The following is a 57671-nucleotide window of genomic DNA, read 5'->3' on the forward strand; positions in this document are numbered from 1 at the left end:
GCTATGGAGCTGCCCTATGCCAATGGCGAGTATTATTATCCGCTTGAGAAAGAACAGGCGTTGATGAATTGTATCAAGGTAGGCGATTATGGTACTGCCGAAGCGATTATAGACGAAGTATTTAAGGACAATCTAGAGCAGCGCAAGCTTCCACTCAAACTTGCCAAATGTCTTTTTGTAGATCTTGTCGGTACGATGATAAAAACAATTAATGGAATAAGTGCTATCTATGATAATGCTTTCTTGGAAGAACTTAATCCGATTGACCGACTGCTGGGTTGCCAGACGGTTAGTGAAATGAAGCAGCAGCTAAAAAATATATTACGCAGTATTTGCGATTCTGTAGGGCAGAAGCAGGTAGGAAAACGGGCGAATGACGTTCTTCAAAGAGTTACTGATATCGTAGCGGTCAATTACAATGATGTTAACCTGAGCATTGCTTCCATTGCTGAACAAATCGATATGCACCCGGCCTATGTATCGAAGCTGTACAAAGATGGTACAGGAGTGTCACTTCTGGATTTTATCGGAAAATACCGCATAGAGCAGGCGAAACAAATTATGAAGGAACAGGGCATGAATATGGAGGCCGTCGCTCTGATGGTCGGGTATGCCAACGTTCGTACGTTTCGCCGCGTTTTCGCCAAATATGAAGGGGTTACACCAGGCAAATATTCAGAGACGATTGAATAATTCAAAACGACAAGAGGTCAGCCAGTAACTCCTGGATGGCCTTCTTTTTCGTAATAAGCCCCTTGTTTCTAGATATTGTCCCCTCGTAGCAGTTTTATTTTTTCCTGTAGGGATAACGTTTTTGAGATAATGTCCCCCGTTATTAGGTTCTGTCTCTATCGGTTCGGAGATATCGTGACTAAACTTATGAGTGTCGACGTCGACTTTGCAAAATTACAGTAAAAAATTTGGGGGAGGCTAACAATGAGTAAACGTGTAAAGAGTATGTTTCTGCTAATCGTTGCTGCGGCCATGCTTATCRTAACAACGGCAGGGTGCGCGAAAGGGAATGATCCAGTAGGCGAGGAGAAAGATCCCGAGAATACGGCTGGGTCAGAGGCTTCTCAGGAAAATTCGCAAGGGGAGGCAACATATCCGATTAGCGGGGGGGTAAAACTGAAATATTGGCTCCCGTTGGCTCCAAATACATCGGCTAATTTCAAAAATCTTGCGGAAACGGAATTTGCAAAAGAACTAAAAAAACGTACAGGCGTGGAAGTAGAATTCATTCATCCTGCAGCTGGCACTGAAAATGAACAGTTTAATTTGATGATTGCTTCCGGTGACCTGCCTGATATCATTTGGTACAACTGGACCCAATACCCCGGAGGTCCGGAGAAAGCGATTTCCGATGGTGTCATCGCCAAGTTGAACGATTTGCAGCCGAAGCAAGCGCCGAATTTGTCCAAGTATTTGCAGGATAATCCGGACATTGACAAGATGGTCAAGACAGATGAAGGTAGCTACTATTCATTCCCATTCATTCGCGGTGATGAAAAGTTGCTCGTTTCCGCGGGGCCGGTTATTCGTAAAGACTGGTTAGACGAGCTAGGGCTTCAGGTACCGACGACGATGGACGAATGGCATACGATGCTTACGGCATTCAAAGAAAAGAAAGGGGCGGAAGCTCCGTTTAGTCCATATTGGAATATTCAGGCTGTTCTGTCATGGGGAACATTTATCGGTGCCTACGGGACTACCAAAGGCTTCTATACGGATGAAGGACAGGTTAAGTACGGACCGATTGAACCGGCGTACAAAGAGTTTCTTACTACGATGAATCAGTGGTTTTCCGAAAAATTGCTCGACAATAACTTCGCCACACTGGATACGAAAACGGTGGATGCCAACATTATGAATGGCAAATCAGGCGCAACCGTTGCCAGTGCAGCCAGCGGTGTGGCGAAATGGACGACGACTATGAAGGACAAGGATCCCAAATTCCAGGTCATCGGCGCTCCGTATCCAGTATTGAATAAGGGGGAACAACCGCAGTTTGGACAATATTCCTTACCATTCACTAGTTTCGGGGCGGCGATTTCAGCCAATAGCAAGAATAAAGAAGCGGCTGCTAAATTCTTGGACTATCTGTACAGCGAAGAGGGGATGCGGCTCGCCAACTTCGGTATTGAAGGCATAAGTTACACGATGGATAACGATAATCCTGTATTTACCGATCTGATCATTAACAATCCCGACAAATTGCCGATTAGCCAGGCGATGGCACAATACACGTTGTCGCATGATATGGGGCCGTTCATTCAGAATCCGGATATCTTGCAGACAATGATTCCGGTACAGGCAGAAGCGGGAGCGACATGGATCAATACGGATGCGGCGAAGCATTTCCTTCCGCCAATCTTTGTTACCACCGAGCAGCAGGGTGAGATGGCAAAAATTATGAATGAAGTTACGACCTATGAGAATGAAATGTTACTTAAATTCATTATGGGTTCGGAACCGATCAGCAATTTCGACAAATACGTAGAGCAAATGAAAAAGCTAGGGATTGAAAAAGCGATCAGCATGCAACAGGCTGCGCTGGAACGATACAACAATAGATAGCATTATAGCTGTCGGCCGGGAGGATGGTTTTCTAGTTACATTATCCATCCCGGCCTATAAACAGGGAGAAGGTGTAAGTATGAGTGTGCAAGTCCGTGAGACACTGCGCAGTAAAATTCGCAAGGACTGGCTGAAAAACTATTCATTGTATCTCATCGTTTCGCCAGTGCTCCTTTACTATATTATTTTTCATTATATGCCAATCTACGGTGCAATTATTGCTTTCAAAGACTTTGTGCCGACCAAAGGCATATGGGGAAGTTCTTGGGTTGGATTCGAACATTTTCAAGAATTTTTCAACAGTTATTATTTCTGGCGCATTCTTAAAAATACGCTTGTCATTAGCTTGACTTCACTCGTTTTTGGCTTTCCGGCCCCGATAATTTTGGCTTTGTTGATTAATGAAGTTAAAAACCGCTTTTTCTCTCGGTTCATCCAAACGGTTACTTACATGCCACATTTTATTTCACTGGTCGTGGTGTGCGGCCTGATCATCGATTTTACTCGCGATACTGGAATTATTAATACGATCATCGCTTTTTTCGGTGGTGACATAGAGACGATGTTGAATAAGTCGGGCTATTTCGTTCCCATCTATGTATCTTCAGAGATTTGGCAGGAGATCGGTTGGGGATCGATTATATATTTAGCTGCGATGGGCTCCATTGATCCGCAGCAGTATGAGGCGGCCACGATTGATGGCGCCGGACGTTGGAAGCAAACGCTCCATGTTACACTTCCAGGAATTGCTCCAACGATCATTATTCTTCTCATTTTAAAAGTTGGAGGCATTTTGAGTGTAGGCTATGAGAAAATCATTTTGCTCTACAATCCGGCCATTTATGAATCCGCGGACGTTATCTCAACCTATGTTTACCGGAAAGGTTTGCAAGAATTCGCATGGAGCTTCAGTTCTGCTGTAGGTTTGTTCAATTCCACCATCAATTTTATATTACTTATCGGAGCGAATTGGCTCAGTAAAAAAATTAATCAATCAGGTTTATGGTAGGAGGAAGACAGAGTGAAAACAAGCATCAGCAGAAGAGGATTTATTGTCGCAAATGTACTAATACTCTTGCTGCTTTCATTAGTTACCGCTTATCCAATCCTGTATGTATTGTTCGCATCGCTAAGCAATCCAGCAGATTATTTGGCCCATCAGGGGTTGCTGCTGAAACCGGCCGGCTTTTCGCTTGAAGCATACAACTTGGTGCTAGAAAACCAGATGATTATGAGCGGTTACTTGAATACAATTATCATTGTAGTCACCGGAGTTACATTCAACTTGTTTATGACTTCGCTCGGCGCCTATTTTTTGTCCCGCAATGATGTGTTGTGGCGCAATCCCATTATGATGATCATTGTGTTTACAATGTTCTTTGGCGGCGGCTTGGTTCCTTACTATTTGACGGTCAAAGGTCTTCATCTGGACAACACGTTGTTAGCACTCATTATACCGACAGCTGTCAATACGTTTAATCTAATATTGATGCGAACGTCATTTATGAACATACCGGAGGAGATAATAGAATCTTCAAAAATGGATGGGGCTACACATTTGACTGTATTATTCAAAATCGTCTTGCCGCTGTCCCTACCCGTCCTAGCTGTTATGGTGCTTTATTATGGAGTCGGCCACTGGAATGCCTGGTTTAACGCGATGCTCTTTATACGCGATCGAGATTTGTATCCACTGCAGCTTGTATTACGGGAAATCCTAGTGCAAAACAATACCGAAGCAATGTTAGTCGGAACGGATTCATTCGATAAAGGATTAGTGGCTGAGACGATCAAATATGCTGTCATTATCGTCGCTACTGTTCCGATTTTAGCCCTTTATCCGTTTTTGCAAAGGTATTTTGTGAAAGGCATGATGATCGGAGCGTTAAAAGGATAAAGAATACGAGGGAGGTAAGCCCATGAATGAAAAAATGGACCAGGGGAAGTCAATATTTCAGGCAGGGGTTACAGATCCTGCTGGAGTGATCGCTTGCGTAACGGAGCGGATGCTTGAGACTCGTTCGCGAAAAACGATTCGGCTGCGTCCTTACATGGAACAGCCCATCAAACAGAAAACTCCATTCGGACCGTATGAAGCCGATTTTACGGCTTGTTGGCCTGACGCGAAGGAAGGCTCCATTGCTTATGCTGCAGCCCGATTTCATGTCGACCGAGAGCAGGATGTCATACTTACTGCAAAAGGCAACTCGAAGCTGTGGGTCAACGGTGAGATGTACGCTGACACACAGACGATTCCCATAAAGATGAAGCGAGGGTGGAATGTACTGCTTCTGCAATGTGTAAGGGATCGCCATCGCTTTGGATTCGATCTTATTATTGCATTTCCGAGGTATCCGGGAATGTGGGCCAAAGACTATTTATTTTCAACACGTCCAACGTTTCCGCAGTGGGTGCTGCAAGGTGAGGAAGGATTTGCCTACATCGGTCCTTTTGCTCCGGAGGCCAGCGAGCGGGGCAGTCAAATGCTACTAAATCTTGAAGCAGAAGCGTTGTCGGGTCAGTTCTCCTCGTGGGAGCCAGCTATTTCTGCACAGACAGGGCATCAGTTCGCGGATTTTACAGAAATGTACGGTCCGAATACTGCTTGTGCTTATGGAATGACTTATTATTCAAAAAATGATAACGCTTCCCTAATGTTGTATGTCGTGCATGAAGGTGGGATTAAAGTTTGGATTGATGGTATGGAGGTGTATCGTTCAACTGCTGCTGGTCAGATTCAAATCGAGGTTGTTTCAACTAACCCACGTGGACAAGTGCTTATTAAATGTGTTCGTCACACTGAGGCTAGCAGATGGGGATTTAAGGCGGAAATAACAGATACTGTGACCGGGCAGAGGGCGGATGGAGTACCCGAACTTGACTCCAAGCGCGGGGATGACGCACGTTGGCTTTATATAGGGCCATTTGGCAGTTCGGAAGTGGAAGCGGAAGCACTGCTGGATCAGAGTTTTGCTATAGAAAGGGCTCCAATTGGCTTTGAACATCTGTATGTCATAGATGAAGGTGAGGCTAAAGCTTACTGGCAGCTTTCATCTCCTGACACCTTTGTCAGACCTTATTTGGACGGCTTCTTTTTTGGCCAATGGTTTTATGCCATCCAGGTTGGACTGTACGGGCTGTTGCAAGCGGCCGAAACGATAGGGTCAACCGAGGTGATTCGTTATGCAACGGATAGCATGGCTGTCATGACCCAGTATCATGATTATGCGCTCTGGGATGCCAAGCGCTACGGAGTGCCGTCTTTAATTCCGCGCGCTCAGCGGTTGGAGGAGCTTGATCCATGCGGCGCGATCGGCGTTATGTTTATCGAAGCCTATAAACGCACAGGATGCGAATCCATGCTACCGGTAATTGATCGAATAGGCAATGCCGTCATGAATGACGTACCTCGGATGCATGACGGTACGTTTTATCGGGTAGAAACGATGTGGGCGGATGATTTTTTTATGAGCTGTCCATTTCTCGTTCGTGTGGGTCAATTGAAGGGGGATACCCGTTATTTTGATGAGGTCATTCGTCAAGCAAAAGGTTTCCATAGACAGCTATGGATGCCGGAAAAACGCTTGTATGCCCATATTTATTATCCGTTGGAAGATATGAACAGTCGAGTACCTTGGGGAAGGGGGAACGGATGGGTCATTTTTGCAATGACAGAATTACTGCTCAACCTCCCAAGTGAATATCCGGAGCGTGATTTGCTTCTTCAATTGTTTAAGGAACTGGTGGCTGGTATTGCATCTTATCAGAACGAATCTGGAATGTGGCATCAGGTGTTGGATGAGAGCGCTTCATATGAGGAAACCTCTTGTACCGCAATGTTTGTATTGTCTCTTGCCAGAGGAATTCGCATGGGATGGCTGGGAAGTGAATATTTGGAGGTGGTGAATAAAGGTTGGCTTGCTCTAATGCATCATTGTGTAGACGCTGAGGGGAATGTATATGGAGTATGTCTCGGTTCAGGTTGCGCAAAGGAATCTTCCTATTATTTCGATATTCCCACCTATATCAATGATGATCATGGTACAGGCATTGTTCTGCTGGCAGCGGCTGAAATGATCTTACTAATGAAATAGAAAAACCGAAAGCAAATCTTTACTCGGTACCATTTTGAAAGGGGATGGACGGCTTGAAGGGATTTAGCATACGGTCAACTAAAAAAAATTTTATTTGTTTTCTAGTCATTACGATCTTGTTAAGTATATCTGGAATTCCAGGTGTGCCCGGAATGGAGGTCAATGAAGTGCAGGCAGCTGTTGTCAATTATTATCCTGTTTCAGATGCTACAGTTCGCGGCGGGACTTTTGCGGACACGAATTATGGGAGCGCCAGCACCCTCGATGTGAAAAATGATACTAATTCAACCTATTCCCGCAAAGCTTTTTTACGTTTCAATATTTCAGATTTTCTGGATAATGCCGTACAACAAGCGAAATTAAAGATTCAGATTCAGGTAAAGGGAACCGATGCAAGCCGCACCGTAAGTATCTATGGTTTAACTGATACAGATGAAGACTGGGAGGAAGGGAGCATTACCTGGAATAATGCACCCATATCGGGTACATTGCTTCAGCAAATTAATGTTACAAGCACCGACACCGTTGTGGAGTTCGATGTTACTGAATTTATGAACAGCCAGATGACAGATCGGACAGCGGCCTTTATGCTGGCCATCGATAGTGCTGCTTCCTCTGAAAGTCATGTCAACTTCTTTTCCAAAGAATCGACCATGAAACCGGAACTGATTATGACTGCCCAAAATTACAGCACATTCACGTCTCTTCGTCTAGTGCTGACCAATCGGAATATTAATGTAAGCGGAGCGACGGAATACCGCATAGTTGCAAGTACTGCTGATGGCAAAAAGGTGGATGTGACGGATAATGCTTCAGTTTCGACTGAACAACCCGATAAAATTCGAGTGGATACCACAAAGAAAAAGATTACGGGCCTTGGTGCCGGCACAGCTCAAGTATACGCTGTTTTCGGAGGATTGAGGCATTCCGCAGCGCTAAACATCAATAACTTTGATGAATCGCCGATCCGGGTTGCCGGCCAAGTAGTCGTTAATGAAGATTTCGAGGGGGATACGCCATCCTTTGTACCGTCTAACGATTCGGCTATAACTGTTGTTGAAGATGGATCGGGCAACCATGCGCTGATGATTGATGGAATAGGCGGAATTAAACGGACCTTGGATATTGAAGGCGATTATGGAAATTCGGATGCGGATTCCGAATATATGGTTGATGCGGATGTTAAGCAGTTAAACAGTAACGCCGGTAGCAATGGGGGAATTTCGTTTCATTTGCGGAACAGCGGTGACAACAGAGATTATGTGTTTCGTTATATGGATACGCTGAAATACAATGCTAGTACGCACAAATATGACGCAAACCAGCCAGCTTATCGAGATCGAATCGGCATTGCCCGCAACAATGCCAACTCGTTAAATGAGTGGTATTACGGAGCGTTCAGTTCAATCGAGACAGAAACACTTAATAAAACTAATCGCAGCTTTAATGATACCTATGTCAAAATGTCGGCGATGATTAGCAATCGGCTCATTTCCCAATATCCGTATGACGGTTCGCCATCATCGATGTTTGATAATCTGGTTTTCAACATTAATTCTCCAGACGGTGTGAAGAGAGTTAGCACGACCACGCTCATCGGAGAAAATGACAGTATGTCCGGTGTCGATATCGTAAGTTCAGGCAAGTATTTGACTACATTAACCAAAGGAAAAGCATATTTGCAGACTGAGAATACGAAAGCCTATTTTGACAAACTTAAAATAACGAAACTACACACAGCTCGGGGAATACAACTGTTTATTAAGGATGCGCTTGTCGCTCCCGGCCAAACGACGGGCTTTGAAGTAAGGGCGTATACTTCGGCATATTCTTATACGGTCATACCCAATGATAAAGTGACTTTCAGTTCGCTGCCTGCCTCACTTGGTTTTAATCAGGCAGCGGGAACACTGACTCCCACAGCCGAGGGTGCATATGAGATTACCGTTGCAGCAGCAGATGTCATGAACCCGTATAAGGTAAAGATATATACAGCTAAACTGACGGTAAAAAGTGGGGATGTTCTTGAAACATTTGGGCTGCCAGGCCTGAGAACCGTGTCCTATCCCGAATTGCTGTCGTTGCCAGCGGCGGATTTGGTCGATGATGGAACCGGCAATCAAGTTTACCGTCTGGCAAATGGCGTCAGCAGACTGATGGGAGACGAAGATTGGACCAATTATGAGATTGAAGGTAAGATCAAAATCGTTACTCCCATGATTGATCTGAAAGATTACAATACTGCGTTCGAAGTACTGATGCGTCGTAAAGCAATTCAGAATGAATATTTGGGTGAGGGCGGTTTTCCTTTTGTTTACCGGATACTGCACGATAATGATGATAATTACATGCGAATTGGCACTTCACCGGGACCCAAAGTAAATGTTGTTGATGACAATTGGCATACTTTTTCCGCGAAAGCGATCAGTAATCAGTATATCTTTTCTATCGATAATGTGGTTCAGTACTATGCTTCTGGTACAGATATGAGTGGCGGCTTTGCGTTTAGAGCAGAGAATTGCGTAGTCTACATTGATGACATCCGGATCAGAAAGCTGGAAGGAGGATCTCTCGCAGAGGGAGAGCATTCTTCGATTACGGCAGATAAATCGGATTTGGAAGTAAACATTTACGATACCGTTGATTTGGCAGAGTTGACCGCGATTAAAGCTCATTATGCCGCAGGAAAAACGAAGTACATCACAAAAGATCCGGCGCTAACCTTTACCATCAAGTCAGGTGCTGACAAAGCGGAACTATTTGGCGGAGATACGTTCCGGTTTAAAACGAATGCATCCGCAGGAGACATTGTAACCATTCAGGCCGCTTATCATGATTTGCCGATTGATCTGACTCTAACAATAACTGGAGCAGTCCCAACAATTCCAGAATTGGAATATGTCAAAGGCGGCACGGCAATCAGACAAGAAAATTTACTATATAAATTGCGAAGCGCGTACGAAAAGTCTGATCGTCCTCCTTACGCCAAGCATTTTATGTACTTAACTGAAATCTTCGGGAAAATGATGTTAAATCCCGAAGAGGGAAATTATGATGATGCCGTCAACTGGATGATAGACGAAGTGATTTGGGATGAGGGAAGACCAAACGGCAGAGCAAATGGAGCAGCGGATTTTTACTTTGCTCAGATGTTGATTCTCTATAATATGCTTGACGGCAGAGTGAATGTTTCCGATGCGGTATGGCAGAGAATGACTCACTTGTTACAGGAGATTGATTATTCCAACCCGACGGAATTTATGTCCGAGAATCATCAGCTCATTTATTTTGCCAGCGGCTACCTCGTTAGCGAACTTTGGCCGGATGCGATGATGTGGAACGGAAAGACAGGATTGGAAAATCAGACGATGTTCACTGGATATTTGCGAGACTGGATGAATTCTCGTCTGAAGACGGGTATGGGGGAGTTTGACTCTATCAGTTATTACGGAATTGATATTGGCGGTTTATCCATGCTGTATACCTTTTCCAAAGATGAAACTGTGAAAAATATGGCTTTCGATATGCTAGACTATCTGATGGCAGATATGGCAGTTGATTCGTTAGACGCCAATATGGGTGGCGCTCATGGTCGAACCTATGTCAATTCACCGAAAACTATGTTGTATGGTCATTCCAATTATGTTGTGGATTTTCTATTTGATACTGCTATAGTCGATGTGGATGAAGACTATGCGGAGGTCAATGTACAGGCTGGGTTGCTGCCAATAAGCACATACAGACCATCCGATGTGCTGTATGCTCTTGCCCGGGATCGAAACAAGAGACTGACTAATAAGGAACAGAAGGCTGTTTATACGATTCCGGACATCCCTACTAGGAACAAGACGGAAACTCTGAAGAAGTACACCCATGTGACACCAGAATATACATTGGGTTCGATAGTCCAACAGGAGGTTGCACCTTTTACCAGCCAAGATTTCCAAGGATTTCAGGATATTCCGTGGTCTCTAACATTCGGGAAATCGATGGATACGGTTATTTTCGACAGTCATCCAGGCTTGAATGAAACAGATACAGGATCGCCTCATGCCTATTGGAATGGTGACTACAAAAGTGTGACCTACAAATATTTTCAAGAAGAAAACGTAATGCTTGGCATGCATAAAATAACGAACTATGCGCAGTTCAGCCATTTTTGGATTCCCAGAAAGTATTTGGATGAGGTTGTAGAAAACAAGGGCTGGGTATTCGTCAGAAAAAATAACGTGTATGCCGCAGTTAAGATGCTAAAGGATGGTGTCGTGAACGATATCGCTCAGTATAGCTGGACGAAATCCGGGAGATGGGCGGATATCGAGGCGAAAATTAATTCGAAGAATACGGCATTTGTCTTGGAAGTGGTAGATCCAGCAGAGTTTTCCGGAACGTTCGATGACTTCATCACAGCCATTCTGGCCAATGAGGTCGCTCATCCGATTACTTATGTCATTAACAACGGATATTACGTCCAGTACCAAGGGTTGAATGGCAAGTTGATCAAGTTGGACTATAATTCCGATGTAAGAGAGATCGATGGTATGCCGGTTGATTTCAACGCCTACAAGTCACATGACGCTGTAAGCACCATTAACGGTGAAAATTACATGTCTTCTGAATGGGACTCTGGGGAGATTGTCATCTCCCATGGATCGCTAAGCAGAACGATCCGTTCCTTTGACGTTGACTCGGACGCTCCCGTTACTACAGCTTCCGTTACTCCGGCTCAACCGGATGGAGCGAATGGATGGTACGTCAACGCGGTTACAGTGACCTTGCATGCGGCAGATAACTTGTCTGGTGTAGCGAAGACAGAGTACAGTTTGGATGGTGGTAACGTATGGGAAGAGTATGCGGATGCTGTTACCCTTAATCATGGTTCTCAATCTAAGATTCACTATCGTTCTACGGACAAAGCGGGCAATGTGGAAGAGATGAAAAACATCAGCGTCAAACTGGATACGGTCGCACCTGCTATTACGGTAACTGGGTTGGCAGATGGCACCTATCTCAATTCCGTGGATGTTACGCCTGTAATCGAGTTGAATGATCCGTTGTCGGGTGTAGATCCTGACACGGTAACGGTAACGTTGGATTCGAATGAAGTACAACAAGGGAAGGAGATTGCTCTATATACGCTGCCGCTTGGTGTCCATACGTATGTCGTAAGAGCAAGCGATATGGCCGGAAACGAAATGAGTCAAATCATTACATTCGAAACTTCAACAAGCATCGACACCTTAAAGGCTTTAGTCACACGTTTTACAAGCGATCATCAAATCGATGATGTCGAAATAACCAATAGTTTGCTTGAAAAATTGGAACAAGAAAATTTGGTATCATTCGTTAATAAAGTGCGTGCACAAAATGGAAATCATGTTTCGAGCGAAGCGRCAGCATACCTTCTGCGAGACGCTCAACACTTGATCGACTCCGACTCCAGTTCAGCACAATGAATGAAGTGGCTCGGAGAGTGATCTCCGGGCCTGCTGGGTGCTTTGGGCAAGAGATATTATCTTGTAGTAATCTGATATAAAAGGACTGTCCTATTCATTTAGGATGGTCCTTTTCGTTGTTTATGGATCTAGGACAGATATCACAGAGGCTGACGTAGTCGCATATTATAGATGAATTAAGCTAAAGAGAAGAATAAGCAGGAAGGGGATTGAAGATGCCTCGAATACCTAATTTTCCGCCAGCGTTGTTAGAGGAGCATAAAAATTGGCATCATACGTATCACTTAGTGCCGGGAAGTGTGCCGCCGCCAGGCTATGGGCAACGTTTTTTGCGTTTTCACCGTGATTATATAAACCGAGTGCATAATTGGCACAATGAGATGGGTTATGATCCAAGGCTTATTGCGGGCTGGAGTCAGATTCCTGATGGCATACGCCGTACGAACTGCTATGATGCTGCGGCGGAGCAAAGGGTTCAATTTAATCCGCGATCATTCGCAACGGAAGATGAGCTTGGAAGTTTTATCGAAACGAGGCTGCATGGCTGTCTTCATGAAATGGCGGCGCAATTGTACAATCAGCCAGAGCTGAATGACTTTGACCTTGCGCCGCGCAATACTGAATTTCACAATATTCATGGATTAATCGATATGTGGTATCGAAACTGGGAACAAGCGTGGGGCGTACAAGGCCGTCCGAACGTACAGCCTAATCCTGTTGCGTCTTTTACGAACAGCCCAGTAATGCCCGAAGGACACTTGAATAGTGAGCGTGCTCGCGGGGGACGAATTGATTCGCGTGTACGACGCGCTGTACTTGCACTAAACCGTCACTCTCCACGGAAAGTGAAACGCCTTCTACATGCACCTCGTCCAAAGCTCCTTCAAAAAGCGCGATTAACTCGTCGAGGTCAGCCTCAAAAACAGCGGCCACTTCTTCGGGCTGCAGCTTCATTTCGGTTAGCGGCAGGTCACAAACGAAGCCGAAAACATCGCTAACCTCACGATCGATGAAAGGGACGCCGTTCACTTCGCCAATGCATTGCTCGCGAATTTGTCCGAGCGGTATAAGCTGCTCGAACTCGGCTTTGATGCCGAGTTCTTCTTCAAGCTCCCGTACCGCATCGCGCATAGTTTCTCCTGCTGACAAATGGCCGGCAGCCGTTATATCGAAGCAATTCGGATTTGTATCTTTACCGGCTTGTCGCAGTTGGAACCGTACGAATCGGCGGTTCCCTTCACGCCGTGTCAGCCAGCAGTGAAAGGAACGATGCCAATAACCCTTGGCATGTGTTTCTGCACGTGTGGCAGTTCCGATTGGTGTAAGATGCTCATCATAAATGTCGAATCGTTCATCAGCCATGCTGAACAGCTTCTAGCTGAGATGTGCAGTGCTTGCAGCGTGAAGCTTTAATAGGTACCTGGGACAAGCAGTACGGACATTCCTTCTCCGTTGGATCTGCCTTTTTCTCTTCAACCTTCTCCGAACGACGAAGTACATTAATAAATTTAACAAGCATAAAGATACAGAATGCTACAATGACAAAGTCCAAAAGTACATTTATAAATTGACCATACGCGATGGCTGGCAGCAGATTCAATTGCTCTACACTATTGGCGGCCGCCTTAGCCTTCTCTACGGTTTCCTTAGGTACAAGATAGATTTTCAATTCCGTAAAATCTACTTTCCCTAATATGGCTCCAATTGGCGGCATAATGATATCATTAACGATTGAAGTAACTATTTTGCCGAATGCGCCTCCGATAATGACCCCGACAGCCAGATCAATAACGTTGCCGCGCATAGCAAACTCTTTAAATTCCTTGACGATTTTCATGATGTCTCCTCCTATTCCTATTTTAATAAAGTATGGGCTATTTCTAGCAAGCCTATTCTATCATAATAACGGAAGTAGAAGAATAGAGAAACAGAACACTAATATTACGACAGACTACTCAAAAATTAACACGAATAAGAAAGGGTTTTTTGTTAAATTGTCGAATTTTACTAAAGGAATAAAATTTACAGGTAATAAAAGGAGTCTTATGAACTATGAAACTTTTATGGGAAATCCATACTATCTAATTTTGTCGTTGGTTATAGTATGTTACGCATCTTATACAATGTTTAGTATGACCCAGCAATTAAAGCCTAAGAAACAAGTCTCTAGCTTCAATTGGCTTGTTGGCGGTGCGGCTGTATTTGTGCTGAGCCAATGGTCGATGCATGTTATCACCATGCTTGCATCGGATCATATTATTCACTTTAATGGGTACACAATTCTCATTTTAGCAGGCAGTTGTATCATTGCTTATATAGGATTGCTCATTTTAAATACGGACAGACCTCTAAGTGTGCGATTATTTTTTAGTGCGATGATGATTGCACTTTCAGCAACTTTACTTCATTATGTTTCCATGCTTACCGGCTCTATTAATGCTTATAACATCAACTGGCTGCTTTTTACACTCTCCTTCTTCCTCATCTTCGTCGGTGCCTATTTCTCTTTTTATTGGATGAGCCAAGGCTCTCCAAAGCATAAAATGAAAAGCAGCTTGATGCTTGGGGTTTCTGCTATGATCATGCAGAAGCTCGCGATGCAAGCTTTAGTAGTTGAAAACATTGAATTTATGACGACGGATAAGATGAATAGCTATCTGCTTTTGTTAGCTTTCATGTTCGGCATATCTACGTTGCTCATACTAAGTTTCAGTCTTACGACATGGTTTGCCGAAAATAAGTACAAGCAAATTGACCAGAGGTATAAGCTTTTGGTTGAAAATTCGCTGGATACGATTGCTTTAATTAGCGAGGGTAAATGGGAATTTATTAATCGCTCCGGACTTAAAATGTTTGAAGTAAACAATGCGGAGGATTTAATCGGTGAGTACATCTACGATCTTTTAGAAGAGAAGCACCATAACGAGATGGGTTTATGGCTGGAAACCGACGAAAATGAAGATGATCAAATCATGAAGCAGGCGACATTTAATAAACCGATTGAGCTGGAATGGCGGACGGTGCAAGGGACACTTTTACATACAGAAGTGGTACGCGTCAGCACAACATTTTCGGGCAGGCAAATAGAACAAATCATTATTCGCGATATTTCTGAGCGGAAGAAAAATGAAGAGCTGCTTATTAATTCAGAGAAGCTATACATCGCGGGTCAGCTCGCTGCCGGTATTGCTCATGAAATACGCAACCCGCTTACTACATTAAAAGGCTTTTTGCAGCTTATCACTTCAGGACGAGGCAATGACAATTACTATAGCATTATGAAGTCAGAGCTCAATCATGTTGAATCGATCGTTAGTGAATTGTTAATGCTATCAAAGCCGCAAAGTTATGAATTTTCTATAAAGGATGCATATAAGCTGATGGAGGAAACGGTTGGCTTTTTGCGAACGCAGGCTATTTTGTTTAATGTAGTTATCGATTTCCAAACCGAATGCAAGCCGTTATGGGTAATGGGTGTAGAAACCCAGTTAAAACAAGTATTTATTAATGTGGTCAAAAATGCGATTGAATCCATGCTGGGCGGAGGAGTTGTAACGGTATGTATGTCGTATGACGAGGATGGAATGGTGAAAATTCTTATCCAAGATAATGGCTCTGGCATTTCAAAGGAGCAGCTGTCCAAGATCGGACAGCCGTTCTACACGACGAAGGATAAAGGTACTGGCCTTGGCTTAATGGTCACTTACAAAATTGTGGACAATCATCAAGGTCAGATTTCGGCTCATAGTGAATTAGGGAAAGGGACGACCTTTACGATTCGATTCCCATACAAGGAGCAGATACCCTCGGACTTGTCTATTATATAATTATACTTATTGCATCTGAAAGAACACTCGCTCGAAGAGGGGGCGCATGAAGCGCTTCACCATCCCCGAATGCATAAAGCTCATCAGCCTCAGGCTCAATATGAATGACTGTTCCAGTTAGTATACTGACATAAGGCAGCTTCGTGTGACTCCCAGTCAGCAGTGTAGGGAATAAGCGCAGAAGCTGCAGTGGCGTACAAGAATGTACAATACAAATATGCAGTAAATGATCGTTTGCTTTTGCCTCCGGACATATCCGTAAGCCGGCTCCATAAGAAGAAGTATTCGCAACAGCAATGAGCCACCCTCGCTCAAAGCGATGTATCTGTCCATCCACCTTAACAACGACTGGAAATGGCCGGAATGTAAGCAAGGTATGGAATATACCAATAAGGTAGGCTAAGGAGCCAACACGAAACAGATTGCACCATCGTTTATAGAAGGAACGGTTTACAATATCAGCAATGGCACCATCAAACCCTGTTGCTACAGCAGTCAGTGAATATGCAATGTCTGACTTTCCTTGAACGAAGTCTGTTTCTGAAATCGGTTCATTTAAAAGATGGGATGTCCGTATTAGATCGATAGCTGTAGCTTGACCTGACAGCATTTGCTCAAGCGCTGCTATTGGTTTGCGTGAAATACCTAAAGCGCGAGCGGCATCATTACCAGAGCCAGCTGGGATAATAGCAAGTGGTACTTGGCTTTGAATCAGTATAGGGAGCAGACTATGTATGGTTCCATCGCCGCCAATGACAGCAACAGCTTTTATTTCTGTATGTCTGGATGAAGCCGTTTGCAGAAGCAACTGCTTCGAAGTGGCTTCCATTGCATTTGGGTCCTTGAGGAAAATAGTTGTATAATGCAAGTCACRCTGCTTCAGTATAGCTTCTATTTTATGCCAGGTCCGTTTTCCTTTTCCGTTACCGGCTGATTCGTTTACAATGATCAGATACATATACGAACATGCTCCTGTCGCAAATGATATATGTGTGGAATAGGTATCCGAATCATTATAAGGGCGAAGGAATGAAAAGGAAACCCTTTTTAAAGATAGGAAAGTATTAGTTTTTTTATTTATGGAGTGAATTCGGCGTATTTTTCTGTATAATAACTGAAGGAGTTTATGCATATACGCTAGGAGGCTGAAACCGCATGACAATAGGAGCAAGAGTACTCAAGACGGGGATGGCCGTAGCGTTAGCAATCTACCTTAGTGGACTGTTCGGATTCGCGTCTCCGCTTATAGCAGCGGTGGCTTCTATACTGACCATTCAACCATCTATTTATCGATCTTGGCAGAGTGTAGCCGATCAAGCACAAACGAATTTACTCGGGGCTCTCGTTGCTTTAGCCGCAGTTCGTCTGTTTGGTGATACGCCAATCGCTGTCGGGCTCGTGTGTATCCTAGTGATCCTTATTAGCATTCGTCTTAAAATGGAAGGTACAATCGGGCTAACGCTTGTAACGGTTGTCGCTGTAATGGAAGCAAATGGACAAGGCTGGGAGATGGCGACTGAACGATTTTTGATGGTGCTTACGGGTATTGGCTCATCGTTTGCTGTCAATGTGCTTGTATTCCCGCCGCGGCCGCGGAAGCAGTTTACGGTACATGTTCATCAAGCCTATAATCAACTATCACTGCTGCTGCGAACGGCGATTTCCAACGAAATGAAGGAACAGTACTTCAACTTGGAGAAGGAAAAGCTTCATGGAACATTGCGTAAGCTTGAGGGAAGCTATGCGGTATTTGAAGAGGAACGTAAAATATTGGCCAAAACGAAAACCAGCCATGCTAGGCAACTACTCGTTTCGAAGCAAATGATTAAGACACTGCAAAAAGGGGCGGATTTGCTCGACGTCGTGGAGGAGCATTATTTTGCATCTTCAAGTGCCGGGGAATGGGCGATAAGATTTGATCGTCAGATCGAAGATCTCTCTAAGTACCATGAGCATATCTTGCTCAAGGCAGAAGACAAGATGAAGCCAAATGTGTTAATAGAGCCTGAAGAGGAACGTGAAGCGCGGCTTATTAAGGATTTAACCTCATATATTATGGAAGATCCGGACGAGCATAAGCGTTTAGTATTTGTTGCTTCGGGAGTTTTCGAATATGCGTACCATCTGCGGCGATTAGAAAAACTGCTCGACCAAGTGCAGCAGCGGTCCGTGGGAACGAAGCGTGAGAATGAGAAGCAAGAAATAACTGTGGAACAACAGAAGTCAGGTCTTTGATCGCATTGACCGAACCATACGTGGTCAGCTACAAATAACGAAGTTGTACGATAATGATAAAAAACAGCAGGTTGGAGGCTAGCTTACTAGCACTCTGACCTGCTGTTTTCACGAGAAGCGGCTCCATATTTACCGGGATGAACGCGATTAGTGAAACATGTGCTTAATGATTATCGTCGTCCGTTTTATTGCTGCCTTCATGACGGCGTGGATGCTGCATATGTGCTTCGGGGTTGTGAGCGCCATCATCTGGAATTAATTGTGGATCGGTACGCCCTTCATGATTGGTTTCGAAATCGTACTCAACCAGCACCCACTCAGTCGTTCCAAGCATGGGATCTGCCGGTAGTATTTCGCCGCGATCCATTTTCTCTACACGGCCCCATTGATTCTTGTATACCCCTTCAACCTCGGCTGCCTCTCCGGATATCGGAGCCATCTCATGATGATTGTTTTTATTGCTCATCGTTTTATATAACCCTCCTGTCCCTATAATCCATGTTTGGGCACTGCAGCACGATCGGCTCCTGACTGCAGCTCACTTGCAGCTTGTTTGCTCACATGGCTGCGGTCAGCTCGGGACTGCGCTTTGCTAGCAGTCTTTTGCTTATCGGATGGCTGTTCACCAGACATATGGTATTCCTCCTTGGGGAAAGCATTATCTTCGGCAGAAGATCAACAATAGTTTGCCACGAAAGGAAGAAATGTATGAGCAGCTTAGCTCTTATCCATTTAGTTGATAACGAGCTTCAAGATGCTTGCCGCCAAACCACATGACGAGAACTGCTGTAACGGATACAAAAATACGCCAAGGCTCATCGACAAGGTTGCCAATATCAAAGCTGATGAGAGAAATACAAAAAATCATAACCGCTTTTCCAAGCAGGTTGGCAAGAAAAAACGTATGAAACGGTACTTTACTGATACCCGATACGACGGTAATAATGATGGAAGGAGTAAAAGGGAAGCATGCAAGCAGGAATAAGGGTGTAAATCCTCTTCGCTCTACCCAATTAAAAAATTTCTGTGATTTAGGATACTTTCGCTCTAACCTGCTCTTTAATTTTCTTCCGATCTTACGGCTTAACCAGAATACGCACAGTCCGCCAGTAGTTACACCAGCCCAGGAAAGTAAAAATCCGATCCCGAGGCCATAAATATTGGCATTAGCTGCGATGATAAGGATTAGTGGTAGGAAGGGGAGAAACGATTCAATAAAAGGAAGCAGTAGTCCAGGCAGTGGCCCCCAACCAGAATAGCTTTCCAAGGTTGCTTGTATTTGATCCAGATCCATATGCTTAATATTTTGAAACCAATCCTGCAGCTGACCCATTTATCGAACTCCGTTCTACTTGTTTGTCGCCTCTCCGCTAGGGTTAAACGCCTTGAATGGAAACCATAAATAAAATAATCCGATGATCCCAAATAAGACAGCACTTGTCCAGAATACGGATGTCTCACCGTTCCAAGAAGCAATATAGCCGCCTGCGATTGGCCCGATCATAACGCCAATGCCTTCAACAGTGGACAAAATGCCCCAACCCAATCCCTCTTGCTTTGGTGGTACAAAGGTTGCCAGCAGCGCATTCCATGATGGTAATATAGCTGCATAGGACAAGCCTAGAGCAATGGCAATAAGTAAACAATACCAGAAGGAAAGCCCCCAAGCTAGCATATATAATCCGAGTGCGAATGCCCCAAAGCCAAATACAAGAAACCACTTCTTTCCTCCAAGCATGTCCGATAATTTTCCCATTGGAATAAGCCCCGCTACGGCAAACAGTCCGCCAGCTGTTAGTAGTATGGAATACTGTGTGCCGGATAGTCCAAGCTGATGGTCAGCGAAGCTCGGTAAAATAGGAATAAGCATGCTTGCGCCCATGGTTTGTAATATCATTCCCGGCAGCAATACCTTCATTTGGCTGATCCGAGCCCTGAGAATGATTAATTGCTCACGAAACGGCATACGATTAGGGGTTTCTGCCTTTTTTCTACTCATGAATAGGGCTAATAAAAGAGCTAAAACGGATAGGCTGCAAAGCATGTTATACGTGAAAGACGAGTTGTAGTCTAGCAAAACATTGCAGAGAATAGGGCCGCTTCCGAGCCCGGCGAGCCAAATTGTGTATAAGAAGCCCATTTGTGTTGCACGCTTCTCTTCGGATACTTTTGTGAGACATACAATCCAGATCGGTGAAATGCCAATGCCATAAAGCGCAGCTGCTCCGATAAATAACCAAGGTAGCTCGGCAAATTGCAACAAGTACACACCGGCAAGCGATATAGCAAGTCCCATTACAACGATCATACGGATAGAGAATCGATCGAGTAAGTAGCCTATAACCATTTTGAGAAGTGTATCCGTTATGTAGTGGGCAGAAATAGCGATACCTATTATTTCAGGTGTGTGGCCAAGTACTTTAGCACCAAATATAGGGAGAAGGCTGACAAGTACAGCTCCTCTGACAAATATCACAATAAATAAAATAACGGAGATGAGACGCATCTCCACTCCAAACCAAGACTTTAGATCATTATGCACAGACAGTCTCCTTATCGAGGTTGACGAGGTATTTTTTTCTTCAGTATAAGTTACTTGGATATTATGCCCAAATCGATTGGTTTTCCTTCATTTGGCTCTTAGTTATTATTTCTGTATAATGGTTAGGATATCCATTCTATTTAAATTCGAAGGAGCGATGAATAATATGCAATACACGAATTTAGGGCAATCGGGACTTAGAGTGAGTCGATTATGTTTGGGTACAATGAACTTTGGTGTGGACACAGATGAAAAGGAATCATTTCATATATTAGATGCAGCTTTGGAAGCAGGAATTAACTTTATCGATACCGCCAACATTTATGGTTGGGGTGAAAATGCAGGTCGGACGGAAGAAATTATCGGAAAATGGTTTCAGCAGGGGGATGGACGCCGCGAGCGTACCGTTTTGGCCACAAAAGTATACGGTGATATGCATGACGCCCATGACGGACCAAATCGTGATGCGGGTCTATCCGCTTATAAAATTCGCAGACATTTGGAAGGCTCGCTTAAGCGATTGCAAACTGACCATATTGAATTGTACCAAATGCATCATGTTGATCGTAAGGTGAATTGGAGTGAGCTATGGGGAGCGTTCGAGATCGCTCAGACGCAAGGGAAGATTGGCTATATTGGATCAAGTAACTTTGCAGGCTGGGACATTGCGGTTGCACAGGGCGAAGCGAAGGCGAGAGGTTCGCTTGGCTTAGTATCTGAGCAGCATAAATACAATTTGCTTTGCCGTCTTCCGGAGCTGGAGGTATTGCCGGCATCTCAAGCGTTAGGTCTCGGCGTTATTCCGTGGAGCCCGCTCGATGGAGGTTTGCTTGCAGGAAATCATCGTCGCAAGGATGGCGGACGACGCAGCGGTGACACGAAGCGCCTGGACAAACATCGCGAGCAGTTGGATGCTTACGGAAAGTTCTGTGACGAGCTAGGCGAGCCAGAGGATCTAGTGTCACTCGCATGGCTGCTATCTAATCCAGCTGTGACGGCACCGATTATCGGTGTGCGCACGCTTGATCAATTCAAGCGTTCACTTCGCGCCGTTGAGATCAAGCTAGATGAGTCAGCGCTTAAGCGTATAGATGAAATCTTCCCTGGCCCAGGCGGCGACGCTCCACGCGCATACGCTTGGTAAATCGCAAAAGCTCCGTTGCCCCGAATCGTATCGGGGTAACGGAGCTTTTGTTAGTAGGCTGCAAGCCGCAACCCATAACCCACAACCGGCAAACCACAGATCGCGGACACACATCGCTGACTTACAGGCATGAGTCCCCTCTACACGGAGAGGTCATAGACTAGTCAGGATTTGAGAGCATAAACTATCAAGCACAGGTGTTGCAGACTAGCTGGAAGTGTTCTTAAAACTAACTAATATTGAGTCTGTAAGTGTGTGAACGTGCTTACAGCTTCAATTGGCGGTGTTAGTGAAATGTGATAAGTCCATAAGCACGAAAATCGAGCTTACAGACCAAAAATGTGCTCGAAAAAGAGCTGTAAGCATCCAAATCGAGCTTACAGCCCCTCAAAAATAGGTTTTAACGGGTTGTGAATGGTCTGTAAGGCCGGAAATGAAGCTTAAAGGTCAGAAATCAGCTAGAAAAAGTTCTGTAAGCGTAAAAATCAGGCTTACAGTTTTTTAAATATCTAAAATCAAATAAGAATATTGAAAAGGACAGGGTCCTTATTAAGCTCTATGAAATGGAACCCTTTCTTATTCATCCGATCAACGAGCGGATTGTAGTCTTCGCGATGTTTTAGCTCGATACCGACAAGAGCTGGGCCATTGTCTTTATTGGATTTCTTCGTGTACTCGAATCTAGTTATGTCGTCGTTAGGTCCTAGGATCTGATCGAGAAACTCCCGTAGTGCCCCTGCGCGCTGAGGGAAGCTCACCATAAAGTAATGCTTATAGCCCTCATAGATGAGTGAGCGCTCCTTGATTTCCTGCATCCGATCGACGTCGTTATTGCCGCCGCTCACGATGCATACGACTGTTTTGCCGGCGATTTGTTCCCGGTACGCTTCTAGAGCTGCAATCGGCAATGCGCCGGCTGGTTCAGCAACGATCGCATTTTCATTGTATAGGTCAAGCATGGTTGTACATACTTTTCCTTCTGGTACGGTAATGACATCATCGAGCAAATCTCGGCATATCGCATAGGTGAGATCACCGACCCGCTTAACCGCAGCGCCATCAATGAATTTATCGATTTGATCCAGCGGAGTTACCTCGCCTGCATCAAGCGAAACGCGAAGCGATGGTGCACCTTCAGGCTCGACACCGATTATTTTTGTGGAGGGAGACACGATTTTCACATAGGATGCGACACCAGCAGCAAGTCCGCCGCCGCCGACTGTAACGAATACGAAGTCTGGAACTTTATCAGCTGCTTCCATAAACTCTTTTCCAACTGTACCGTTGCCGGCAATGATCTTCGGGTCATCAAACGGATGCACGAAGGCCATACCGCTGCGGTTACTCTCAGCTACCGCTTCAGCGTAAGCGTCATCGAACGTGTCTCCAGTCAAAATGACTTCAACAAATGACCCGCCAAAAAAGGATACTTGTGAAACCTTCTGGCGCGGAGTTGTGCTTGGCATATATATTTTACCCGGAATACCGAGTGTTTGGCAGGAGTAAGCAACACCTTGCGCATGGTTGCCGGCACTGGCGCATACGACACCTTTCGCTAACGTCTCAGGTGAGAGGGAGCGCATGAGGTGATAAGCACCACGTATTTTGAATGAGCGAACGATTTGCAAATCCTCCCGTTTTAGGAGTACATTACAGTTGAATCGTTCGGACAAGACGCGATTATGTTGGAGCGGCGTGCGCGTAATGACATCCTTCAAATGCATTTGCGCTTGAATAATTTCTTCTAAACCAATGTGGGGTATAGGTTGGGTGTTCGGATTCATTTGCGGCCATCCTCTCGATATTCCAATAGTAGTATTTTTATAATTGATTTATTATAGCATTAACATAGAGATTAGAAGAGAGAAGAGGAGAAATTGCCAATGCGCAAAACGATAAGAAGACTGTTAATGGCTTTGGTGCTCTTTCTATTACTGCTAGGCGGCGGCGTTTGGTGGTTGCTGTCATATATTGCGCCAGAAGAGAAGCTTGATTTAGCATATGAGCCTTTCGATGTGAAACAACAAGTAATGTCTATGATCAAAAAGATGAAACCTGAGCTAGTGCTCACAGAGCCGAATATTAACAACTTGGTCAAAATGAGTCTGAAAAGTAAACTCAGCAGCGACGGGCAGTCGCCACTGGAGATTGGGAAGGATGTCCAATTAGAAGGTGCGTACTTCGAGCTGGAACAGGATAAGCTGATTGCCCGGATGAATGTACGGTATAAAGACCGTATTCCTGCTGGATTTGATGCTGTCTATACGATGGAATGGCAGGAGCCTAATATTGTACTGGTTCCACAATCGCTTTCGATCAAGAGATTATCTCTGCCGATAAATACGCTAGAAACGATTACTATTCCGCTGGATTTGCCAAGACAGGATGTTGTAACGGTGCGAGACGTTCAGTTTCTGGTTGATCAAATTATAATTAAGTTTAAAATAAATCTTCAATTAGATTTTAAACTGTAGTCATAGTGGTAATCGATCGTTTGGCAGTCATAAGAGCTTTTTAAAAAGAGGAATTGAGCGCGAGCTGGTAACAGCTTTAGCGCTCTTTTTTGCGTTGTCTTGATTAAAAAAATCCAAAGCTTCTTCTTGACATTGAAGTTGAGAATAGTTATCATATGACTGTTAGTGATAATCATTATCAATTAATAAAGACACAAAAAGCTAATACGTCACTAGAAGCAAGCATATATGGAGTATTTTGAAGGAGCGAGATTTATGCAGACGGAAACAAGCAAGCCTTGGAATTGGCTGCTCTTTCCCTTCTCATCGATAAAGGCTGGGCCAGATTGTTTGTTCGCGGCTTCAGTGGGCCATGGCGTGTATCAAATCGATGAAGCGGGTTGTTGGGATAGGATGGATGAAGGTTTACCGGATCTGACAAATGTGAATCGGCTGCAGCTGCAGCACGAATTGCTTCATGCTTGCACAAGCAATGGACTCTACGAATGGGCCTCGGATAGGTGGGTAAACGACGGGCTAACTATTCCATGTTACCAATTTCGCAAAATAGGCGGAACCTCTTACGTCGCGACAGACGATGGTCTTTGGTCCAAAACGGGATCGAAATGGGAACAGGTCGCAAGCGTTGGTAAACGGGTATACGACTTTATTAACCTGCCGCAATATTTGATCATTGCTCATGACAGCGGTATTTCTCTTTATGATCGTTTTATGGATGATTGGGCGCATTTCGAGCTGCAGGAAAGCGTTACAAGCTTGACTGTTTTTCGCGGGCATCTCATTGGGACAAATGATAAGGGGCAGCTGCTTATTGGAGATAAGAAGGGTAAGTTTAACCGCATTAGCTTTGGTAAAAAATTTATGTTTTCGGTGCTAGCCATAGGGAATGTTGTTTATGTGTGTACGGATAGAGGGCTGTATCAGCTGGCTTATATTCATAATCAAGTCACCTTGTTGTCTATCAAGCTGGGTTATCCGGTTACGGATATTGATGTGCAGGGAGACAGCCTTTATATGGCAACGCTGTTTCAGGGTATTCAATCCGTAAATATTTAAATGAACAGCTAGAGAACGGATAGGAGCCTATACATGGGGAGATGGCGAGCTGCCGGATGAGTTTCTTGATTTTTATGAGGGAATGGATGGCCTGGATTTGAGAGGTAAAAAAGCAGCCGTATTCGGATCAGGAGATACTTCGTATGAAATATACTGCGGTGCGGTAGATATTATAGAAGCAAAGCTGAAGGAATTGGGAGCGGAAATCGTAGGTGAGAGCATTAAATTCGAATATAATCCATCTGAAACAGAGAAAGAACAGGGCAGAACGCTAGGGCGCCTTGTTGCTGGACTTGTAGCCGTATAAAAATCCTCAGTCGATATCCGGAAACGGATCGGCTGGGGATTTTGTTTTGTTGTAGACAAAGGAAAGGCTTATCAAGTAACATGGCAGTAGTCATTTTTGCATAATTACACCTAGAGAAGAACTACTGAGGAGAGATAAGGTTGTCAGAGGAGCTATTGCTAACATTTCGTTCACCGCCGTTGCCGTTTTTTATAGAATCTAACCGAATTACGTATAAAGCTGGGGAAGAGCATCCGAACCGGACTAATCTTGGCGTATTTGATTTGTTGTTTGTGAATAAAGGCACTTTGCATGTGGCAGAGGAAAACAATAGATGGACGCTCGGTCCTGGGGAAGTGCTTATTTTAAGACCTGACCGCTGGCATTATTCCACCCGACCTTGTGAAGAGGAAACGGTGTTCGACTGGATTCATTTTCAAACCGTTGGTGCTTGGGAAGAAACCGAGGGCGGCCAGCAGGGCTCACTGCGCGGAGATTACTACACCTATGCGATTCGTTTGCCAAAACAAATGAAGCTGACTTATCCGGACGAGGCTAAGCTCATCTTCTCCCAACTGCATGATGCGGCTAAGAGCTCGTCGCACGGGGCATTTTGGGAACGGCAGCAGCGTTTTCTGCATTTGCTTCAAATGCTGGACGAAGGCTGGCGTTCAGATGCTGCTAAAGCAGGGGTATCGGTTGCGGAGCGGGCAGCTGCCTATTTAAAGCTCAATTATCGTAGTCCTATCAGCAATACGATGCTGAGCGAGGTGCTCCAGCTTCATACGAATTACATAACGCGTTGCATGACAGAGGTGTTCGACTGCACGCCGCAGCAATATTTGCTTTATTATCGGCTTGACCAAGCGAAGCTGTTGTTAATTAAAACGGATTGGACAATCGCTCGCGTGGCAGAGGAAACAGGCTTCCGTCAAACGCCGCATTTTTCAAGGCTATTTGCTTCGCATACGGGGATGCCGCCTCTTAAATTCCGTAAACGTTTTACGATGTGAATAATTAATAGGCAGGGCATGAAAGACTAATAGCATAAAAGTTTGAGTGAGTAAGAGTGTAATAGAGTTGAATACTAGAGTTTGAGAGTTTAACGGAAAAAAGGAATTGCCGCTGTGTGCATAATATTCGGGCATTTAACAAAAACTGGTTCAATCAACGTGAAAAAAGGAGCGATCGCGATGATTGAACGGTTTTCGTTAACTGCAGAAATTGGCGATATAGTTGAAATGTTTAAGGTAGGTAAGGTTGTACGAGGACATACGAATCGGTTTAATGTGGCACCGACGCAGTCGGTATCGATTGTTATGAATGATCGTTTTGATCAAAGAACGATGCAGGAATCTAGATGGGGACTGTTCCCTTTTTGGGCGAAGGATTCGGTTAATGCCGATCATATGACATTGTCTGACAAGCCCTTCCTCGGAAGAATGCTGAAGAGACAACGGTGTATTTTGCCGTGCAGCGGCTTTTTTGGTCAGAAGCAGGTTGGAAAAGAGCGTGACCCTCGCGCTATGCATATTGTGCTTCCAAGTCAGCAGCTGTTCGGAATAGCGGGCATTTACGATTGCTGGAAAAATGCGAGCGGCAAAGAGATGCGGGCTTTTACAATTCTAACTGCAGCTTCTTCTGGCGCGATGTCTGTTTGGCAGCCTAGGGTTCCGGTTATTTTGGACGAGGATGGTATTGAGGATTGGCTAAACCCTCGTATTACGGAGTTCAGCGGACTTCGCAAGCATCTGGAAGCGATGGACACCTATTTAATGCGCGCTTACCCGGTCACCAATGCTGTCCACAACGAGTTGTTTGAGTCGCCAGATTGCATTCGGGAAATCCGTCCGGATTTTGCATGATTCAAACGCTCAAACCACCAAGTAACTGAGTAATTGAGGATATTGTCGTCCTTCGTAGCCCTGTGAGGCAAACTCACTAATTAGTTAAGAGAAGCTCACTATAAAGGTGAAAAATTGGTTTTTCTAATGGGATAGTGAGGAAAACCTCACTCGCCATGAACTTATGTTCATGGGGAATGAGATTTACCTCACTATTTTTTGTGTTGTCTGGGATGCAGACAAGTTAATAGTGAGGATAGCCTCATTCTTAATGATGTTTGCCTCAGTATGGATGAGTTGAGACCGTACATTTAGTAGGCCTAAGCTCGAACCCGCTGCAATTCCGCAGTCAGCAAAGGGACTACATCGAACAGATCACCGACGATACCGTAATCCGCTACGCCGAAAATAGGAGCTTCGGCGTCTTTGTTGATGGCGACGATGATGCGAGATTGGCTCATACCGGCTAAATGCTGGATGGCGCCGCTGATGCCGCAGGCAATATACAGCTGCGGTGTCACGACTTTGCCGGTTTGCCCAATTTGCAGGGCATAATCGCAATAGCCTGCGTCGCAGGCGCCGCGGGAGGCTCCGACCGCACCGCCGAGAACGGAAGCTAGCGCCTGCAACGGCTCGAAGCCGGCTGCGCTGCGTACACCTCTGCCGCCGGATACGACTACGTCGGCTTCGGCAAGATCGAGCTGGCCGCCGGCTCGGCGAACGAGGCTATGCACGGCGGTATAGAGCTGCGGCACCGTAAAAGGCAGCGCCACAACGGTGCCCGTACGTTCGGCGGCGTCAAGCGGTTCCGCCGCCGGCAAATTATTCGGGCGCACCGTGATGACCCACGGGTGGCCCGGCACGAAGCTGCGCCGCTCGAACGCCTTGCCGGCGTAGAGCGGGCGAATAAAGCCGACGTTATCGCCACCTTGAGATGGTTCGATGGCGATAACGTCGGCGATGTGGCCGGCGCCATAGGCCGCGGCCACACGGGGCGCGAGCTCGCGCCCCACTGAGGTGTGGCCGAGCAAAAGCGCGTCCGGCCGCACCACATCCATTGCTGCGCTGAGGGCGGCGAAGCACGCCTCGGGCGCATAGGCGCGGAGGGAAGGATCGTCGGCGATATGCACGACGTCCGCCCCCCGCGCGGTTAGCGCGGCGGCTTCTTCAGCCGCGCCGCCGGTGCAGGCAAGGACGGCATGGACAGCGCCGTCCTTGCCTGCGAGCTGCCGCGCTGCGCCGAGCGCTTCAAGCGCCACGCGGCGCAAGCTGCCGTCGCGGCATTCTGCAAAGACAAGTATTGTTTTGGACATAGGATGTAACTCCTCCCTCGTAACTTTGCTGCTGAAAATGGTGATTGGTTTAACGAGTAACATTGTATTTCATAAAGATGGTTGGCTTAAACGACTAACATTGCTGCTAGAAATGATGATTGGTTAAAAAGAAACATTGCCTCAGAGGAGGATGTTTGCTCTTTAAGAGTAACGTTGCTGCTGATAATGATGAGTGGTTAAAGGAGTGACATGACTGCAGAAAAGGATATTTGGCTTATAAAGTAACATTGTCTCTGAGAAGAATGTTTGGTCTATAAAAGTAACGTTGCTGCTGAAAATGATGATTGGTTAAAAGAGTAACATGGCTCTTAAGTATGCTGGCTGGTTTAAAAGAGTAACATTGTTGCTGAACTTATTTCTATAGTTTGGTTACAAGCAGTAACGGACCTCAGATCCCTTATTTGCAAGAATTACCTTCGTTTTGGGATGTTAACGGACATCAGATCCCTTATTTGTATGAAAAGGATCGAATATGCCTCCAACCAACCGGAATAGCGGACCTCATGTCCGTAACAGGCCTAAAATGCATGAAAATTCAAGAATAGCGGAACTAATGTCCGTAACTTCTCTTAGTGAGGTGAAAATTGAAGAACAACTAACACTCCACGTGTCTTTGACCATCCTCAATAGCATAGGAACTCGAGTGATGGACCCAGTGTTCGTTACAGTTATTCACTTGATGTGAAGAACCCACTTCAAGGAGATTAATTGTGTTTTGGCCAGAGTTACCGTTGGTCGTTGATGGCAGTGGCAGTGTAAGAGTTAATGTTATGTCGGTACCAGCACCTTAAAGCAACTTCGCCTCCGACTGCAGCAACGCCACTAACGCAGCTGCCTGCTCTACAGGTGCGCCACCAAGCCTTTGACCGGAAGCACGAGGTGGAGGCGGGAGCAACTGAGTTCTTACTGTACGAGGACTAATACCTGATATCCCGCTCGCTGAAGCTCCTGCATACGCATTTGAACTAGCATTATCACCCGCCCCATCACTACCAAAAAGCTCCTCAACCGCAATGGTGCGCAGAGGTTTTTTCTTCGCCTTCATAATGCCCGGAAGGGAAGGGTAACGTGGCTCGTTAAGTCCTTGCTGTGCTGTGATGAGGGCAGGCAAGGGGATGGAAACGGTCTCCGTATCGCCTTCTACATCTCTCTCGACCAAAGCGTACCTTTCCGCAAGTATCTGTGAAGGAGCGGAATCTTCCGTTAAGGATGCGTCCCTTTCTGCACCCGTAACAATAGACAGCTTAACCGCAGAGGAGGCATGTGGTAAGCTGAGTCGCTGTGCCACTTGGAGAGCGACACTGCCAGAACCGCTGTCCACAGCGAATAACCCAGCCAGCAGCAAATCCGGGGCGAGCGGCTCGATCACCGAAGCTAATGCAGCAGCTACAGCAAAGCCATCGTCGGGCAGTGAGCTATTATCGAGCCGGATCGCTTCATCGGCCCCGACAGCAAGCGCGGTACGCAGTGCATCCTGCGCCCGTTCTGGTCCGCAGGTGACCACGATCACCTGACCGCCATGCCGCTCCCGTTGCAAAATAGCTTCCTCTAACGCGTATTCGTCATAAGGATTGATAACAAACTTCGCTTCACTTTCGTCGACGCCCTGCGGCGTAACGATTATTTTCTCCTCCGTATCAAACGTTTGTTTGAGAAGTACTACTATTTTCAGCATAGAAGTTCCCTCATTTACACCAAAATTTTTGTTGCAAAAACATTGTCCATCAGTGCTACGATATGACGCTTTGAAAGCGAATAGACCGTACACTTTCGTTCAATGAGCGGCATGTTCAAGGGAAAAACCTCATATACATGGAGCACCGCGGCTATTTTTTGATATTTAAGTATTTGTACGTTTTCACGTACAAATGTACTTAAATATCTACGCGAAACGAGCCTACGCCGCCAAGGGGCGCTACAGTTCACAAATGAAAACGCTTTAATACTTGTCCAACTACTTCGTTCGTACATGTGGGTTAGATAAACCGGCATACAAGGAGGCGGGGCATATGGCTTGGGAGTTGGTCAGATGGCTGATGTTTGCGGCGCTTACATTGCTTGCTTTATCCATGTTCTCGGCCGTAGTACTTAGGCGTGTAGGATACATGCGGCTTGGAGTGAAGTCTGTTTTTACACGTTATAGGCAGAACCAAAAGCAGACAGAAAAGAACAGTTTTAGTGGTCAAGTATTCGGTCATCGCAAGCTGTTGAATGATGTCCGGAGCGGGATCATGCATTTGGTTTATTTTTACGGCTTTATTATGCTTCAGTTTGGGGCGGCAGATTTAATATGGAAAGGGTTGAATGGAGGCGTACCGCTTCCACTTCCTTTTTACCATTGGTTCTCTTGGACGCAGGAGATTACGGTAACGTTGGTGCTGGTAGCAGTGGTTTATGGCGCATTTCGGCGTTATGGAGAGCGGCTTCCGCGGCTCAAGCGAGGCTGGAAGCCCTCACTTGTCATGTGGTTTATCGGCTCGCTTATGCTTACTATTTTATTCACTTTAGCATTCGAACGAATGGCTGCTGACGGAAGTCTGGGAAGTCTTAACGGTTCAACAGCAGCACTGAAAAAAAGTTCCGTCACAGTCGCAGCTAACACAGATTCGTCTACAGTCTCACTACGTAACACAGATTCGTCTAATGTCACACTAACGCAAGCAGCAGTATTAACCTTTTCACCACTCACAAATGCAGTCCAAGCAAATGCTCATGTCGTAGCGCCAAGCTATGCACCAGTAAGCGTACAGCTAGCCAAAGCGCTCCATTATGCAGGCGTGCAGCCAAAAAGCTGGCTGGCTCATGCTGGTTTTGAAGTTTTTTGGTGGCTGCACTTAATGGTACTGCTCGGTTTCCTTGTATACGTCCCTCAGTCCAAGCATTTTCATTTGCTAACCGCTCCAATTAATTTATGGTTCAGACGAAGCTCGCCGCCGGGGCGGTTAACGCCATTAAATTTGGAGGATGAGGAAGCTGAGACGTTCGGAGCGGGCAAGGTGGAGCATTTTTCGCAAAAGCAAATGTTGGATTTCTATTCCTGCGTCGAGTGCGGGCGTTGTACGAATGTATGTCCGGCTGCAAGTACTGGCAAGTTGCTGTCACCGATGCATCTGATCATTAAGCTGCGTGATCATTTAACGGAGAAAGGAGCGGCTATAACATCCAAGTCGCCTTGGATGCCTGCGGGTATTTGGCAGAGCAGATCGAGTGAGAGCTACGCGCATGTCATGGGGGCGGTGCTTCCGGCCTGGGATGATAGCTTTGACGATGGAATTACGACTATCACTCCAACGATGGCTGCACAGGCACAGGCCTGGAGCAAACGTAAGTCAATTAAGGCTGAGGAGGTGGAATTGATCGGCGAGGTGATTACCGAGGAAGAGTTATGGGCGTGCACGACCTGCCGTAATTGCGAGGATCAATGCCCAGTCGGTAATGAGCATGTCGATAAAATCATTGATATGCGTCGGTATCTTGTTTTGATGGAGGGTCGCCTTCCGTCTGATGGACAACGCGCGTTGCAAAATATTGAGCGTCAAAGCAATCCATGGGGCTTGCCGCGTGCTGAGCGTGCCGCTTGGATTAGTGATTGTGAGAGTCGAACAGGGATTCGGGTTCAAACCATGCAGGAGCTGAAGCGACTGGGGCGAAAGCCGGATGTGCTGCTTTGGGCAGGATCGATGGGTGCTTATGATTCGCGAAGCCGCCGTGTGTTGTTTGATCTAGTCCGGTTACTTGATCATGCGGGCATTAGCTTTGCGACACTCGGCAATGAGGAGCGGAGCTCGGGTGATACGTCAAGGCGGATCGGGAATGAACTGCTTTTTCAGGAGCTATGCCGCGAAAATATTGAAACACTCCACAAATATGATGTGAAGCAGATCGTGACCGCTTGCCCACATACGTTTAACACTTTTAAAAATGAGTATCCCGATTTCGGCCTTAATCCCGACATTAAAGTGGAACATCACACCGAGCTGCTGTCGAGGCTGCTTGCGGATGGTGTGTTGAAGCCCGTTTATGAGCTGGAGGAGCGGGTTACTGTACATGATTCCTGTTATCTAGGCCGCTACAACGACACTTACGAAGCACCACGAAATGTACTGCGGGCGATTCCTGGTGTAACGATTGAAGAAATGCAGCGTTCGCGTGCGAATGGGATGTGTTGCGGCGCGGGTGGCGGGTTGATGTGGATGGAAGAGCATTCGGGGACACGTGTTAATCATGCGAGAACCGCACAGGCACTAGAGGTGAAGCCATCTGTCATTAGCTCAGCATGTCCCTATTGTTTGACGATGATGGAGGACGGACTAAAGGCGTTGTCAGCGGACAAAAAAGTTGCTGCGCGTGACGTGGCAGAGCTGCTGGCTGAAAGTATTTTTGGAGACGTATAAATTGGAAGGAGGGGGCCCATGTCTATTAAAACGCAGCAAAAAAGCGCCAGCGCAATCCGCAAAGCGGCGGTAATCGGCTCTGGAGTTATGGGGGCGGGCATTGCCGCTCATCTAGCGAATGCGGGTATGCGCGTCATGCTGCTGGATGTCGTACCGGAATCGTTGACTGAGGAGGAGGCGAGTCTTGGGCTGACGCTAGATGATGCTAAGGTTCGCAATCGTCTGGCAAACGCCGCAATAGTAAAAATGAACAAGATTCAGCCCGCGCAGCTGTATGATCCGTCCTGGTCATCTCGGATAACGCCGGGCAATCTGACCGATCATTTGGCAGCCCTGGGGGATGTCGATTGGATCGTCGAAGCAGTTGTCGAAAGGCTGGACGTGAAGCAACGGGTTCATGCGGCCATTGAATCAGTACGGCAGCCGGGGACTCTGGTCAGCACGAATACATCCGGTCTATCCGCAGCGTCGATGGTGGAAAGGCGGAGTGAAGAGTTTAGGGAGCATTTTGCGGTGACGCATTTTTTTAACCCGCCTCGATATATGAAGCTTGTGGAGATTGTTCCTACCGCGGATACGGATCAGGCTGTCGTTCAATTGCTGACTGAGGTTTGTGAGAAAAGGCTTGGGAAAGGCGTTGTTATCGCAAAAGACACCCCTAATTTTATTGCGAATCGCATTGGCACCTTCGGCATGCTGGTTACGCTGGAGGATACGCTGCGCTTTGGACTTACAGTGGAGGAGGCTGATGCGCTAACCGGTCCGGCAATGGGGAGGCCGAAGACGGCGACGTTTCGGATGCTTGATCTCGTTGGGTTAGATACGCTGCTGCATGTTGTTGATAACGTGCGAGAGAGAAGTGAGGATGCTGCTGAGCAAGCTGTTTTTGCCAGACCGCCATTGCTGGAGCAGTTGGTTGCAAGCGGAAGACTGGGGGAGAAAACGGGGGCGGGCTTTTATCGGAAGCTGAAGGGGAAAGGCGGAAGTGAGATTGAATCGCTTAGCTTGGACACTTTTGAATATGGGGCGAAGCGTGCTGTAAGCTCTCCAATCATTGATGCGGCAAAGGCGGCCAAGGGCCCGGCGGCTAAAGTAAAAGCGCTGCTGCGTACCGATCCGCGTGATCGCTATGCGAAATTTGCATGGTCAACGATCAAAAAAACACTGCTCTACTCCGCGGCTCAGGTTGGTATTATCGCCGACTCCATCGTGGATATCGACAGGGCGCTGCGGTGGGGCTTTAATTGGGAGCTTGGACCGTTTGAGCTGTGGGATGCCATCGGGCTTCGTGAATCCGTCCAGCAAATGCAGAAGGAGGGCGATGCTGTACCGGAGTGGGTGACGGAGTGGATCGCTGCCGGTAATCAGAGCTTTTACCAAGTCGAAAATAATAAACGGGTATATGTGGCGAGCGGGGCTTATAAGCTTGAAGAACAGGAAGCTGACATCATTTCTTTACCAGCGTTAAAAGCTTCTGGGAGAACTGTCCTGTCCACATCAGGAGCGAGCTTAATTGATATTGGCGATGACGTTGTGCTTTTGGAATTTCATTCGCCTAATAATGCGATTGGCGGAGATATTTTATCCGCGATCCAGCAAAGCACTGCGGAGGTCGCTCTTAATTGGCGCGGACTAGTCATTGCGAACGAAGGCCGGAATTTTTGCGTCGGTGCCAACTTAATGCTGCTGCTAATGGAAGCTCAAAATGGCGAGTGGGACGAAGTAGAGGACATTATTCGTTATTTTCAAAGCACGATGCTTCAGCTCAAAAGACTTGATCGGCCTGTCGTAGCAGCGCCGCATCGGATGACACTTGGCGGCGGAGTGGAGGCATGCTTGCCTGCGGATCAAATCATTTATTCGCCAGAGACGTATTTTGGACTGGTCGAGACGGGTGTGGGCCTTATTCCTGCGGGCGGGGGCTGTAAGGAAGCGGCTGCGATGGCAGCCGAACGGGCGCTTCTCGCAAACGGAGGTAGGGCAGGCGGAGATTTGCAGCCGCATTTGAATGCGCTGTTCGAGACGATCGCAATGGCTAAAGCATCCACGAGCGGCTTCGAAGTGAGCAAGCTTGGATTTATGCGGCCGCAGGATCGCGTCATTATGCGGCAGGAAGCTCGCATCGCGGAAGCGAAGCGAGCGGTGCTGGAGCTGGACAGAGCGGGCTATTCGGCGCCCGCCGAGGCGAGAATTCGCGTTGCCGGACGTGAAGGCAACGCGGTGTTTAAGGTCGCGGTGCAGGCGATGCAGCTAAGCGGTTTTGTTAGTGAGCATGACGCGCTTATCGGCGGCAAGCTCGGGCATATTTTGGCCGGCGGAGATATTCAGCCGGGTGCTGAGGTGAGCGAGCAGTATTTGCTCGATCTGGAATGCGAAGCGTTCCTGAGCTTATGCGGCGAGCCTAAAACGCAGCAGCGCATGAGTCACATGCTAGCGACGGGCAAGCCGCTTCGCAACTAATCTTTGCGGAGCGTGCCTTGTAGCAGAAGAGGTAGCTTGGAGTAGTTAGTTGGAGTGACTTGTGGTGGAAGAGGGAGCTTGGAGTTAGCTGGAGTGACTTGTAGCGGAAGAGGTAGCTTGGAGTTAGCTGGAGTGACTTGTCGCGGAAGAGGTAAGCACTTGCCGAGCGGTACTCCTTCTTGTGAGGAGAACTCACTATTTAGTGAGGCTAACTTCAGTAATATCGCTTGTTTGTGGCACATCGAACCGTTAAGTGAGGAAAAGCTCACTCCCCATGAGGAAAACCTCTTCGCAAGTGAGGTTTACTTCACTAATTAATCAGAGCAAGAAATGACGCCTAGAAATAAGTGAGCCTAACCTCACTTCATAAGAGGCTAAACTCACTAATGCAGTCGCATGGAGTGACATGCAGCAGAAGAGCAGCTCAAAGTTAGCTGAAGTGGCATGTGGCAGAGGGTGTAACTTGTGGTTGATTGGAGTGACATGCAGCAGAAGAGCAGCTCGAAGTTAGTCGAAGTGTCTTGTGGCAGAAGGAGTAACCACCTACCAAGCTCACTCGTCCTAGTGAGGCTAACTTCAGTAATATCGCTTGTTTGAGGCACATCGAACCGATTAGTGAGGCAAAGCTCACTCCCCGTGAGGTTTGTCTCATCGCCAATGAGTTTTATCTCACTAATTATCATAGGATCTGATGATGCCTAGAAATTAGTGAGCCTAACTTCAGACTTAGTGAGGCTTGCCTCATTGTTGGACGATTTCACTCACTTCACCCACTTCACCACAATGAACCGTTGGTTGCAAACTAGCCAACCACAACGAACCGTTGGCTCCACAATAGCCAACGCACGGATGGCTCCAAACGGGCTAACCAAAACTCACTGTTGGCTACACAATAGCCAACCACACCACACCCGCCGCTTCGGCCAAAGCCGAGAGGCGACACCATTCAAAGGAGGTAGAGCGATGTCAGCTGCATCACCGTTTAGCGATCACGATCGTGATGCTGTAATTGTAGCCGCGGTAAGGACAGCGGTAGGCAAAGCATCGAAGGGAAGCTTTGCAGAAACGAGAGCTGAGGATTTAGGACGCGCCGTACTGCAAGGTGCTCTAGAAAGATTGCCAGGCGTATCGCCTGATCAAATCGAGGATGTCATTCTCGGCTGTGCCATGCCAGAAGGGGAGCAGGGGCTAAATGTCGCGCGTGTCATCTCGTTATATGCAGGATTTCCAGTAACGACGCCGGCTGTTACGGTCAACCGTTTCTGTGCATCTGGGCTGCAGGCTATTGCATATGCGGCAGAAAGGATTCGATTGGGTGAGGCGGATATCATTGCGGCCGGTGGAGTAGAGAGCATGAGTCATGTGCCGATGACCGGCTTCAAGCTGTCACCTCATCCAGGAATTGTTGATGCAATGCCAGAGGTTTACATGGGCATGGGACACACAGCGGAGGAAGTTGCACGCCGATTTGGTGTAACGCGTGGTGCGCAGGATGCGTTTGCTGCAGAGAGTCACCGTAAAGCGGCTGCAGCGATCGCGGAAGGTAGATTCGAGGCGGAGATCGTGCCGATGACCGTCACTAGGTCGGGGGTGAATGAGGCAGGAAGGCCATGGGAAAAAGTATTCGAGTTTCACACGGATGAGGGGGTGCGCCCAGAAACGTCAGTACAAACGTTGGCTCCGCTGAAGCCATCGTTCGCTCGAGAAGGTACGGTTACAGCAGGTAACACATCCCAAATGAGTGATGGAGCAGCAGCTGTCATTGTGATGAGCCGCGCTCGTGCAACTGAGCTTGGATTAAAGCCTCTAGCTGTTTTTCGCGGTTATAGCGTAGCAGGCGTTGCTCCAGAGGTGATGGGCATTGGTCCGATTGAAGCAGTGCCCAAAGCACTTAAGAAGGCAGGCATTACGGTAGATCAGGTTGATTTGTTTGAGCTGAATGAAGCTTTTGCAGCACAATGTGTTCCAATTATTGAACAGCTTGGCATTAATCCCGAACTTGTGAATGTGAATGGTGGTGCGATTGCACTTGGCCATCCGCTTGGGTGCACTGGAACGAAGCTGACGGTTTCTCTAATCCATGAGCTTGGCCGGCGAGGTGGTGGTATTGGAGTAGTAACGATGTGTGTCGGAGGTGGTATGGGAGCTGCCGGTGTTATTGAAGTGTATGGACAAAACTGAAGGGAGATCTGCGGCATGACGGTTACGAAAAGTTTTGGCGGACGTTTTGTTCTGGAGGATAGCTTGCCGGATTCGGTTGTGACGCCAGAGGACTTTACGGAGGAGCAGAAGATGATGTCAGAAGCCGCCAAGCAGTTTTTGGAGGCAGAAATTTATCCGCATGATAGCGAGCTGGAAGCTCTCAATTATGATTTGACAGTCGAGCTCATGCGCAAGGCTGGAGAATTGGGGCTGCTTGGAGCCGATGTGCCTGAAGCATATGGCGGGCTTGGACTAGACAAGGTAAGCACGACACTGCTTGCAGAAAACTTGTCGCGAGCATCCTCTTTTGCACTTTCGGTAGGCGCCCATACGGGAATCGGCACTCTTCCGATTGTATTTTTTGGCACAGCATCGCAAAAAGCCAAGTATTTGCCGGATTTAGCTTCGGGGAAGCTGATTGCGGCTTATTGCTTAACCGAACCAGGTTCCGGCTCGGATGCACTCGGGGCTAAGACTTCTGCGAGGCTGTCGCCAAGCGGGAAGCATTATGTACTTAACGGCTCTAAGCTGTATATTACGAACGCTGGATTTGCGGATTTGTTCATTGTTTATGCGAAGGTAGATGGCGAATATTTTACAGCATTTATTGTAGAGCGGGGAATGAAAGGATTCAGTGTCGGTCCGGAGGAGCATAAGATGGGCATCAAGGGCTCATCGACATGCCCGATTTATTTTGAAGATGTGGAGGTTCCGGTTGAAAATCTGCTCGGGGAGATTGGAAAAGGGCATCATATCGCTTTTAATATTTTGAATATCGGTCGATTTAAGCTAGGTGCGGCCTGTCTCGGTTCATCGAAAGAAACGATTGAGCTGGCTTCATCCTACGCGAATACACGCAAGCAGTTCGGTCGTGCCATCTCATCCTATCCGCTTATCGGCGCCAAGTTAGCTGACATGAACATTCGAACCTATGTACTTGAGAGTATGGTGTATCGGATCGCTGGTTTTATTGATACTACTCTGCAATCCACTGAAATAGCAGGTGAGACAACTGACGGCGGTATGCAGATTGCGAAGGCGATTGGTGAGTATGCGATAGAGTGCTCAATCTTGAAGGTGTTTGCCTCTGAAGCGCTTGATTTTATTGCGGATGAGGGTGTTCAAATCCATGGAGGGTATGGTTATATTCGGGATTATAAGGTGGAGCGGATTTACCGCGATTCGCGAATTAATCGGATTTTCGAAGGGACGAATGAAATTAATCGTATGCTCATACCAGGCACCTTGATGAAAAAAGCAATCAAAGGCGAGCTGCCGCTGCTCCGCCATGTACGTGCACTCCAGAGTGAGCTTGTTCAACCGATGCCGATCCCAGCTTTCGACAAGCCGCTAAGTAAGGAAGCATACCGTATTGCTCAAGCCAAAAAAAGCTTTTTGGCGGTCGGTGGACTCGCGGTACAGAAGCTTGGACAAAGGCTAGAACAGGAACAAGAGGTGCTGTGCTCACTTGCTGACATTATGATTGAGCTTTTTGCAATGGAGAGTGCATGGCTTCGTACGCAAAAAATGGTCAATGCAAACGGAGAAGCCGCCTCGGAAAAAACAGGCCATGCGATTGCTATGACGACTGTTTTTGTGCAGGAGTCGATGGACAAAATCGAATCACTGGCTAAGCTTGCGCTAGCCGCGCTTGAGCAAGGTGATGGGCTGCAAATGCAGCTTTCCATCCTTAAGAAGCTTATGCGTGCGCCGCTTTCCGATACGGTAGCGTTGAAGCGTACAATTGCAGCAAAGGTTATTCGAAGTGAGCATTATGTCGTGTGAAGGGGGAGACCATGAATGGATCCGCTCAAACCGCAGGACCCGCATTTGCCCGAACAGCAGTTAGCTGAAGAGTCGACGACTGATTCATCTGCTGAGCAACCTGCTGAAGAGTCAACGACTGATCCATCCGCTGACCAGCCAACAGACGAATCGACACTTGATTCATCTGCCGAATTGCAGTCCGACAACGAATCGGCGCAACCGACACCGCCGCTTGATGAAGGTGAGCTGCCGCGCCCTTGGCTGCGTCACTATCCCAAGGAGATCGCTCATTCGCTAGTCTATCCGAACGACAGTATTGTTCAATTTTTATTGAATGCCGTTAATAAATTTCCAGACCATACAGCCATTCATTTCTTAGGCAAAACCATGACCTACCGCGAGCTGCATACCGATGCAGTTAGGCTGGCAAGCGGTCTTATCTCACTCGGCATAGCAAAAGGGGACCGGGTGGCGATCATGCTGCCAAACTGTCCGCAAGCGGTTGTTGCCTATTATGGCATCTTGCTTGCAGGCGGAGTTGTTGTTCAGACGAATCCACTGTATGTGGAGCGGGAACTTCAGCATCAATTGTTAGATAGTGGAGCAGTGGGTATAATAACGGTAGATTTACTTTATGACCGCTTGTCCCGCGTGCGCGGGGAGCAGCCTGAGATAGGTCCGCTTCCGCTGCTGCAGCATATTGTTGTCACTTCCATTAAGGATGGGCTACCATTTCCGAAGAACATGCTTTACCCGATTAAACAGCGCAAAGAAGGCTTTCGTTCCACGATTCCTTATGGAAGTCGTGGGGTTGTTTCATATAAAAAATTACTGGCTTCAAAATCACAATCGATCGAGCTGCCAGAGCTGGCGGAAGGCCATGAGGTGGCCGTTTTACAATATACAGGCGGGACAACTGGAACACCAAAAGGTGTGATGTTAACGCACCGCAATCTGGTTGCCAATACGATGCAGATATCGGCATGGTGTTATAAAGCGATAGACGGCAAGGAAAGATTTCTTGCTGCATTGCCGTTGTTTCATGTTTTTGGATTAACGGTACTAATGAATATGTCCGTGCTGCGTGCAGGCATGCTGATTTTGCTGCCGCGGTTTGAGACGGAGGTTGTGCTGAAAACAATCAGTAAGCTGCATCCCACGATTTTTCCAGGTGCGCCTACTATGTATGTGGCACTTATTAATCATAACAATGTGGACAAATCAGATCTGTCCTCCATCAATATATGTGTCAGCGGTTCTGCGGCTCTGCCGCTTGAGGTGCAAGAGCAATTTGAGTCCCTAACAGGAGGGAGACTCATTGAAGGCTATGGTTTAAGTGAAGCTTCGCCGGTGACTCACGCCAACCCTGTATGGGGGTTGCGTAAAATAGGTACGGTAGGCGTACCATTCCCAGACACTGAAGTTCAAATAGTGGACCCTGCCACAGGAAAGAGATTGCCGATCGGTCAGCTTGGAGAGTTGATCGTCCGTGGACCTCAGGTCATGAAAGGGTATTGGAATAAACCGGAGGAAACGGCACAGGTGCTGCGTGACGGATGGCTGTACACGGGCGATCTCGCAACGATGGATGAGGATGGCTTTTTTACCATTATGGATCGGATGAAGGATGTTATTATAGCAGGCGGCTTTAATATTTATCCGCGTGAGGTAGAGGAGGTGCTGTATGAGCATCCTGCTATCAGAGAAGCGGCTGTTATCGGTGTGAAAGACAGTTATCGGGGGGAGACGGTGAAAGCTTTTATCGTACTGAAGGAGGGGTGGCAGGTTTCGAAGGAGCAGCTGGATGTGTGGTGCAGAGAACGGCTGGCCTCTTATAAAGTACCGCATCATTACACCTTTAGGGAAACGCTTCCAAAAACGATGATCGGCAAAGTGCTCCGTCGCAAGCTATATGAGGAAGATGCTGAGGCAGAAAAAGCAGCAGCTGACAAAGGGCGGTGAGTGACATGGATGAGGAATGGTTTGTCCAGCAGGCGGATCAAGCGGGCCATTTGACTAGACTGGCAGAGCGTGCGCAGGAGACATTTTGGGGACTGCTTGGTTGTGAGGTTGTGCAAGCCGATGCGCGAAAAGCTATAATTTGTTTAGATGCTATGAAGCCGCATCTTAACTTGCTCGGCATTGTCCACGGTGGTGTACTTATGTCGCTAATTGATAATGCAATGGGTCTAGTCGTTATGCTAGCTGCTTCTAATGAGAAGACTGTTACTGCCAATATGACCACGCATTTTCTCGCCAGCAGCAAGGGAGGCTTGCTCCTATGCGAAGCTGAACTGGTGCACCGGACAGAGCGGACGATTACGCTTCAAGCAGTGGTCAAAGATGAAGGAGGGAAATTACTCGCTTGGGGCAGCGGAGCATACCGTCTCCTATAGATAGGGAATGCACCTAGTTGCTTGCACCTGTAAAAGTGGTTATAATTATACCTAATAAATGGCAATTTGTCTGTTTAGTGAAATGATTCAATATGAAGCGTAATATACCGATAATAAAAGAAAAGAAGGGAGGCGAGTACATGGTCCAAGGCTGGGTGACAATGCTCGTATTGGCTTTTGGAATTATAGTTGCCGTGATTGGTGTTTTAGCGTATTTAAGAATGTTTCGTAAAGACAGACTTTCAGCAAAATCTCGGTCAGGAGTTGATGTCTCGCCTCCAAAAGGGATAAATTCAGCAGAAGTAACTGATGATCGGGCTCAATTGGAAACGGTTACCGAACATGCCGCGACAAAGGATTAAAATTTGTTTACTTTCATAATTTCTCCCAGAATGTTATAATAGTAAGAAAAATGCAAACATTGTGACACTTTGACCATGGAGTTACCTGCACCGAGTGGGGGTCTTGCGGTGTAACACCGCATGCGGTATCGTACATTGCTGTTTCGGACGACCATCCAACGTATAGGGGAGGAGATTTCATGGCGAAACATAGCCAGAATGAAGTCAAGGAAAGCCTGAAGGAACTCACGAGAATTTTTCAACCCAAAGACGCGCGTAAATTTGTTAAGGAATATATTCGGAAGTATCGGATTACCGGTGGTTACGAGGATGAATTGACGACATTGGTGGAAAATGAACTATGCAGAATTAACTCCTCGGTCAGCTGATCACAACATGAATAATAGGCTTTGTCTCCTGTATTTATACAGGTGGCAAAGCTTTTTTGTTTTTTTAGGGGCTGGAGCTGTACATCTCGCTGACCTCAATTGGGTGCGTAGGGTGTTGAATGGTAGAGGGCGTGCAGGAGTTTTAGGGTGGGGAAAGTAATCAGGTTCCTCAAGTAGTGCAGCTCAGCTATGGCGAGTGGAGGCTAGGTTCATGTACTTAAAGCTCGCTGTTTGCGTTGCTATGAAACCTATTATTGAGGAATGGTCATGTTAGAACAGATCCTTGAATAAAGGTAATAATAGACAAATCCGAAGCTCTCGATGCAGCTGGACTTGCCTAACTAACCACAAGGAGGTTTAGAGATGGCAGTGGTTTTGAAAACGAAAGAAAATATTCGCGGTATTAGAAAAGCGGGGCGAATAGTCGCCGCCTGTCACCAGGCACTTTCCAAACGTATCGCGCCAGGCGTCACAACGCAGGAAATTGATCGTTTTGTAGAGCGGTTTATGCTTGATCGAGGAGCTACTCCTGCTCAGAAAGGATATAAGGGGTATCCGTTTGCGACTTGCGCCTCCGTTAATGAGGTGGTATGCCATGGATTCCCTGGATCAGAGCCATTAGAGGCGGGCGATATCGTCACAATCGACATGGTGGCTGACTTGGATGGATGGAAAGCAGATTCGGCATGGACCTATGCAATAGGCAAGTCGAGTGCTGCAACTGACAAGCTTTTGGAAGCGACTAAGCAATCGCTGCAGGCTGGCATTAAGCAGGCCATTATAGGGAATAGGATTGGCGATATTGGCTACGCGGTACAATCCAGTGCGGAACGAGCAGGCTTTGAAGTGGTAACCGCTTTTGTCGGCCATGGTATTGGCAGAAGCATGCATGAATTTCCTGAGGTTTTGCACCGGGGTATTCCAGGTCAGGGGGTTCAGCTTGAAGAGGGAATGGTTATAACGATAGAGCCGATTCTCACGGCAGGGAGAGCGGACGTATATATTGCGAATGATGGCTGGACCGCGCGTACAAGAGATGGAGCTTGGGCGGCACAGTTTGAACATACGGTAGCGATTACGAAGAATGGACCGATTGTTTTGACTCGTTGGGAGAAATAATTGAAATGAAATAGGTGAAGTTCGTTCAGCAAATGAACGGACTTCTTTTAATATATAATAATTTATAAGTTTTCACTTATAAATGTGCTTATATATCACCGCGAAACGAATGCTTTTGCCGAAGAGGACGGCGACAGTCGTTTACGCTTGATATGCGAACAAAGATGGCTGTGGCGTATTTCTTCTATACTATATGGACTTATTTTAGCGGTATAATGAAAGTAGATAGTTAAAGCGGAATAAGCAGGAGGGACCCATGTGGGCAAAATGTTGGATCGGCTGCGTAAAGGGTATGGGAAGAAGCTAGTCTCACTGCATTCGTGGAACGGCTGGCTGGTCGTTATTTTGGCATTGACCGGACTTATTCTTGTTGGCGGGTTTTGGCGTGGTTTTCTGGGTGAAGGACGGGTATGGGTGAAGTGGCTGCATACGGCGGTCGGTATTCTCTCTATTTTACCTGTTGTCTATTACTTGGCGCTCGCAGGAAAGCATTGGAAGCAGTTGAAGGCAAAGCCTTGGCAGCGATTTAATGTGCTAGTTGTGCTTGTCTTGCTGGTTGGTTGGTTTGTATCGGGTGTTCTGCTATGGCAATTCAGAGCTGTTGGTCCGCGTGTGTCAAACGTCGCTTTGGTCGTACATGATTTGCTCACATGGGTCGGTTTGCCTTATATTATTTATCACTCGATTACTCGGGTAAAATGGCTGAAGGAGCCGAATCGTCGCACGATCAAAAATGATCGTGAAGCGGACGACATTCATCCAGCCGGATCGCCGCAGGCCGTGTATACTCGGAAAGCCTTTATACGTGGAGTGATAGGAGCGGGACTTGCGATTACTTTAGCACCTTCTTTTCTGAAGTGGCTCGGTAATTCTCTTGGCGGGATGGGCGGAAGTCAAACGATTGATAAGCTAATCGAAAAGGATGCGAATATGCTTATCCCTGCACCGCAGCCATTGCCTGCATCTGTACCGCCAATGGGCGGGGGCGCTCAAGGTCAGTTTCGTGTCTACACAGTAACGCCGATTCCGGAGTTTAACAATGATAACTGGTCCTTTACGATAGATGGGCTTGTAGATCAATCATTCAAGTGGGATTGGAAGCAGTTTGTGGCTATGCCGCGAACCGTGCAGGTCAGTGATTTTCACTGCGTAACAGGCTGGTCCGTCTACCAAAATACGTGGGAAGGCATTCCGCTCAAGGAGCTGCTCAAGAAAGCAGGCGTCAAGTCTAATGCGAAAACCGTGAAGTTATATTCCGGGGATGGCGTGTATACCGATACGTTAACACTCGAACAAGCTGACTTGGACGATGTGATGGTTGCAGTTATGCATGATGGCAAGCCGATACCAAGTGATCTTGGTGGGCCTGTTCGATTGGTCGTACCTAAGATGTACGCGTACAAATCAGTGAAATGGTTGAATCGCATTGAGCTGATTGAAGGCGAGCATATCGGGTATTGGGAGGAGAGAGGTTATTCCACGGATGCGTGGGTGTGATACTAATTTTATACATATTAATGGTCAGAGGAGCTGAAGGGTATGTCGTATTATAAAACAGCTAGTTGGGTGCTGGAGCATTTGGATCAGAATGAAATGGTGATCGTCGATGCGAGATATGTACTCGGTGATCCGGAAGCTGGAAGCAAGGCGTATGCGGAAGCGCATCTACCAGGTGCATACTATTTGAGTTTGAGCCATGACCTATCTGGACCTAAAGTGCCGAATGGAGAGGGCGGCCGTCATCCTTTGCCGGAGTCGAAAGCACTGGCGGTTGTATTAGAGCGTATCGGGATTGGAAATAACACATCAGTAATTGCCTATGATGATCAAGGCGGTGCGATGGCATCCCGTCTACGCTGGCTGCTGAAATGGCTAGGTCACGATGGCGAGGTTTATGTGCTTGAAGGCGGGTTTGCAGGCTGGGTAGCTGCTGGTCATCCGACTAGTACGGAGAGTCCAGCTCCGGTAGAAGGAGTTACTTTTGAGCTGGCTGTTAGAAATGAACTCTTAGTGAGTCGTGAAGAGGTACGGGAGCGTATCGGTAAGGCGGGCACTGTAATAATAGACTCGCGCGATGCCTCTCGCTACCGTGGCGAGCTCGAGACGATGGATCCAGCTGCTGGACATATTCCCAGCGCCATTAATCGCTTTTGGAATGAGGGCAAGCGCGCCGACGGCACATGGAAATCTCCAGAGGAGCAAGCGGAGCGCTTTGCAGGCTTGTCGAAAGACGACGAAATAATCGTCTATTGCGGTTCTGGCGTGACGGCTACGCCGAATGTTTTTGCTCTGGAAGAAGCGGGATTCCGCAATGTGAAGTTGTATGCGGGTAGTTGGAGTGATTGGAGTTCTGACTCCTCTAACCCTATCGCAACTGGAGATGAGTAAGAATTGAGAAGCGTATAACAGTATGAAAGATTTGAATACATCGCCATGTGGGGTTTATGCCGCGGGCGATGTATTTTATATGCTTAAAGTCAACAAGGATTCAACATACGGCTGTTGCAAATACTTTCATGAAACCCCGAATCGAGCGCATGCTCGTAAACTCTTAATAGACACTATGATGTCCGGACTTTCTTAATCTGAAGGCTGTGGTCAATACGGTAATTCAGCCCTTTCACATTGAAGTCAACACTCTATGTGTGCGTGAGTGGAATCAACATGGAACCAACAAGTTTTTGCAGCAACCGTAGAGAGTCATTACATCTGTTATTCACGTAGGCGTTCGAACGCTCGATAGGGACTGGACTACTTTCTTACAAAAGGTTGTCAGCAGTAATTTGACTAACGGCAGTTGAAGATCAAACGAGGGGAACCGTACCATAAATAACGCAAATTTTTTGGTCGGAAAAAGGTCGATAAAGGGAAAATTAGAATTTGAAAAAGCCTCCAAAACACTGAAAATAGATAACTATACTTAACCATACTTAGAAGGCTCATTCCACTTGTTGAAATTGGAATGAGCCTTTTTTGCATGCAGAAAATCTCTAAGGAGAAAGAACAGACAATGGCAAAACGTGAACAGATGTTGGCAGAAGTAGTGTATGAACAACTTTTTTATCGATTATGTGTGTCTAGAATGTGGATGCATAGACCCAGTTCCTAATTTCATTGTGGATGAATGTGCAGGGTAATTTTGTTCTAGCATATTGCTAAATATTTTTGTATAATACCACAAAATAATAGATGGGGGTGACAGGTACGTGCAGAAGCGCTGGATCGAAGTAATTGAAGCACAATTGCTTCCGAATTTGCAGCTTGCCAGTGAGCGGCCTTATGACCCGATCGTCGTTTATAGTGTCCCTAAGCCGTGGCAGCTTGTCGGAGCGGGTAATTATGCGGCTGTGTTGATGCATCCAAGCTATCCGGATATGGTGGTGAAGGTGTACGCGCCGGGGCGGCCGGGCTTAGAGGATGAAAAAGAAATATATCGACGGCTAGGCAAGCACCCGGCTTATTCCGAATGCCTATATGCGGGCGATTCTTATCTCGTGCTGCGCCGACTAACGGGCGTTACGCTATATCAATGTGTGTTGCGCGGCATCCCGATTTCGCGTCAAGTGCTGCACGATATCGATGAAGCGCTGAAGTATGCGGTTAGCCGGGGACTGACACCGCATGATGTGCATGGCAAAAATGTGATGCAGCACAACGGCCGAGGCTTGGTCGTCGACGTATCGGATTTCTTGAAAGAAGACGATTGCTCGATGTGGGACGATTTGAAGCGCGCCTACGATCACTTTTATTTCCCATGGCTGCGCAGGCTGCCGTTCCCGGAGCTCCTGCTGCACCTTGTGCGCCGGGGCTACCGGAAATACCGCAGTTTGGCGCGAACTTCGAGTGAGTTACACAAGAAAGGTATGTAAAATGGTTTTTAACCGCAAACTCGTAATGTAAAGTATCGCATGCTGGGGTTAGCGGTTTTTGTTCTTTTTCATACTCGTGCCGCGGCCAGCTCTTTTGCGTTTTTCGCCGTTATGATCGTTAAGGAGAATCGTACCATAAATAACGCAAATTTTTGGGCAATCAGCTGTAGTTTGAGGGATTATTGCCTTTTTTGGTCCCGATCTTTGCCGAAAATAGTTTTATGAACGTATCCCTTCTTTTTAAGAATGAATATTATATTTCAGTCTTAAAAAGGAGGATGAGCTCACAATCATGATGCATCCGGATACAGAACTCCGCTTTATCAACGATGTGATAGGTGTCGGCATTGTTGCCACAAAATTTATTCCAAAAGGAACCATTGTTTGGATTTCGGATGACTTAGAAATGACATTAAAGAAGGATTTCGTTGAATCCCTTGATGAACTTCGGCGGAGAGTGGTGGATAAATATTCTTATTTAAGTGACGACGGTGAGTATCATATTTTACATTGGGACCATGCAAAATACATGAATCATAGCTTCCATCCGACCTGTATCGATACGGTGTTTGAATTTAATTTAGCTGGAAGGGATATACACCTTGGGGAACAATTGACATGTGATTATGGAATTGTTGGAGTGGATGAAGATTTTGAATGCGTGCATGAGGAAGGAACATCTCGGACAAGAGTGAGAGCGGATGATTATTTGTATTTCTCTCAGGAATGGGATGAAATGGCGAGGGAAGCGTTTAAGTATTTCAATAGTGTCGAACAACCGCTGAAACATTTAATCAAAAAGGAATATGCTGAAGAAGTAAAAGCAGTAGCCGCGGGACTTCTACCGTTACCATCCATTCTTACTCTTTTCGTAGACGAGTCGGAAGATGATGACGAAGAAGACGAAGCATAACGGAACGGGGCTGTCCCTAAAGTCATCGGAGGTGACTCAGGGTCAGCCTTTTGCATAGAAAGAAAGATCGCAATTAAAACTTTTAGTAATATACTAGTCAGACCAGTGTATTACGGGGCCAAACATAGTTATCTCCCTCTCATGATGTGCTGTTTCTGTCGCACATATGAAGAGGGAGACTTTTTTTTTGGAAAAAGGTTAGGGGCATTTTTGGATGATCGTGCTTCGTATTATTGATCTCATCACCACTAATCCTTCACTCATCCACGATCAGTTATTCAGTCCATTTCAATCTTTGATGAAGTAATCCATCAGAGTCTTTATTTTCTCCTGTGACAAAGTCGGTCATATGGTAGGTTAGATATTCTCCGTACTTGCTTTCGGAGTTGAGCAGAAGCTCATCAACATAAAAAATATCTTTAGGAATATCATCTAGGATTAGGCTGGCCAAGCCTGCATAAATGCCGCATGCGACTTGGAAGTATGTGGCGCTTGTTTTGTACTGTGGATAAATGTCACTACTTTTCATCGAATTGTACATAAACTTTTCCATATCCTCGTAAACCAAAAGAACCCCAACGAGGTCTTCACCTTCAACCTCGCCTTTTTCTGGATTAATCAAGCGCTGATTCCAATCCCATAAATCGTCTACATGATCTAAATTGTTTCGGATTAATTCCGTAGTAAATTCACTGACACGATAAATAAATCCGAGTTGTATATCAAATAATTTACCTAGTGTATACACTTCTTCATGCGGCATCAGACAACCGTAAAATTCCTTGTCTCCTAACCTTACTTTGAATTCCATTGCATAGACTTCTTGATAAAAATAATGCGGCAAATGATGATGGGCAAACATCGGATAGCTTAATATAGCTTCATCCAAGAAACATTCGACCGACCAAGAAGTATAGATGGTGTTAGGTTCGATTAAAGTTTGGTCTGCAAAAAAGGAAGTATCATGCTCAACAATGTAGCAGGCTAAAGGTTTTTGGTCTGGATTTTCTTGCATCAGTTTTAGAGCCATCCATTGTACGACACCCGGATTCATACCGGAGCATACAATGGCCGTTGTATTGTTAAAATCATTTTTACTAGCTTCATATCTAGAATATCGCTCCGAAAGGGGGAAACCGTATAGACTCTCGTCTTCATCGACCTGCGTATTCTCAAGGGCTGAATTAACGTACAATACACCTAATTCGTTACAGCAGTTCAGCATCTCAATGGTATCGGCCCATGATACATCAATAACTACTTCGGTATTTGTTTTAATAAGGTGTTCACGAAAGTCGTTTACATTCTTAAGATCTAGCTGGTGGAGCTTGAGTTGATTCGAAAGGTGGGGGAATAGTTGATCAAAATGTGCTTTATCCTTTTGATTGATATCAATGAGGTGAAGTTACGATTGGCTAAGGATGGGGTGTATAGGGTCATTTTTATCTTGAACGGATTGATTCAGAATGGCTAATACCGCTTTTGCAACACCTCCGCTGCTGCCTAATATCGTAAAGGTAGAAGGTTTTGTACAATTCAACATCTTAACACTCCCTTCAAAGTCATTATGCTGTATGTTTTAATATATAATTCTACTAGTCGTAACGTAAGTGTTTCTGTCCATCAATAAGAGAGATTTTAAAAAAAGAACGAAATTTAGCAGTTGAAGAAGTGGTGATTTTGAAAGTAATAGGTTAAGAGGGGGCAACTAACTAGCTGATAGAGGAGTTACGGTGAACCGTATCATAAATAGGGCGAAATTTTTGATAGAACGGTATATACTATAAATGGGTTTTTTGATATTCTTGAAAGAAAAGCCCGTAGTTGCTTTTTCATAGGTCATGCATTGTCTGGAGCTAAAATTAACAATAATCTTATTGCACCGATGTTTGAAGAGATTTTTATTGATTTATTTCAATCAATATCAGCTTGTAGGCGGGAATGATTCAAATGGACAATAGGACGAGATCAGGACGCGGCCACTGCTTCGTCCTATTTCTATGTTGATTGATATGAGCGTACGCTCGTATGTTCTCGGATACATCGTACAGCCCTCTGTATGTACACAAAGAAAGGCCGGTAACCCCTCCTCTTTCGAGTGGCTAACCGGCTCCAATTTGTATGTGCATGTTGTAAAGTATTATAAATATTTTATTCTAGTATAGTATTAAATCAACACTTAAACATTAAGTAAGCATGAAATCAACGTAGAATCAACAAGTACGTTGCAAATTGGTTTTTGATGTCGTTCAGATCTCATGTTTAAATCACTAACACTCTTAATCGGTACTCGCACTTGTTCCCAACCCTCCAGCAAGAAGCTTTAGAGAAGTTGGACGAGTTATTTTCTTTGTGTCCAATTGAATGACTGAATTTACTGAATTATTTGCAAGTTCCCTATCAATGTGAGTTAATATATTTATAATATTTGGAATTCAGATACGTGAAAAGGTGGTAGAAAAATATGTCCGACTCAATAGATGCTTATTCGTCTGATGCCCCAATTAAACATCCAGAAGGTGATGTATTTAAAAGATGGCCATTTGCTCAACGGGTTGCTCAAGTTATTGCAACAAGAAGAGATAAAAGTAGCATCGCGATCGGTATTAATGGCGCATGGGGTGAGGGCAAAACATCTGTTTTAAATTTTATACAACATGAGTTAAACAAGCACACGCATGTAGTTTGTATGAAATTTAATCCTTGGAGATTTGGAGACGAAGAACAACTGTTGAAAGGGTTTTTCTTTGATTTAGCTAGTAGCATCGATCAATCATTATCAACATCTGTTGAAAAAGTTGGGGATTTGATAAAGCGATTTGGGAAACCGCTGGCCTCTTTGGCTGGACAGGGTGAAGTGGTAGAAAATTTAGGAGATATGTTAAGTTCTGCTGATATAGAGAAAATGTGCGTATCAGCTTATTCGTAGTTTTCATCCGAATCAGAATGGAAGGCGACGACGTTACCGGCACGGGACAACCTAACGGGTTGCAAAGTTCGGGTACGCCTGTACCTGCGGCCAATACCACGACATCCGACTCCAGAAAACCCTTGGACGTGTGGACGCCGACCAGGCGGGAATTTTCTTGCTGCAGCTGTGTAACGTTGGTACCGAACTGAACCTTTGCTCCGTACTCCCGCGCTTTGCTCAACAACAGCTCCGTTACCTCTATCGGGTCCACCGCACCTTCTTCGCTGACAAACATCGCTTCATCCGGATATTCCTTCAGATTCGGCTCCAATGCCTCAAGCTGCTCCCGGTTTAGTTTTTGAAAGTGGAGTTGCTCCCTTAGGGTTGGATAGTCCCAAGTCAGCGCTCCGTGCCAATGAATTTGTAGTTCGGACAGTTCTTGCTGAAGCGTATGATATTCTTCTAAAGCCGCATCGTACAAATGCCAGTATTCGGGAGCCACCCTATGAGTCGTATGGATCCAGGCAAACGATTTTTCAGTGACTTCACGAGCCGCGGCGGGGTGTCGTTCAATAACGGTTACATCTTGATTTCGTTTGGCCAGATGATAGGCCACTGACGCCCCGACAATCCCTGCGCCAATAATCACGATTTTTTGTTTACTCAATAATGCCTCCCCCTTTGTCACCCTATTGTAGCATAGGCGTCATGATAATCCGACGTCATAACATACGAGGGCAGCTGGAGCGATTGGAGTTCAGATAGTGGGAATCCGGTGGCGGTGGGGGAAGAGTTAAAGCCGATAGGCAACTTAGGACGCGGATTTTGGGGTTGTGACAGGTTGCCAAGAGGAGGGCTGTTACGGCCCTCTTTTGGCTTTCCATTCAATAGATTGCAACAAGAAGTCGGAGAAAGGATCTAAAGTAGCTGAATTAGCAAGGTTTATAGAGATAAATTGCCACTAAGTAGGAGACCGAAGCAGGCAGTGTTCAACAGAAAAGTAATGCCAGCGCCAATCAGTAATCCTTGAATGATACCGCTTTTTTTACGGAAAATAAGGATAGCAGGAATTAGGTATAAGAGTTGTGCGAAGCTGATAAAGAAAAAGGCGATAGGGAAAAGAAAAAGCAATAAATGCAGCACGGCCAACAGCCCGATTCCGAGCCATACCTGCTTGGTATGGCCAGGCGATTTGCCAGAAGGCGATACGTCTAGCTGCTTGTTATCCTCATCACTCATTCCACTCATTGGTTTTACCTCCCGGGCGCATGTCAAATTCATTTCTCAGCTCGGCCAGCTTCTTCTCCTGATCACCGCGATAGAACATATTGTACGTGTCAAAAGGAATGATTCGCCCATCGGGGTGTACGATGTGAACGCAAGATTTTTTGACGGAGCGTACATCAAAATTGTATGGATCTAAAAACTGCATAATGATGACACGAAATACATTATCATAGCTAATATTGTCAGGCACGGCGACCATCGGCAAGCAGCATAGCAGGTTTTTCAGTGAAAGCGCTGAAGAGGTAGGGGAATGAGCAGTTGAGAACAGCTCGAATATTTTTGACTTAAGTGTTTGATCCTGCTCGAACACGATCGTGTTGCGGCCGCCCTCTAGTAATATTTGAGGGTCCATTAATCCGGTAAGCGGCAGCACATCCCCGCCAAGCTTTAAGGCGTAGCCCATCGCCAAACAATCGGGGTGGCATGGCACCGGAATAATATCCTCAGGGCGAAAAATGCCCGATTGGTCAATTATTCCTTGCCGCACCTCACTAAGGGTCAAGCGATCCCTCGCCGGATCGTAATCTTCCAATCGTCCTGCTGCTTGGATAGGTTGGAAGGTTACACCGCGTACGGCGGGCTGCTTGAGGCCGAACTGAATAATGTCGCCGATCTCATGATCGTTCAGTCCTTTTTTGAGCGTAACGACCAGTGTGGTCGAGATATTGAATTCGTTTAAGTGCTCTAAAGCCCGGCGGCGAACGTCGCGCAAATCAACGCCGCGAAGCTCTCGCAACGCCTCCTCCTGGAAGCTGTCGAACTGCAAGTAAATTTCAAAGCCGGGCATATATTCTGCTAACCGCTTGGCAAAGCTACGGTCCTGAGCAATACGGAGGCCATTGGTGTTTAACATAATATGCTTGATTGGCTTGCTTTTGGCGAGGTCCAGTATTTCGAAAAACTGCGGATGAATTGTAGGCTCTCCCCCGCTAATTTGCACAATGTCGGGCTCGCCCTCGTTGCGGACGATGGCATCGAGCATTTTCTCGATCTGCTCTAGTGAGCGCCACGAGTCCTTGTGCGGGGAGGACTCTGCATAGCAAATCGGACATTGCAGATTACAGCGGTCTGTGACCTCTAGCAGTGTCAGACAGCTATGCTGCTCATGATCGGGACATAGTCCGCAATCATATGGACAACCGTAGCGGATCGGTGTGTTCCAGTGCTGCGGCATTTCCGCAGGCTTCAGGAATTCACGGCATTTCTTATAATAGGCGGCGTCGCTTGCAATCAGTACCTTTTCCCGTCCGTGCTGTCCGCAATATTTGAGCAGAAACACTTGATTGTCCTCAATGATGACTTTAGCTTCGACCTTGCGCAAACATTTCGAACAGATGCTGTTCGTTAGCTCGTAGAAAATGTAGGGTCTGTTTTTCGTTGTCATCGTTACAACTCCTTCCTATGTGAGCGTAGCGGCTGCCCCTGCCACTTGTATATCAAAGCAAAGTAATAGATTAAGCCTGCGAGGCAAGCCAGCTGAATATTGTTAAGCCCGAGATAAAGATGAGGGGTCGGCTTTATAAAATCGACGGCCAAGCGGAACAAGAGATACCCCGCCATAAAAAGTTGGAAAATCGCTCCGTCAGGAAATACGGCTCTTTTTTTCCATCGATAGAGCATCCCGCCAAGCAGAAGCAAGAAAGCAATTTCATATAGCTGTGTCGGATGTCTGTGGATGCCGTCACCAAAATCAATGCCTGTCATCCAAGTTGTCGGCGTGCCGTAGGTATGATCAGTAAGCCCGGTCATAAAGCAGCCGATGCGCCCAATGATCATGCCTACCATAATCGGTAGCGCCATATCATCGCCAGTGGAACGGGTAATGCCGACACGCTTCTTCATCCACTCAACACCGATCAGTCCTCCTAGCAATCCTCCGACTATCGTTTTGCCCTCCATTAAATAGGTGTAGCTGCGCCAGTTTTCGATCGTCCGCAGGGGGTCCTCCAGCCAATACAACGCTTTAGACCCGATGGCAGCTCCTAGAATGGCCCCGACAATGACCCACATGCCCTGCACAATCGGAAGCTTGTCTTTGCTGCGGGTGTAGAGGTACACTCGAAAGCCGATAAAATAAGCGAGCGCTTCAAATACCGCGTGAGGATGCAGCTTTATAAAGCCAAGATTGATCCAAATAGGGAAGGTCATCGCATTCTCCAGTTTCGTTTTATGGATTTATTTTCTATACATTCGCTAGCGGCAGTAGATAATCCTTTATGTTCACAATGGATCAGGTGTGTTAGAGTGACATCGAAATACCCGAGGAGAAACTAAGATTAATCGGTACTCTTGGATTCGGCGATGAAAGGAATGGCAAAGGGACTCCCGAAGTGAATCCGACAGCTGGAGTGATTGGAGTAGGCTGTTAAGTGGCAGATTAAAGCATTTTCATAAGTATTCGAGCCGAGCGCTTGCTCGTATTCTCTTCGATACACCATACAGATCTCTGTATGTACACAAAGAAAGGGCTGGTAGCCCTCCTCTTTCGAGTGGTTGAACCGGCCCAAAGATTTTTTCCTTTGTGATCGGTAGCTTTTCCAGGGTAATCACAGCCGCCAGCATACTCGCCATTTCCTCACGGGTCAGCGGTTGATCGGGCATGAAACGTTGGTCACTCGCAAACCCCAGCAGTCCAAGCTCCTACTTGCGCTATTTCGTCGAAATACCACGCGCCAGGTTGAATATCTTCATAGGGCGTTACGCTGCCGGTCGATGTGCCGCGGCCCACGCCCTGACCAGCATGGCGGTGAATTCCGCTCTCGACACCGTTTTGCTGGGATTGTATTTACCGTCTCCAACGCCTTCCACAAGCCCTTTGGCCGCGGCAAGCTGGACAAACGATTGACTCCAGTGCATTTGCACATCGGTAAAGCTCACAGCGTGATCTGCCACAACGTACGCACTGTTCGAATAAGAGCTATTTCGGAAGTTGAATGTCAGGAATCGAACGCAACTGGTTAACAGCTACTTGAAAAAAACATAATGATTGTAATCAGACAAGTTTTCTCTTAGGAGAGAGCTTGTCTTCTTTTTTTTGCCTGTGAGGAGAATGAAAGTATACCCGAATTCGACTATAATGCTACGTTCGGATAATAGAATGCGCGAAGGCAAGAGGGTAAAATTAAGAATCAAAGTATTTTAAAATGGAGGAAACTGGGTAATTAGGTGGTTGGTATTGATGCGGCTATCCAGCGTGAGTTCTTACTTTATTCATAATATTAGGAGGATGCAAGATGTTAATAATACGTAGAAAAGGATTGTATTGGTTAATGGCTGTCGTGTTGTTGATGGGTGCTATTTCTGTTCATTTCTCAACCACAGCTTATGCAGCCGTATCTTCAGACGGTATTCATGAAGTCCCTACAGCTGGGGGATTTAAATTGCCGATAGTGGGAGGGGAATTCAATGAACCCCAACTTGTAGCAGTTGGTCCTAGCGAAAACGTGTATGTGGTGGATGGTGGAAACAATCGTATACAGAAGTTTGATTCCAAGGGTAATTACCTTTTACAATGGGGGAAATCTGGTAGCGGTAATGGAGAATTCAAAGACCCTCATGGAATAGCAGTAGACACTAGCGGAAACGTGTATGTGACGGATAGTGCAAACAACCGTATACAGAAATTTGATTCCAACGGTACTTACGTCACGCAATGGGGAAGTAAAGGCAGCGGTGATAGAGAATTCAATTACCCTATAGGAATAGCAGTTGATGCTAGCGGAAATGTGTATGTGGCAGATACTTTCAACTTCCGTATACAGAAGTTTGATTCCAGTGGTACTTACGATAGGAAATGGGGGAAATATGGCAGCGGTGATGGAGAATTCTATTACCCTATAGGAATAGCAGTTGATGCTAGCGGAAATGTGTATGTGGCAGATTATTTCAAAAGCAGTATACAGAAGTTTGATTCCAGCGGTACGTACGTTACGAAATGGGGGAAATATGGCAGCGGTGATGGAGAATTCAATGTTCTTCTAGGAATAGCAGTTGATCCTAGCGGAAGCGTGTATGTGGTGGAAGGTGACATCAACAACCGTATACAGAAGTTTGATTCCAGAGGTACGTACGTTACGAAATGGGGGAAATCTGGCAGCGGTGATGGAGAATTTAAAGACCCTCTAGGAATAGCAGTAGACACTAGCGGAAACGTGTATATATCGGATAAAAACAACAACCGTATACAGAAGTTTGATTTGAGCGGTACTTACGTCACGCAATGGGGGGGATTTGGAAAATCAGTCCCTAGTCCAAATTCAATTTCAACAGATAGCAACGGAAACGTGTATGTGGCAGATTCTATCTACAACCGTATACAGAAGTTTGATTCCAGTGGTACTTACGTTACGCAATGGGGAAGTAAAGGCAGCGGTAATGGAGAATTCAATTCCCCTCGAGGAATAGCATTTGATGCAAGCGGAAACGTGTATGTGGCTGATTATTACAACAACCGTATACAGAAGTTTGATCCCAGCGGTACGTACGTTACGCAATGGGGGAAATCTGGCAGCGGTGATGGGGAATTCGATTCCCCAACAGGAATAGCAGTAGACACTAGCGGAAAAGTGTATGTGGCGGATAGTAACAACAACCGTATACAGAAGTTTGATTTGAGCGGTACTTACGTCACGCAATGGGGAAGTAAAGGCAGCGGTGATGGAGAATTCAATACCCCTGCAGGAATAGCAGTTGATACTAATGGAAACGTGTATGTGGCGGATTATGGTAACCATCGTATACAGAAGATTGATTCC

The 57671-nt window shown here is 46.3% G+C and carries 42 protein-coding genes and 3 pseudogenes (1 of these 45 running past the window's edge); 29 read left to right on the forward strand and 16 right to left on the reverse strand.

The features are described from left to right. The 6 genes from AC1DWN_RS01060 to AC1DWN_RS01085 all read left to right on the forward strand — a co-directional run. The coding region (locus AC1DWN_RS01060) for a helix-turn-helix transcriptional regulator (protein ID WP_477557097.1) at positions 1-693 on the forward strand (693 nt) is incomplete at its 5' end. A gap of 243 nt (positions 694-936) precedes the next feature. Further along, positions 937-2577 (forward strand): extracellular solute-binding protein, encoded by a 1641-nt coding sequence (locus AC1DWN_RS01065; RefSeq protein WP_477557098.1) that lies wholly within the window; start codon positions 937-939, stop codon positions 2575-2577. 79 nt (positions 2578-2656) lie between these two features. Then, positions 2657-3586 (forward strand): ABC transporter permease, encoded by a 930-nt coding sequence (locus AC1DWN_RS01070; RefSeq protein WP_477557099.1) that lies wholly within the window; start codon positions 2657-2659, stop codon positions 3584-3586. 12 nt (positions 3587-3598) lie between these two features. Further along, complete coding sequence (locus tag AC1DWN_RS01075) at positions 3599-4474, forward strand: carbohydrate ABC transporter permease (protein WP_477557100.1); 876 nt, start codon at positions 3599-3601, stop codon at positions 4472-4474. 22 nt (positions 4475-4496) lie between these two features. Continuing rightward, on the forward strand, positions 4497-6671 hold the full coding sequence (locus AC1DWN_RS01080; protein ID WP_477557101.1) for a glycoside hydrolase family 88/105 protein: 2175 nt from the start codon (positions 4497-4499) through the stop codon (positions 6669-6671). A gap of 53 nt (positions 6672-6724) precedes the next feature. Continuing rightward, positions 6725-12127 (forward strand): CBM96 family carbohydrate-binding protein, encoded by a 5403-nt coding sequence (locus tag AC1DWN_RS01085; protein ID WP_477557102.1) that lies wholly within the window; start codon positions 6725-6727, stop codon positions 12125-12127. 726 nt (positions 12128-12853) lie between these two features. Here AC1DWN_RS01085 and AC1DWN_RS01090 read toward each other — a convergent pair. Together AC1DWN_RS01090 and mscL are read right to left on the reverse strand one after the other, a co-directional pair. Next, positions 12854-13489, reverse strand: a complete 636-nt coding sequence (locus tag AC1DWN_RS01090) for an NUDIX hydrolase (protein WP_477557103.1) — start codon at positions 13487-13489, stop codon at positions 12854-12856. Next, positions 13482-13964, reverse strand: a complete 483-nt coding sequence (gene mscL, locus AC1DWN_RS01095; RefSeq protein WP_477557104.1) for a large-conductance mechanosensitive channel protein MscL — start codon at positions 13962-13964, stop codon at positions 13482-13484. The genes AC1DWN_RS01090 and mscL overlap by 8 nt, the downstream gene beginning before the upstream one ends. Positions 13965-14172: 208 nt before the next feature. Between mscL and AC1DWN_RS01100 the strand changes: the two genes are divergently transcribed. Then, positions 14173-15954, forward strand: coding sequence for an ATP-binding protein (locus AC1DWN_RS01100; protein ID WP_477557105.1), 1782 nt, complete (start codon positions 14173-14175; stop codon positions 15952-15954). On the opposite strand, the gene AC1DWN_RS01105 is transcribed toward AC1DWN_RS01100, so the two are convergent. After that, the gene (locus AC1DWN_RS01105) at positions 15947-16912 is read right to left on the reverse strand and encodes a diacylglycerol/lipid kinase family protein (RefSeq protein ID WP_477557106.1); all 966 of its coding nucleotides are present in this window, start codon (positions 16910-16912) and stop codon (positions 15947-15949) included. The two genes, AC1DWN_RS01100 and AC1DWN_RS01105, sit on opposite strands and share 8 nt — an antisense overlap. A gap of 197 nt (positions 16913-17109) precedes the next feature. Between AC1DWN_RS01105 and AC1DWN_RS01110 the strand changes: the two genes are divergently transcribed. Continuing rightward, on the forward strand, positions 17110-18189 hold the full coding sequence (locus AC1DWN_RS01110; protein WP_477557107.1) for an FUSC family protein: 1080 nt from the start codon (positions 17110-17112) through the stop codon (positions 18187-18189). A 163-nt stretch (positions 18190-18352) separates the two neighbouring features. Here AC1DWN_RS01110 and AC1DWN_RS01115 read toward each other — a convergent pair whose 3' ends face one another. From AC1DWN_RS01115 to AC1DWN_RS01130, 4 genes are all read right to left on the reverse strand, one after another. Then, on the reverse strand, positions 18353-18655 hold the full coding sequence (locus AC1DWN_RS01115; protein ID WP_477557108.1) for a transposase: 303 nt from the start codon (positions 18653-18655) through the stop codon (positions 18353-18355). A 23-nt stretch (positions 18656-18678) separates the two neighbouring features. Next, complete coding sequence (locus AC1DWN_RS01120; protein WP_477557109.1) at positions 18679-18822, reverse strand: hypothetical protein; 144 nt, start codon at positions 18820-18822, stop codon at positions 18679-18681. 91 nt (positions 18823-18913) lie between these two features. Next, positions 18914-19522, reverse strand: coding sequence for a TVP38/TMEM64 family protein (locus AC1DWN_RS01125; RefSeq protein ID WP_477557110.1), 609 nt, complete (start codon positions 19520-19522; stop codon positions 18914-18916). A 15-nt stretch (positions 19523-19537) separates the two neighbouring features. Further along, entirely contained in the window at positions 19538-20731 is a 1194-nt protein-coding gene (locus AC1DWN_RS01130; protein WP_477557111.1) for an MFS transporter, read from the reverse strand. 166 nt (positions 20732-20897) lie between these two features. Here AC1DWN_RS01130 and AC1DWN_RS01135 point away from each other — a divergent pair, with 166 nt between their 5' ends. Then, a complete protein-coding gene (locus AC1DWN_RS01135; RefSeq protein ID WP_477557147.1) occupies positions 20898-21875 on the forward strand; it encodes an aldo/keto reductase in 978 nt (325 codons plus the stop codon). A 515-nt stretch (positions 21876-22390) separates the two neighbouring features. Here AC1DWN_RS01135 and ilvA read toward each other — a convergent pair. After that, the gene (ilvA, locus tag AC1DWN_RS01140) at positions 22391-23659 is read right to left on the reverse strand and encodes a threonine ammonia-lyase IlvA (RefSeq protein WP_477557112.1); all 1269 of its coding nucleotides are present in this window, start codon (positions 23657-23659) and stop codon (positions 22391-22393) included. 99 nt (positions 23660-23758) lie between these two features. Here ilvA and AC1DWN_RS01145 point away from each other — a divergent pair, with 99 nt between their 5' ends. The 5 genes and pseudogenes from AC1DWN_RS01145 (at position 23759) to AC1DWN_RS01165 (ending at position 27556) form a co-directional block, all read left to right on the forward strand. Beyond that, a complete protein-coding gene (locus AC1DWN_RS01145) occupies positions 23759-24349 on the forward strand; it encodes a hypothetical protein (protein WP_477557113.1) in 591 nt (196 codons plus the stop codon). A 255-nt stretch (positions 24350-24604) separates the two neighbouring features. Beyond that, a complete protein-coding gene (locus AC1DWN_RS01150) occupies positions 24605-25405 on the forward strand; it encodes a hypothetical protein (protein WP_477557114.1) in 801 nt (266 codons plus the stop codon). A gap of 19 nt (positions 25406-25424) precedes the next feature. Continuing rightward, a pseudogene (locus tag AC1DWN_RS01155) lies at positions 25425-25712 on the forward strand (flavodoxin domain-containing protein); the annotation flags it as partial. Positions 25713-25852: 140 nt separating this feature from the next. Beyond that, positions 25853-26704 (forward strand): AraC family transcriptional regulator, encoded by an 852-nt coding sequence (locus AC1DWN_RS01160; protein ID WP_477557115.1) that lies wholly within the window; start codon positions 25853-25855, stop codon positions 26702-26704. Between the two features lie 180 nt (positions 26705-26884). Next, entirely contained in the window at positions 26885-27556 is a 672-nt protein-coding gene (locus AC1DWN_RS01165) for an SOS response-associated peptidase (protein ID WP_477557116.1), read from the forward strand. Between the two features lie 299 nt (positions 27557-27855). Here the strand turns inward: AC1DWN_RS01165 and AC1DWN_RS01170 are convergent, their stop codons facing one another. Then, positions 27856-28848: an electron transfer flavoprotein subunit alpha/FixB family protein gene (locus AC1DWN_RS01170; RefSeq protein ID WP_477557117.1), complete on the reverse strand. Its 993-nt coding sequence runs from the start codon at positions 28846-28848 to the stop codon at positions 27856-27858. 808 nt (positions 28849-29656) lie between these two features. Next, a complete protein-coding gene (locus AC1DWN_RS01175) occupies positions 29657-30541 on the reverse strand; it encodes an electron transfer flavoprotein subunit beta/FixA family protein (RefSeq protein ID WP_477557148.1) in 885 nt (294 codons plus the stop codon). Positions 30542-30878: 337 nt separating this feature from the next. Here AC1DWN_RS01175 and AC1DWN_RS01180 point away from each other — a divergent pair, with 337 nt between their 5' ends. From AC1DWN_RS01180 to AC1DWN_RS01240, 13 genes are all read left to right on the forward strand, one after another. Continuing rightward, entirely contained in the window at positions 30879-33263 is a 2385-nt protein-coding gene (locus tag AC1DWN_RS01180; RefSeq protein ID WP_477557118.1) for a (Fe-S)-binding protein, read from the forward strand. 18 nt (positions 33264-33281) lie between these two features. Next, positions 33282-35723: a 3-hydroxyacyl-CoA dehydrogenase/enoyl-CoA hydratase family protein gene (locus AC1DWN_RS01185; protein ID WP_477557119.1), complete on the forward strand. Its 2442-nt coding sequence runs from the start codon at positions 33282-33284 to the stop codon at positions 35721-35723. Positions 35724-36686: 963 nt separating this feature from the next. Continuing rightward, on the forward strand, positions 36687-37904 hold the full coding sequence (locus tag AC1DWN_RS01190) for an acetyl-CoA C-acyltransferase (protein WP_477557120.1): 1218 nt from the start codon (positions 36687-36689) through the stop codon (positions 37902-37904). Between the two features lie 15 nt (positions 37905-37919). Further along, positions 37920-39710: an acyl-CoA dehydrogenase family protein gene (locus AC1DWN_RS01195; protein WP_477557121.1), complete on the forward strand. Its 1791-nt coding sequence runs from the start codon at positions 37920-37922 to the stop codon at positions 39708-39710. A gap of 15 nt (positions 39711-39725) precedes the next feature. After that, entirely contained in the window at positions 39726-41654 is a 1929-nt protein-coding gene (locus AC1DWN_RS01200; protein ID WP_477557122.1) for a long-chain-fatty-acid--CoA ligase, read from the forward strand. Positions 41655-41659: 5 nt separating this feature from the next. Further along, positions 41660-42088, forward strand: coding sequence for a PaaI family thioesterase (locus AC1DWN_RS01205; RefSeq protein ID WP_477557123.1), 429 nt, complete (start codon positions 41660-41662; stop codon positions 42086-42088). Positions 42089-42228: 140 nt separating this feature from the next. Further along, the gene (locus AC1DWN_RS01210) at positions 42229-42450 is read left to right on the forward strand and encodes a hypothetical protein (protein WP_477557124.1); all 222 of its coding nucleotides are present in this window, start codon (positions 42229-42231) and stop codon (positions 42448-42450) included. A gap of 179 nt (positions 42451-42629) precedes the next feature. Beyond that, on the forward strand, positions 42630-42818 hold the full coding sequence (locus AC1DWN_RS01215; RefSeq protein ID WP_477557125.1) for a hypothetical protein: 189 nt from the start codon (positions 42630-42632) through the stop codon (positions 42816-42818). A gap of 363 nt (positions 42819-43181) precedes the next feature. Further along, a complete protein-coding gene (gene map / locus AC1DWN_RS01220) occupies positions 43182-43937 on the forward strand; it encodes a type I methionyl aminopeptidase (RefSeq protein WP_477557126.1) in 756 nt (251 codons plus the stop codon). 267 nt (positions 43938-44204) lie between these two features. Further along, positions 44205-45434 (forward strand): molybdopterin-dependent oxidoreductase, encoded by a 1230-nt coding sequence (locus tag AC1DWN_RS01225; RefSeq protein WP_477557149.1) that lies wholly within the window; start codon positions 44205-44207, stop codon positions 45432-45434. 42 nt (positions 45435-45476) lie between these two features. Then, positions 45477-46325 carry a sulfurtransferase gene (locus AC1DWN_RS01230; protein WP_477557127.1) on the forward strand — a complete coding sequence of 283 codons (849 nt, stop codon included), beginning with the start codon at positions 45477-45479 and terminating at the stop codon, positions 46323-46325. 818 nt (positions 46326-47143) lie between these two features. Continuing rightward, positions 47144-47806 carry a serine/threonine protein kinase gene (locus tag AC1DWN_RS01235; protein ID WP_477557128.1) on the forward strand — a complete coding sequence of 221 codons (663 nt, stop codon included), beginning with the start codon at positions 47144-47146 and terminating at the stop codon, positions 47804-47806. 292 nt (positions 47807-48098) lie between these two features. Beyond that, positions 48099-48719, forward strand: coding sequence for an SET domain-containing protein (locus AC1DWN_RS01240; protein WP_477557129.1), 621 nt, complete (start codon positions 48099-48101; stop codon positions 48717-48719). Positions 48720-48993: 274 nt separating this feature from the next. Here AC1DWN_RS01240 and AC1DWN_RS01245 read toward each other — a convergent pair. Continuing rightward, positions 48994-50262, reverse strand: a pseudogene (locus tag AC1DWN_RS01245) (saccharopine dehydrogenase NADP-binding domain-containing protein). A gap of 921 nt (positions 50263-51183) precedes the next feature. Here AC1DWN_RS01245 and AC1DWN_RS01250 point away from each other — a divergent pair. Continuing rightward, positions 51184-51435: pseudogene (locus AC1DWN_RS01250) on the forward strand (P-loop NTPase fold protein); the annotation flags it as partial. A gap of 40 nt (positions 51436-51475) precedes the next feature. Here AC1DWN_RS01250 and AC1DWN_RS01255 read toward each other — a convergent pair. The 5 genes from AC1DWN_RS01255 to AC1DWN_RS01275 all read right to left on the reverse strand — a co-directional run bounded on the left by AC1DWN_RS01255 (position 51476) and on the right by AC1DWN_RS01275 (position 55809). Then, entirely contained in the window at positions 51476-52297 is an 822-nt protein-coding gene (locus AC1DWN_RS01255; protein WP_477557130.1) for an NAD(P)/FAD-dependent oxidoreductase, read from the reverse strand. Positions 52298-52572: 275 nt separating this feature from the next. Continuing rightward, a complete protein-coding gene (locus AC1DWN_RS01260; protein WP_477557131.1) occupies positions 52573-52878 on the reverse strand; it encodes a hypothetical protein in 306 nt (101 codons plus the stop codon). After that, positions 52862-54301, reverse strand: a complete 1440-nt coding sequence (locus AC1DWN_RS01265) for a radical SAM protein (protein WP_477557132.1) — start codon at positions 54299-54301, stop codon at positions 52862-52864. The genes AC1DWN_RS01260 and AC1DWN_RS01265 overlap by 17 nt, the downstream gene beginning before the upstream one ends. A gap of 2 nt (positions 54302-54303) precedes the next feature. Further along, positions 54304-55065 carry a prolipoprotein diacylglyceryl transferase gene (locus AC1DWN_RS01270; protein ID WP_477557133.1) on the reverse strand — a complete coding sequence of 254 codons (762 nt, stop codon included), beginning with the start codon at positions 55063-55065 and terminating at the stop codon, positions 54304-54306. Positions 55066-55614: 549 nt separating this feature from the next. After that, positions 55615-55809: an S-layer homology domain-containing protein gene (locus AC1DWN_RS01275; RefSeq protein ID WP_477557134.1), complete on the reverse strand. Its 195-nt coding sequence runs from the start codon at positions 55807-55809 to the stop codon at positions 55615-55617. 341 nt (positions 55810-56150) lie between these two features. Between AC1DWN_RS01275 and AC1DWN_RS01280 the strand changes: the two genes are divergently transcribed. Further along, on the forward strand, positions 56151-57671 hold the beginning of the coding sequence (locus AC1DWN_RS01280; protein ID WP_477557135.1) for an S-layer homology domain-containing protein. The gene runs 1599 nt beyond the window's last position; 1521 of the gene's 3120 nt are visible here — the first part of the coding sequence; the start codon lies at positions 56151-56153; the stop codon falls past the right edge of the window.

This window comes from Paenibacillus sp. P4_A7, from assembly GCF_056402455.1.

What these genes read in the sequence shown, in the direction of transcription:
- AC1DWN_RS01090 (WP_477557103.1), bottom strand. Translation starts at nt 13,489, where the DNA reads ATGGCTGATGAACGATTCGACATTTATGATGAGCATCTTACACCAATC.
- AC1DWN_RS01240 (WP_477557129.1), top strand. Translation starts at nt 48,099, where the DNA reads ATGATGCATCCGGATACAGAACTCCGCTTTATCAACGATGTGATAGGT.
- mscL (WP_477557104.1), bottom strand. Translation starts at nt 13,964, where the DNA reads ATGAAAATCGTCAAGGAATTTAAAGAGTTTGCTATGCGCGGCAACGTT.
- AC1DWN_RS01270 (WP_477557133.1), bottom strand. Translation starts at nt 55,065, where the DNA reads ATGACCTTCCCTATTTGGATCAATCTTGGCTTTATAAAGCTGCATCCT.
- AC1DWN_RS01150 (WP_477557114.1), top strand. Translation starts at nt 24,605, where the DNA reads ATGCAGACGGAAACAAGCAAGCCTTGGAATTGGCTGCTCTTTCCCTTC.
- AC1DWN_RS01215 (WP_477557125.1), top strand. Translation starts at nt 42,630, where the DNA reads ATGGCGAAACATAGCCAGAATGAAGTCAAGGAAAGCCTGAAGGAACTC.
- AC1DWN_RS01190 (WP_477557120.1), top strand. Translation starts at nt 36,687, where the DNA reads ATGTCAGCTGCATCACCGTTTAGCGATCACGATCGTGATGCTGTAATT.
- AC1DWN_RS01225 (WP_477557149.1), top strand. Translation starts at nt 44,205, where the DNA reads ATGTTGGATCGGCTGCGTAAAGGGTATGGGAAGAAGCTAGTCTCACTG.
- AC1DWN_RS01100 (WP_477557105.1), top strand. Translation starts at nt 14,173, where the DNA reads ATGAACTATGAAACTTTTATGGGAAATCCATACTATCTAATTTTGTCG.
- AC1DWN_RS01230 (WP_477557127.1), top strand. Translation starts at nt 45,477, where the DNA reads ATGTCGTATTATAAAACAGCTAGTTGGGTGCTGGAGCATTTGGATCAG.
- AC1DWN_RS01200 (WP_477557122.1), top strand. Translation starts at nt 39,726, where the DNA reads ATGGATCCGCTCAAACCGCAGGACCCGCATTTGCCCGAACAGCAGTTA.
- AC1DWN_RS01145 (WP_477557113.1), top strand. Translation starts at nt 23,759, where the DNA reads ATGCGCAAAACGATAAGAAGACTGTTAATGGCTTTGGTGCTCTTTCTA.
- map (WP_477557126.1), top strand. Translation starts at nt 43,182, where the DNA reads ATGGCAGTGGTTTTGAAAACGAAAGAAAATATTCGCGGTATTAGAAAA.
- AC1DWN_RS01260 (WP_477557131.1), bottom strand. Translation starts at nt 52,878, where the DNA reads ATGAGTGGAATGAGTGATGAGGATAACAAGCAGCTAGACGTATCGCCT.
- AC1DWN_RS01125 (WP_477557110.1), bottom strand. Translation starts at nt 19,522, where the DNA reads ATGGGTCAGCTGCAGGATTGGTTTCAAAATATTAAGCATATGGATCTG.
- AC1DWN_RS01170 (WP_477557117.1), bottom strand. Translation starts at nt 28,848, where the DNA reads ATGTCCAAAACAATACTTGTCTTTGCAGAATGCCGCGACGGCAGCTTG.
- ilvA (WP_477557112.1), bottom strand. Translation starts at nt 23,659, where the DNA reads ATGAATCCGAACACCCAACCTATACCCCACATTGGTTTAGAAGAAATT.
- AC1DWN_RS01185 (WP_477557119.1), top strand. Translation starts at nt 33,282, where the DNA reads ATGTCTATTAAAACGCAGCAAAAAAGCGCCAGCGCAATCCGCAAAGCG.
- AC1DWN_RS01210 (WP_477557124.1), top strand. Translation starts at nt 42,229, where the DNA reads ATGGTCCAAGGCTGGGTGACAATGCTCGTATTGGCTTTTGGAATTATA.
- AC1DWN_RS01165 (WP_477557116.1), top strand. Translation starts at nt 26,885, where the DNA reads ATGATTGAACGGTTTTCGTTAACTGCAGAAATTGGCGATATAGTTGAA.
- AC1DWN_RS01135 (WP_477557147.1), top strand. Translation starts at nt 20,898, where the DNA reads ATGCAATACACGAATTTAGGGCAATCGGGACTTAGAGTGAGTCGATTA.
- AC1DWN_RS01115 (WP_477557108.1), bottom strand. Translation starts at nt 18,655, where the DNA reads ATGAGCAATAAAAACAATCATCATGAGATGGCTCCGATATCCGGAGAG.
- AC1DWN_RS01120 (WP_477557109.1), bottom strand. Translation starts at nt 18,822, where the DNA reads ATGTCTGGTGAACAGCCATCCGATAAGCAAAAGACTGCTAGCAAAGCG.
- AC1DWN_RS01195 (WP_477557121.1), top strand. Translation starts at nt 37,920, where the DNA reads ATGACGGTTACGAAAAGTTTTGGCGGACGTTTTGTTCTGGAGGATAGC.
- AC1DWN_RS01070 (WP_477557099.1), top strand. Translation starts at nt 2,657, where the DNA reads ATGAGTGTGCAAGTCCGTGAGACACTGCGCAGTAAAATTCGCAAGGAC.
- AC1DWN_RS01110 (WP_477557107.1), top strand. Translation starts at nt 17,110, where the DNA reads ATGACAATAGGAGCAAGAGTACTCAAGACGGGGATGGCCGTAGCGTTA.
- AC1DWN_RS01265 (WP_477557132.1), bottom strand. Translation starts at nt 54,301, where the DNA reads ATGACAACGAAAAACAGACCCTACATTTTCTACGAGCTAACGAACAGC.
- AC1DWN_RS01205 (WP_477557123.1), top strand. Translation starts at nt 41,660, where the DNA reads ATGGATGAGGAATGGTTTGTCCAGCAGGCGGATCAAGCGGGCCATTTG.
- AC1DWN_RS01080 (WP_477557101.1), top strand. Translation starts at nt 4,497, where the DNA reads ATGAATGAAAAAATGGACCAGGGGAAGTCAATATTTCAGGCAGGGGTT.
- AC1DWN_RS01180 (WP_477557118.1), top strand. Translation starts at nt 30,879, where the DNA reads ATGGCTTGGGAGTTGGTCAGATGGCTGATGTTTGCGGCGCTTACATTG.